We start from the raw sequence: 57,671 nt of genomic DNA on the forward strand, positions 1-57,671 counted from the left end.
GCAACAATACCCGCTAATAGATCTCGTTGAGTTGGAATAACTTTACTATCTTTATTCGCATTTTCGTTCAAAATAGCAACGTTACTTTGTTCTATTAAGCCACGAATATCTTGATTCAAACGGCTACGTTCTTCACGCGCGCGATCACGATCATGTCGGTATTCAATATAAGTTCTTGCCAATTTTTTATAAGGCCCTGACATAAGTTGATTTTCAACAACATTTTGAATTTCATTGATATCAACACTTTCACGATCCATCATTTGGTTGGTCACAACGCGAGCAACGGAGGCACAATAGTCTGGGTCATTAACATTGGCCGCAACAGCTGCTCTTATAATAGCGTCTTTAATACGAACCTCATTAAATGCAGTTTGACAGCCATCACGTTTGATTACTACGGGCATATATACTCCTCAATATTCATTAATAGTTAGCGCTTGGCATGAGTTTTATATCAACCTTAATAGTTGTTGTGGCTATTCAAAACTATTGATTTTTTATTAAAATATGGGTCTTTTGATATAAACTCGGATTTTCACATCGCTTTAGAAAACACTATATGTAGTAAATATTAGTAAATTATACACCATATATTGTGTTTTTCTAGTTTATTTAAAAAATAAATTTGCTTGACAAGGCCAACGCTAATAATTGCAAGTCTTTCGATGATTAATTTGAGAAAAACTTGGGTAGATTGGATATAAAAGATGGATAAATTTTGTATGAGTGCAACTGATTTTGCACTCATACATCGAATACAACAACAAATCTTAATCAGAATTAAGATTCAATATTTAACCAATCAGTATGGAACACACCTTCTTTATCGATACGTTTATAGGTATGAGCACCAAAATAGTCTCTCTGAGCCTGAATTAAATTAGCAGGTAGCACAGCTGAACGATAGCTATCATAATATGCTATTGCTGCCGACAAAGTAGGAACAGGAATACCTTGCGAAACCGCTAGACAAATAACATCACGTAATGATTGTTGATAAGCCTCAACCGTTTTACGAAAATATGGTGCTAACAGTAAGTTATCAATATTGTTATTTTCAGTATAAGCATCGGTAATTTTTTGTAAAAATTGCGCTCTAATAATACATCCTGCTCTAAAAATCTTTGCAATTTCACCATAATTTAATTGCCAATTATAGTGTTCTGATGCAGCTTTTAACTGTGCAAATCCTTGCGCATAAGAGATAATTTTACCCATATAAAGTGCTTTACGTACTTTTTCAATTAAAGTTTGTTTATCTCCTGTAAAAGCTAATTTTTCCGGCCCTTCAAGCACTTTTGATGCCGCTACTCGCTGATCTTTAATCGCTGAAATATAGCGAGCGAATACAGATTCAGTTATCAAAGATAAAGGCTCACCTAAATCTAATGCACTTTGGCTTGTCCATTTTCCGGTACCCTTATTACCAGCAGCATCAAGGATCATATCGACCAAATAATCGCCATTTTCATCTTTATATTTAAAAATGTCCGCTGTTATCTCAGTTAAATAGCTGTCTAATTCGCCTTTATTCCAATCAGCAAACACATCGGCAAGCTCATCATTTGTTAAACCAACAACATGTTTTAGTACACTATAGCTCTCTGCAATTAATTGCATGTCACCATATTCAATTCCATTGTGCGCCATTTTAACGTAATGTCCTGCTCCATCAGGGCCGATATAAGCCACACATGGTTCACCATTCGCTTTAGCCGCTATTTTTTCTAAAATCGGAGCAACTAACTCATATGCCTCTTTTTGACCACCAGGCATAATTGAAGGTCCTTTTAATGCACCTTCTTCACCTCCAGAAACACCAGCTCCTATAAAATTAAAGCCTTCATCGGATAACATTTTATTACGACGAATAGTATCTTCAAAGAAAGCATTACCACCATCAATAATGATATCCCCTTTATCTAATAAAGGTCTCAGCTCATCAATTACGGCATCTGTTCCTTTACCTGCTTGCACCATAATTAATATACGCCGTGGTTTTTCTAATGAGTTAACAAAATCTTCAATACTATAATAAGGAACCAATCGTTTATCAGAATGTTCAGCCATTACTTGTTCTGTCTTATCTTTAGAACGATTATAAATTGATACTGAAAATCCTCGACTTTCGATATTAAGTGCAAGGTTTCGCCCCATAACGGCCATTCCAATAACACCGATTTGCTGTTTAGACATAATTTGGCTCCTTTATTTAATCTCTATAACCTTAACAAGGTTTGGTACTGTTACCTTAACGCTTATTAACAATATAAGTTATATATTGCCATAAAAAAAACCGTATCAATACATAATACGGCTTTTTTTCATTATTTTAATTAAAATGCTTTGGAATTAAGCGAATTATGAACGCTTCATCATTTCAAAAAACTCATCATTAGTTTTTGTCATGGCAAGTTTATCAATTAAGAATTCCATTGCATCAATTTCACCCATTGGGTTGAGGATTTTACGCAAAATCCACATTTTTTGTAGTTCATCAGGTGAAGTCATTAGATCTTCTTTACGCGTACCTGAACGATTAAAGTCAATAGCAGGGAATACACGTCGCTCAGCAATTTTACGTGATAAGTGTACTTCCATATTACCCGTACCTTTGAACTCTTCGTAAATGACTTCATCCATTTTAGAACCAGTATCAATTAAAGCAGTAGCAATAATTGTTAAACTACCGCCCTCTTCTACATTACGTGCCGCACCAAAAAAACGTTTAGGACGATGTAACGCGTTAGCATCAACACCACCAGTCAATACTTTACCTGATGATGGAATAACGGTATTGTACGCACGAGCTAAACGAGTGATTGAGTCTAATAAAATAATGACATCTTTTTTATGTTCAACTAAACGTTTTGCACGCTCAATTACCATTTCAGCGACTTGAACATGTCTTGCTGCTGGTTCGTCAAACGTAGAAGCTACAACTTCACCTTTAACTAAACGTTGCATTTCAGTAACTTCTTCTGGTCGTTCATCAATCATCAATACGACTAATTCACATTCTGGATGGTTTACCGCTAAGCTTTGTGCAATGTTTTGTAATAACATTGTTTTACCCGCTTTTGGCGGAGCAACAATTAAACCACGTTGACCTTTACCAATTGGTGAAGCTAAATCAAGTACTCTTGCGGTAATATCTTCTGTAGAACCATTACCTCGCTCCATACGTAAGCGAGAATTAGGATGTAAAGGAGTTAAATTTTCAAAAAGGATTTTATTGCGAGCGTCTTCAGGTTTATCGTGATTAACTTCATTTACTTTCAATAAAGCAAAATATCTCTCACCTTCTTTCGGCGGTCTAATTTTGCCGGCAATGGTATCACCAGTTCTTAGATTGAATCGTCTAATTTGACTAGGAGAGACATATATATCGTCAGGTCCAGCCAAATAAGAACTATCTGCAGAACGCAAAAATCCAAAGCCGTCTTGCAAAATTTCAAGTACACCATCGCCAAAAATATCTTCACCACTTTTAGCGTGTTGTTTTAATATTGCAAAAATAATATCTTGTTTTCTAAGACGGGCAAGATTCTCAAGCCCCATTTTTTTCTCACCAAGCGCTACAAGCTCGGAAACGGAAGTGTTTTTTAATTCAGTTAAATTCATAGTTTATAAATTCTTGAGGATAAAATTGATATGTTTACAATTACTGCTATTTTTGTATATTTCTTTCATTTACTTATAAAAAATTTTCTTTCTAGCAATATATAAAATTAATTTATTAATCAGCTTTTTCGATGATAATTATGTATTTGGGCATTGAATTTTAACCACTTTATCAAGAAAAACAATGGATTGCTGAAAGGGGTTTATGTAAGAAATTAGCAATTTACACTAAAATTATAGGTATGTCTATACTTAATTACGATTTTTGGGAATAAAAAATAATAAGCGTTATAAAACGCTTATTATTTATATTTTTTCAATTAATTAAAGCTGTGGATCAATAAATGCTTTAAGTTGTGCTTTTGATAACGCACCTACTTGAGTGGCAACAACTTGACCATTTTTAAAAATCAATAGAGTTGGAATACCTCTAATCCCAAATTTTGGGGCAATATTCGGGTTTTGTTCAACATTTAATTTAGCGATAATAATTTTATCAGCATATTCTGGAGCTATTTCTTCCAAAATAGGAGCAACCATTTTACAAGGTCCACACCACTCAGCCCAAAAGTCAACCAATACTGGTTTAGTTGATTCGCTTATTACTTTATCAAATGTAGCTTCAGAAAGTGCAACAATGTTATCACTCATTTAATTATCTCCTAGAAAATTTGTCTAAAAATATATTAGGATATTTTCATTCCTACCGCTAGTAATTATTTTAATAGAACATAATTATTAGTGAAGTTGTTGTATTTAGTATGCTACAATTACCGAATTCTGATAATTATATTCTAAACAATAATGATTCAATCATATCTTACAAAAACAACTTTCAATCAATTTCCCTTACACCCATTAGTCATAAAAGCGTTGGAGAAAAAAGGTTTCGTTTACTGTACCCCAATTCAAGAACAAACATTGCCATTTACAACAAAAGGAATTGACATCGCAGGGCAAGGACAAACTGGAACGGGTAAAACGATTGCGTTTTTGGCATCAACATTTAATCATTTATTGAATAATGATCCATTGCCCGATCATAAATCTAATCAACCAAGAGCTGTCATTATTGCTCCAACACGTGAGTTGGTTGTACAAATATACAATGATGCTCAATCTCTTTCAGAAGAAACAGGTATTAAATTAGGACTAGCTTATGGCGGTGATGGTTATGATAAGCAACTAAAGATGCTTTCTGCTGGTGTTGATGTATTAATTGCAACCACAGGGAGACTCATCGATTATGCAAAACAAGATTATATTAATTTAGGTGCAATCCAAGTTGCAGTTCTAGATGAAGCGGATCGTATGTTTGATTTAGGTTTCATCCGTGATATCCGATGGATATTTAGACATATGACATCGCCACAAAATCGTCTAACCATGTTATTTTCAGCGACGTTAACTCACAATGTTCGTGAATTAGCTTTTGAATACATGAACGAACCACAATATGTTGAAGTTGAGCCTGAACAAAAAATTGGTCACAGAATAAAAGAAGAACTGTTTTTTCCATCAAACGAAGATAAGTTAGCTCTATTACAAACCCTTATTGAAGAAGAGTGGCCTGACCGTAGCATTGTATTTGCTAATACTAAAGTTGCCTGCGAAAAAATCTGGCGTCATTTAGTTGCAGATGGTCATCGAGTAGGACTACTTACTGGTGATATCGCACAAAAAAAACGTTTATCCATTCTTGATAAATTTACCCAAGGTGATCTTGATATTTTAGTAGCAACAGATGTTGCTGCCCGTGGTTTACATATCCCAAATGTAACCCATGTTTTTAACTATGATCTTCCTGATGATTGTGATGATTATAGACATCGAATAGGTCGTACAGGACGCGCCGGTGCCGAAGGTTATTCAATTTCATTAGCTTGTGAACGTTATTCACAAAACTTACCTGCTATTGAAAAAGCCATTGATCACACTATTCCTGTTAGTCAATATGATCCTCAGGCGTTATTAACTAATTTACCAACACCTAAACCATTCAAAAGACCAACTCGTAGAAAACCATCATAATAGAGATTGTTGGTTAATCCCTAATTAGTATCGAATTTAATACCATCATTAAAAACTAAGTTTAATGATGGTATTTTCCTATAAAAAGTAATTGATTAAATCAAATCTTGTTTTGTATTCAAGAAATTTTGATAAGCTAATTCAATTTCTTCTTTAGTTTCGGATGATAATGTTCCTACATGTCGATCATGTAGGGCTCCATATAAACCAAACAGAACATTAATTGACAGTTTTGGATTTTTACTTTTTATTCGATAAAAAGTTTCCAAATAACCGACTTCTTTAAATGTTTCTATATCGGTAATATCAGAGCTTACCATCAATTTTTCCAAAGAAACCGTCATGTTGGGTAAAGATTTTAAACGACTCTGGTATTTAGCTACTTTTTCGTCTAGATCTTGTTTTGCATATTCAATGACCATTTTCACTATATCATGCAATTTTTTTCGATCTTGGCGTAACGCATCACTTGCTTTATAGTAATCAAGCAATTTATGTGATCCATCAAATACCAGATCAAGTGGTTGCATACCGAGTTCAACAAACATTGAACGATATTTATCATGAGCTCTCAAATAAACATCATTTTGATCGACCCAAGCAAACATAACTGATTCACTATTAAGACTAAATCCTCCAAAAAATGACCTTAATGAAATGTCTTCAATGCAAGAAAACTCCTGTTTAATATTCACTGCTAATGTTTTAAGCATATAAATTCCCTTTTCACTTACCTTTTCAAATAACTTTAACTAATATGTTTATGCTAAACTATATTAATTTGATTAATATTAAAACAACTAATTAACATTAATTAATAAATATGGGATCTGTCTTCCATAAATGAATATTTGTTTGATTTGTACTTGATTAATTAAATTTTTTTTGCTCTAAAAATATTTGAAGGCCTTTTTGGTGGTTAAATATTTGTCAAATCTTAATATTTCTTAAAAAAAGAAAAAACGGTTTAACATTGTTATTCTGTTGTAATAATTATACAATCAAAGACAATTAACTAAATGGTATCTATTTTTGTCAATTTCAATCAACATGCTCAAAAACGTTATAGTCTCACTTTTTATGTTTTGTTCATTTGCCGTATCAGCAGATAAAATACCGCTGATTGAAGAATTGACATCCTGTAACCCTGACTTTTTTAATCATGTCTATCAGCATAGAGAAGAATTAAAAAATCATACTAATGTTGAAATTTTTAATCATAATCAAGCTTATATTCCAGTTGAAAACCGCACAGACACGAACAACAACTTCATTTATTTCAAAACGCCAATTCAATATAAAAACTTAAAACTTATCGGTTATTATGATAGTGCGATGGATTTGAAAAAGATGGGGAAATATTATTTCTGGGGATTCATCATTGATAATGATATGAATGAGATACGTGAAAGTTTGGATTTTTTAGAGTGGAAAAATATGGAAGATAATCTTCTGTATATTGCCAATCCAAGAATTCGAAATATTACTGACGATATCCAGGTTTGGCATAAAAACACAGGGACAGTAGTTGGAGTAAAAACAATACCAGCTCCAAATACTACCGAAAAGTTATTACTGCTTGAAAAAGGTGATAATATGCAACTCCTTATTTGTTCGATTCAAGGCGTTGTCACCAATAATCTACTTAGGCAAGAACGTCCCGATATTCAAATCAATAAAGTTAAATAGCTGACTCATCCATTTCACCAGTACGTATACGAATTACTTGCTCAACGTTATAAACAAATATCTTTCCATCACCAATTTTACCTGTTTGAGCAGTTTTCATGATAGTCTCAATACATGTTTCTAAAATATCGTCAGCGACAACAAGTTCTATTTTTACTTTTGGTAAAAAATCAACCATATATTCAGCACCACGATAAAGCTCAGTATGCCCTTTTTGGCGACCAAAACCTTTCACTTCAGTAACGGTCATCCCCGTAATTCCTTGATCAGCAAGAGCTTCTCGAATATCATCTAGTTTAAAAGGTTTAATAATTGCTTCAATTTTTTTCATATTTTTTTGCCCTTAATTCGAGATTACCAATTCTTAAATCCAAAAGCAGAAGTAATTGGATATCGTCTACCTTTACCAAAATTACGAGTCGTAATTTTAGGACCTACTGCTGATTGACGTCTTTTATATTCGTTAATATCAACTAATTTAATCACTCGCCTTACAGTTGTTTCATCATAACCTTGCGCAACTAGTTGTTCAACGGAAAAATCGTGTTCAACATAGCCTTTTAATATCCCATCTAAAATATCATATGGAGGCAAACTATCTTCATCTTTTTGATCTGGTGCAAGTTCAGCTGAAGGTGGGCGTGTAATGACTCGTTCAGGAATGACAGGCGATCTACTATTTCGATATTTAGATAACGCAAATACCATGGTTTTAGGTACATCTTTAAGTACATCAAAACCACCAGCCATATCACCATAAAGTGTTGCATAACCAACCGACATTTCACTTTTATTGCCTGTCGTTAAGACTAATCTACGACGTTTATTTGAAAGCGCCATTAAAATTACACCGCGGCAACGCGCTTGTAGATTTTCTTCAGTTGTATCTTTTTGTGTACCCATAAACATCGGCGTTAAAGAAGACATAAATACATCAAACATCGGTTCAATTGAAATAATATCAAATTCAACACCCAATATTTCAGCCTCTTCTTTTGCATCAGCAATACTAATATCTGCCGTATATCTGAACGGCATCATAACCGCTTGTACTTTATCTTTACCTAAAGCATCAACTGCAATTGCCAATGTTAAAGCGGAATCAATTCCACCAGATAATCCTAATACTGCACCTTGAAAACCATTTTTAGTAATATAATCGCGAGTCGCTAAAACTAATGCATCATAAACATTTGCTAATGGATCACTTTTAGAATCAACGACTGGTTTATAATTATGTCCAAAATGAAAAATAGAAATTTGTTCTTCAAAAAAGTTGAGCTGATGAACGATATTGCCTTTATCATCACATACAAATGAGCCACCATCAAAAATAAGCTCATCTTGACCACCAATTTGATTCACATAAATAATCGGTAAGCCGGTTCTTAAAGCATGTTGTTTTATAAGTTCTTCGCGATTTTTCTGTTTTTCATAAGCATAAGGTGAAGCATTAATAGAAATAACCAGATCCGCACCCTGATCGCTAATTCGATCAATAGGCTCACATTGCCAAAGATCTTCACAAATTAATAAACCAATTTTTTTACCTTTAAAATTGACAATACATGTTTGCTCACCAGCACTAAAATAACGTTTTTCATCAAATACATCGTAATTAGGTAACTGCTGTTTATGGTAACAGGCTATTTGTTGTCCTTCAGAAAACAATGATAACGCATTATAAACCACTCCATCTTGCCAATGAGGATGACCAACAATAACACTACATTGTTGACTAGCTTGCTTGATAGTCAATAAAGCTTGTTGACAACGAATTTTAAAATCATCGCGATAAATTAAATCTTCTGGAGGATAACCACAAATTGCAAGCTCAGATAAAATAATTAGATCATTAGAGGAATAGTTTTTTATCAATTCAATGATTTGCTGAGTATTACCTTCAATATCACCTACACGCCAATTTTTTTGTGCTAACACGAAAGATAAAGTCATATAAATTCAACATTACAGAAAAAAATTGCCAATAAGTTTAAATGATTCTAAGTTGCGCTGCCACTTTTTTATCGTTAACATTAAAGATTAAATTGGCATGAACTTATCTGGAAATAATTATGCAAAAGATCCTAAATGTTGCGTTAGATAATCGCAGTTATCCTATCACTATTGGTGAAAACTTACTTAGTCAATTTGAATATTTCAAACTACATAGTGGCCAGAGAGTCCTCATTGCTACAAATGACACTATTGCTCCAATTTATTTACAGCAATTAATTAAAATGCTTGAAGATCATGGGGTCAAAACTGATTTCATTATTGTTCCTGATGGCGAGCAATACAAAACTATGGAAACTTGGAATAAAATCTTGACTGCTTTACTGGCCAACAATCATACTCGCAGTAGCATACTTATTGCACTTGGTGGTGGCGTTATTGGAGATGTGGCAGGTTTTGCAGCTTCCGCATATCAACGTGGCATAAAATTTATACAGGTTCCTACTACTTTATTATCTCAAGTAGATTCTTCCGTTGGTGGTAAAACTGCAATTAATCACCCTCTAGGTAAAAATATGATTGGTGCATTTTATCAGCCGCAATCAGTCGTAATTGATATTAATTGTTTAAAAACTTTACCACAAAGAGAACTTTCAGCAGGTCTAGCTGAAGTGATTAAATATGGCATTATAATGGATTGTGAGTTTTTTAATTGGCTAGAATTACATATAGATGATTTACTTAATTTAGATGTCGATGCATTAAGTTACTGTATTTATCGATGTTGTGAATTGAAAGCTCAGGTTGTCGCTGCTGATGAAACAGAACAAGATATGCGCGCTATATTAAATCTTGGCCACACCTACGGTCATGCAATTGAAGCTGAACTTGGCTATGGGAATTGGTTACATGGTGAAGCAGTTAGTGTTGGAATGCTAATGGCAGCTCAAACAGCTAAGTTACTTGGCAAATTTACTGATGAAGATTTTGATCGGATTAAAAAGTTATTAATTAAGGCTAAATTGCCAGTAAAAAGACCTACACAGATGCCAAATGAATCTTATATTCCTCACATGTTACGAGATAAGAAAGTACAATTTGGGCAAATTAGATTAGTTTTACCGACTAAAATAGGTTCTGTTGAAGTCATTGATGTTATTGATAAACAATTAATATTAAAAGCAATATCTTCTATCTAAATCTTATTTATCCTCATTGATATACGAGTACTTGTAATTTATCCAAGTATTCGTACACATTTGTTTCCACTCATTTGAATTAAACCCTTAAAATGTAAATAAATGTTTACGAATTAATATTGTATTTTATCTAACAATAAGTAAAATTTTAATTTACTATTTCGTAATTTTGTGTTTACATATTAAGTGTTTATGTAATCAATATTTTACATATAAAAAATATGCATGATTTTAACAAGGAAAATAAAATGTTAAAAGACACACTAAATAACGTTCGAATTAGAGATGAGCACATGTTAATTACACCAGAAGAAATTAAGAATCTTTATCCATTATCATCAGAATTAGAAAATCAAATTGCTTCATCTCGTCAAACTATTGTTAATATTTTAGAACGTCGTGACCATCGATTACTTATTGTTTGTGGTCCTTGTTCTATTCACGATACTGAAGCCGCAATTGAATATGCACATAAACTAAAAAAACTATCTGATGAAGTTAAAGATAACTTATTTATCGTTATGCGTGTTTATTTTGAAAAACCAAGAACTACTGTTGGTTGGAAAGGCATGATCAATGACCCACATATGGATAGTTCCTTCGATATTGAACATGGTTTAAAAAAAGCGCGTAAATTACTTCTTGATATCACTAAAATCGGGTTACCAATTGCAACTGAAGCATTAGATCCAAATACACCTCAATACATCGGTGATTTAATTAGCTGGTCAGCTATTGGTGCAAGAACCACTGAATCACAAACTCACCGAGAAATGGCGTCAGGATTATCCATGCCAGTTGGCTTTAAAAATGGTACAGATGGTAGTTTAGATGTGGCGATTAATGCAATGAAATCAGCCTCAATGGCACATCGATTTGTAGGTATTAATCAACAAGGGCAAGTTACGGTATTACAAACTTTAGGTAATCCACATGGTCACGTGATCCTAAGAGGAGGAAAAACACCTAACTTTGATGCCGAAAATGTTGCATTATGTGAAGTTCAAATGAACAAGGCTAAATTAGTGCCTAATTTAATGATAGATTGTAGTCACGCCAACTCAAATAAAGATTACCGTAATCAACCAATTGTTGTTGACTCAATTATTGAGCAAATTAAGCAAGGTAACAATTCAATTATTGGTGTCATGATCGAAAGTAATTTATTTGAAGGAAATCAATCATCTGAACAACCAAAAGAAAACTTTAAGTATGGTGTATCAGTTACTGATGCTTGCATCAATTTTGAAACAACTGAGCAATTATTGCGAAAAATGAACAATGACTTAGCAGAGCCTCTAAATTATAGGCAAAAGTAACCGATTAAAGTTTATATTATTTTTATGAAACTAAATCGCCGACAGAAGTCGACGATTTTTTTATCCAAGTTGCTTACGTGCATTTCGGAAAATTCGCATCCAAGGACTATCTTCGCCCCAATTATCAGGATGCCATGAATTGGTTACAGTCCTAAAAACTCGCTCTGGATGTGGCATCATTATAGTTGATCGACCATCACTTGACGTTACAGCTGTAATACCATTTGGTGATCCATTCGGATTTGCAGGGTACTGCTCTGTCGCTTTTCCTAAATGGTCAATATACCTGACTGCCACTAAACCTGAAGTCTCTAAACGAGTTAAATGATCTAAATCTCTAGTTTCAACTTGACCTTCACCATGAGAAACTGCAATAGGCATATGCGAACCAGCCATATCAGTAAAGAGTAATGAAGGACTTGATTGGATTTTGACCAAACTAAAGCGTGCCTCAAAGCGTTCCGATACGTTTCGTACAAAACGAGGCCATAACTCAGCACCTGGTATTAGATCTTTGAGATTTGACATCATTTGGCAGCCATTACATACACCTAATGACAAAGTATCATTACGATGGAAGAATTGCTCAAACTCATGGCGAACTTGTTCATTAAATAAAATAGACTTAGCCCATCCTTCGCCTGCACCTAATACATCTCCGTAAGAGAAACCACCACAAGCAACGATGGTATTAAATTGATTCAATGTCACTTGCCCAGATAATAAATCCGTCATATGGACATCAATTGATTCAAATCCAGCTCGAGCAAATGCAGCAGCCATTTCAACATGCGAGTTGACACCCTGTTCACGTAAAATTGCAACTTTAGGCTTCACACCTTTGGCTATATATGGTGCAACAATATCTTGTTCTGAATCAAAAGTAAGGTGAACATTTAATCCCGGATCGTCATCATTTTGTTTGGCTTGATGCTCCTGATCAGCACATGCTGGATTATCTCGCAAACGCTGCATTTGCCAAGTGGTTTCTGCCCACCAAATTCTCATGGTTAATCGAGATTCGCTATATACCACAGCACTGTTATTACGCACAATAAATTGCTGTCCGGCCTTAGCTGAGCCTAATTTATAAATCGCATGGGACAGTCCAAAATGCTTAAAGCATGTCATGACTTCGTCTAAATCACTACCACGAATTTGAATAACTGCCCCTAGCTCCTCATTAAATAACGAGGCAATCACATCACTACCGAGAGAATGAATATCAACATCAATACCGCAATGCCCTGCAAATGCCATTTCAGCCAAAGTAACCAATAACCCACCATCTGAGCGATCATGATAAGCCAGTAGATTATTTTGAGCGACTAGCGTTTGTATCGCTTGATAAAAATCAGCTAATTCTTTAGCGTCATGAACATCAGCAGTTCTTTGTCCAAGATGGCGATAAACCTGCGCCAATGCCGTTGCACCTAAAGCATGGTGACCTTTAGAGAGATCAACAAACAACAATAGATTATCCTGATCGGTGCGAAGTTGTGGCGTAACCGTTTTACGTACATCTTCAACTCGAGCAAATGCCGAAATCACTAATGATAAAGGTGAAGTTACCGTTTTTTGTTCACCTTTTTGTTGCCATGTTGTTTTCATTGACATGGAATCTTTACCAACCGGAATAGCCAGACCCAACGTTGGGCATAGTTCTTCACCAATAGCTTTAACTGCTTGATAAAGACCAGCATCCTCACCCGGATGACCTGCGGCTGCCATCCAGTTAGCCGAAAGCTTAATTCGCTTAATGTCGCCAATGTTTGTCGCCGCAATATTGGTAATTGCTTCACCAACAGCTAATCGTGCTGATGCAGCATAGTTAAGCAAAGCAACAGGGGAGCGTTCACCCATTGACATAGCTTCACCATAATAACTATCTAAACTTGCTGTTGTCACTGCACAATCGGCAACAGGTACTTGCCAAGGTCCAACCATCTGATCACGAGCAACCATGCCAGTTACCGAACGGTCACCAATAGTAATTAAAAAGGTTTTTTCGGCTACAACCGGCAAATGCAGAACTCGTTTCACTGCATCATATAAATTGATATCAGATGTAGAAAAATGGTCACCTTCGGCTTGGCTTGACTTTACATCACGTAACATTTTAGGGGTTTTACCAAGTAAAACATCTAAAGGTAAATCTATCGGATTATTATTAAAATGCTCATCATGTAAAACTACTGCTTTATTTATTGTAGCTTCCCCGATAACCGCATAGGGTGCGCGTTCACGTTTACAAAGTTCATCAAATAACTCAAGGCTTTCCGGATGAATAGCCAATACATAACGCTCTTGTGATTCATTACACCAAATTTCTAAAGGCGACATCCCCGGCTCATCACTTAATATTTTGCGCAATTCAAACTGACCACCACAGCCACCATCACTAACAAGTTCAGGCATAGCATTAGACAAGCCTCCCGCGCCTACATCATGGATAAATAAAATAGGATTTTTATCGCCAAGTTGCCAGCAACGGTCGATGACCTCTTGGCAACGACGTTCCATTTCAGGATTATCACGTTGAACCGAGGCAAAATCGAGATCCGCATCCGATTGCCCAGAAGTCATTGAGGACGCAGCACCACCACCTAAACCAATATTCATAGCTGGTCCGCCTAAAACAATTAGTTTGGAACCAATAGGAAATTCACCTTTCTGGATATGTTCTCGACGGATATTTCCCATACCACCAGCTAACATAATTGGTTTATGATAACCTCTGACCTCTTCGCCATTAAAGCTGTTTACTTTTTCTTCATAAGTACGAAAATAACCTAACAATGCTGGACGACCAAATTCATTATTAAATGCAGCGCCACCTAAAGGTCCATCCATCATAATATCGAAGGCGCTCACTATTCGATCCGGTTTACCAAAATCTTGTTCCCAAGGTTGCTCAAAATTAGGAATTCGTAAATTTGAAACGGAAAAACCAACTAAACCTGCTTTGGGTTTGGCGCCTTTTCCAGTCGCACCTTCATCCCGAATCTCACCACCACTACCAGTTGCTGCTCCTGGCCAAGGAGATATTGCAGTTGGGTGATTATGCGTTTCAACCTTCATGAGAATATCTGCATATTCCTGATGAAAATCGTAAGTTCGATTTTCATAATCAGCAAAAAAACGCCCCACTTTTGAGCCATCCATTACCGCTGCATTATCTTTATAAGCGGATGACACATAATCTGGCGTATTTTCAAAGGTGTTTTTTATCATTTTAAACAATGATTTTGGTTGTTTTATACCATCAATCACCCAATCAGCATTGAATATCTTATGGCGACAATGTTCAGAATTCGCTTGACCGAACATATAAAGTTCAATATCTGTAGGATTACGGTTTAATTTTTGGAAACTTTCAACTAAATAGTCAATTTCATCCGGCGCTAAAGCTAAACCTAATTTTACATTAGCCTCTTCTAAAGCATTGCGCCCTTTTCCTAATAAATCAACAATGGTTACTGGTTTGGGCTGTTCAGTCTTAAATAATTGCTGAGCTTGCTCAAAGCTACTTAATACCGTTTCCATCATTCGGTCATGAATTAATGAAAGAAAAGTATTTTGTTGTATTGCCGTTAAGGATGAACTAACTTGTACATAATAAGCAATTCCACGCTCTATTCGATGTATTTGTGATAGTCCACAATTATGTGCTATATCGGTGGCTTTAGATGACCATGGTGAAATAGTGCCTTCGCGTGGGGTAACTAAAAAGAGTATTTTATTTGCTGGATTTTCTATCTTTATCTGCGCACTTTTAGGACCATATTGTAACAGCTTATCCAAGGTTAAACTCTGTTCGGAAGTCAGTTCATCAATCAGATCGATAAAGTGAATATATTGAGCTTCGATATTGACAATGGGGATAGATCGTTCACGACATGAGGATAGAATTTTATTAATACGAAATGTCGATAGAGCAGAAGAACCAGCTAAAATTTTCATGCTAAGTACTCTTTTTAAGCAAAAAAAGGGAAAAAATAGAACAACATTATAAAAGTAAGTAGCTAAAAAGGCTATCTTAAAAATCATTATATGATTTAATAAAAAAGTTGAGGAACGGGGTTTTTGAAAGCTTATTGATTAATCTTTAATGTCATCAACAATGATATGTTAAATAAAAAATAGTTGATTTATTGAATAATTATTGATTTACTACAACTCACAAAAAAATATATATATTATCAACTTTTAAAAATATTGAAGTAGTAAGTATTTTTTAGTATAAGGAAAGTGGAGTGGAATTCATTTTTTATTTCCTCATTATTGCGCTGTTTATTGCGGTATTTGTCAATTTTGCTAATTTGAAGGAACAAATTACGGTCTTACAGACCCAGATAACAGAATTACATAAAAATCTTTTATCTCTTACACAGCAACTTTATCAATCAGATAAAACATATGTAGAAGAAGAAAGCAATACAACAAAAGTAACTGAAGAATTAGTAACAGATAATCCTCATGAAATTAAGGATGAAGCTATCCAAACAGAGATTGAACAAAAAACTGACATGGTTCAATCAACACAAAACATACCTAATGAAGAAATAACAGAAAACAATGTAGAATCATTAACTTCAGAAATAATACAGCCATTAAAGCCTTTTCTTCACCAAAAAGAGACATTCTCAAGTTTGGTGCTTAATGAGAAAAATGAACTCGTTTTAGTTGATACTACGCTGCAATCAGATTCAACAACAGCCGATGAAAATGCCTTGTGTGTTGAACATGATCAGCCAGAAGTCAAAACACAACCAATCACAGAACAATATCAACAAATTGATAACCAACTAGAGATTTCACAACCTAAATACGATCCTTTTGAATCATACCATAAACGTTCTCGTAATAATGAACCAAGCATTGGTTATGCATTGTTTAATTGGTTAATTAGAGTCAATATTATCACTAAAATTGCTATTATAATTCTATTTTTGGGACTGTCTTATCTATTCAAATACGGCATTGAACATCATCATCATTATCTTAAACCTGAAATTAGAGTTTTAGGCTCACTGATTTTAGGTATTGGTTTATTGGCTATCGGCTGGAAATTGCGCCTTAAACGCCAGATTTACGCGCTTATTTTACAAGGTGGGGCTATTGCAATTTTATATCTGACTATTTTTGCTGCCTTCAAGTTATATGACTTAGTCCCTGCTTTAATCACCTTTGCCGTTTTAGTTGTGATTTGTTCTACCAGCATTATATTTGCCATCTTGCAAAGAGCAATGAGCTTGGCAATCATTGCCTGTGTTGGTGGTTACCTAACACCAATTTTACTATCCGATGGTTCCGGTAATCATATTGCGTTATTTAGTTATTATTTAATGATTTCAACAGCAATTTTGGTAATCAGTATTACGCAATCTTGGAGAATTCTTAATCTATTGGGATTTATATTTACTTTTGTTGTATCGCTAGTTTGGGGAATAAAAAGTTTTACGCCAGAATTCTATACTGAATGCCAAATCTTCATTCTTATCAATTTAGTAATTTACGGTGTTTTAGCGGTATTGTTATCAATCCGAAGCATCAATAATCAAGAAAAAAACCAGAATACTATTGATTTGCTATTACTGTTTGGTGCTCCCTTATGCGGATTCGGATTGCAATATGCTATTACCCAACAATGGGAATTTGGCCCAGCATTTTCATCGCTTGGTTTTGGATTATTCTATCTTGTCGGTGCCTATATTATTCTCCATTTATGGAAATCATTAGCTAAAACAATATCGTTATATTGGCTGGCTATTGGTGTTTCATTTATTACATTATCAATTCCGCTTGCTCTTAGCGCCAATTGGACAGCTTCATTGTGGATGTTTGAAGGAACGGCTATTACATGGATTATGTTCTCACAAAAACACTACCGTACTGCTTTATTTGGTACATTAATCATGTTGTTAGGTATTATTTCTTCACTAATATCTTTGGAGCACAATCAATTAACGCCAATCCTGTACTCTTCACTTTTAGGAACTACTAGTATTACTTTATTTGTTAATGCTTGTTTATGGCACCACTATGGACAAAAAAATGACATCACAAGATTAATCAAATTATCTTGCGTATCTATGTCTGTTGTTATATGGATGTTTTGGATTTTATTAAGTATTCCGTTATTCTTAAATCAAATCAGTTTAGAAACATCATTAATTGTATTATGTTTTACTGTTTCGTTTTGGTTATGGTACTTCATTGGTAAAAAGATTAATTGGAATATTATTTGCCATGGAATGATATTACTTTGGGTTGTGTTAGCAACATGTTTGCTAAGAAGTGAAGCTCTCTCATGTTATTATTTATCTAACTATGTCTATTTCAGTTTAGCTTGGATTATAGCCTTCATCAGTGGTTATGCTTATCTATATAAATTACAGACAAACCAAATAAATTGTAACACTGACATAAAGCATCTATTTATTTTATTACATATTTGTTTATTTTGGCTAATATTGCTTTGGCTGGCCCGCGAAATACTACATATATTTAATGAATTGCCTTGGGGGTATGAGGTAATAAAATGGAGTCTTTGGGCTACTATTGCAAGTGGAATCACTTTGCTATTTTATATTCTTATTAAACGCCAATATATTACTTCATTTTCATTAATAAAAAGTTATTGGTTAGTCGGTTTGCTACCACTTGTCGGTTACATGGTATACTATTTGATTATGGGTATTGGTATGAATGGGCAAATTATCTATTGGCCTTATATCCCAATTATTAACCCGCTTGAAGAAAGTGCAATTTTTAGTTTAATCATGCTCTGCGTATGGTTAAAACTGTCTATGGGTTATTTGCAAATTGAAAATAAAACAACCAATTTTACTAACTTTAAAATACCGCTACCTAATTTGATTGTAGTCTTGTTAATGACATTAACATTCCTTTGGTTTAACAGTATTGTTTTACGTTGCCTGAGTCAAGCATTTGATATCATCTGGAGTTCATATATCTTATGGCACAATAATATTGTTCAAATGACCGCATCACTCCTTTGGATGTTAACCGCCGTCATTTTGATTATGATTGGACACAGAGCTTCACTCCGAAAAATATGGTTTACTGGCCAATTAATTCAAATCATTGTTGTTATTAAGCTGATTTTTGTCGATATTCGAGAAATAGATGGTTTATTGAGAGCTTTTGCGTTTATTGGTGTAGCGTTGTTAATGTTATTAATTGGTTATTTAGCACCTTTACCGCCAAAACAGAATGATGAAAGCTTGGTCGAAAATGAATAACAATCAATATAAAAAACAATTTAAAATATTAAGCGAATATTTCGCAAATTCAGGAAGAACAGAATTAGATTATTTACAACAGAAATAAGTACGAATTGCTGAATAGTATTTCAACTAATGGATAAAAAGTTATGAAAAAAATCTTATTAAGCTCGCTTTTGCTAATAAGTGGATTAAGTCATGCAGCTGATCAAACAAATCAATATGCCTATGGCGCTATGATAGAACTTAATGACAGTGGCAGTATGTATAACCGAATTGAGCTAACCCGTGATATATATACTCAAGCATTATCTAGCACATTAGATGATGTTCGAGTTTTCAATCAAAAAGGCCAACCAGTCCCATTTGCATTAGTCAATGTATATCAGGAAAATGAGGAAAATAAAACTTTTCCAGTTACCGTTTATACGTTAAACAACAATCTTCAAACGGATGAAAATGATAATGAAGATGGGCAAGAAGAAAAAAATCAATCTCTAGTTGGTCAATACAATATCAATATTAATAATAAGAATGTAAAAATTAATTTTGATAGCACCAATAAATCAGATGGGTATCAGGCAACATACTTGTTGGAAATTCCTAATGAGATTAAACTTGGCCAACCATTTAGTCGTTTATCTATCGATTTCGATAAAACACAAAATTGGAGGGCAACTGCAAACCTTCTTTATAGTAGCGATTTAAAAAGATGGCAAACTGCGATTGATAATGTTCCAATAATGTCTTTGACGGATAATAACAATAATCAATCATTAAATGTTAATACTATTGATTTACCTTCGGGTATGAATTTCAAATCTACCTATTGGATTTTACAATTAAAATCAGACAAGCAAATAGTGCCGAATATTAGAGGCGTAGAATTCACATCGAGAAAAGCAACACCAATAAGAGCACTTTATCCGATCAAATTAAATTTAATTTCAGCTGATGAACAAGAGGCAATTTATGAATTACCTACATCACTACCGATTAAAGAGCTTACTGTTAAACTTCCAAATGAGCGTACAATCTTACCTGCAAGTATCTTTTATAAAACCCATGATAATGATAAAACATGGCACAAACTTGATGATTTTATTTTTCGAAGCATAAGTGACGCCAATCAAAGCCAAACAATCAATATTAATAATTCAACTTTAAATATTAAACAATTAAAAATTAAAGCAATTAATGCGTCTTTAGATCAAGCACCCTATGTTACTGCTCATTTATACCGGATGAGTATTATCTTTAACAGTGCTAATAATGGACCTTTTATTCTCGCTTGGGGGGCGGCAAATGCTAAACCGGCATCTTTAAGTGAAAAAGCTTTACTGTCTGATACAATATCTGCACAAGATGTGCCTATGGCCCATTTAGGCGATAAAATAAAACTAGGCAACAAAAATGTATTATCTCAAACCGATGATAATTCAAGCAAATCATCTTATTTATCTAAATGGTTAATTTGGATCATTTTAATAGCAGGTGCAGTATTTTTAATGCTTTTAGCTATAAAATTACTAAAAGAAGTAAAAAAGGTAGAATAACATCGCACCAGAGATGACAATAAAAACGCCAACTAAAGTTGGCGTTTTTATTCTATGATTAAGCTTCTCTATGATTAAGCTTCGTTCCAGCTATCTCTTAAACCTACGGTTCGATTAAAGACTAATTTATCTTCTGTCGCATACTTACTATCAAGACAGAAATAACCTTCACGTTCAAATTGATAAGCTTGTTCGGCTTTGGCTTTTTGCAAACTAGGCTCAACAAATCCTTGTTTAATAATTAAAGAATTTGGATTGATAGTTGATAAGAAATCCTCAGCGCTACCAGGATTTGGGGTACTAAATAAACGATCATAAAGACGAATTTCAGCAGGTTTACCATACTTGGCAGATACCCAATGAATGACACCTTTAACTTTACGTCCATCTTCAGGATTTTTATTTAATGTTGCCGGATCGTAACTACAATAAATAGTTTGTATATTACCTTCTGCGTCCTTTTCAACACGATCAGCGCGTATCACATAAGCATTACGCAGACGGACTTCTTTCCCTAATACTAAACGCTTATAATTTTTATTAGCTTCTTCTCTGAAATCAGCTCGATCAATATAAATCTCGCGTGTAAATGTTACTTCGCGATGACCGAGTTCTGGCCTGTTAGGATGATTTGGCATACTTAAGACTTCATCAAGTGTTTCTGAAAAGTTTTCAATTACCACTTTAACCGGATCAAGTACCGCCATTGCTCGTGGTGCATTTTCGTTGAGATCTTCTCGAATACAGAATTCAAGTGTACTCATTTCAACGGTATTTTCTTGTTTAGTTACCCCGATTCGACGACAAAATTCACGAATTGAAGCTGGGGTATAACCTCGACGGCGTAAACCTGAAACGGTTGGCATACGAGGATCATTCCAACCATCAACAATTTCTTCGGCAACCAATTGTGTTAATTTACGTTTTGAGGTAATTGCATACTCTAGATTTAATCTAGAAAACTCATACTGATGAGGACGAGCTTCAATAGTAATATTATCTAAAACCCAGTCATATAAACGACGGTTATCTTGGAACTCAAGCGTACAAAGTGAATGGGTTATATTTTCAATAGCATCCGAAATACAGTGAGTAAAATCATACATCGGATAGATACACCATTTATTACCAGTTTGGTGATGCTCGGCAAATTTAATACGGTATAAAACTGGATCACGCATAACAATAAAAGGTGAAGCCATGTCGATTTTCGCTCTTAAGCAAGCTTTACCTTCAGCAAATTTACCCTCTTTCATTTGGATAAATAATGCTAAATTTTCCTCTATACTTCGATCACGATAAGGGCTATTTTTACCTGGTTGTGTTAAGGTGCCTCGATACTCTCGAATTTCTTCAGGAGATAGTTCATCTACATAAGCTAATCCTTTATTGATAAGTTCTATGGCATATTCATATAAACGGTCAAAATAGTCAGATGAATAGCAAATCTCACCATCCCATTCGAATCCTAACCAGCGGACATCTTCTTTAATTGATTCAACATATTCAATATCTTCTTTGGCTGGATTGGTATCATCAAACCGTAAATTACATTTACCGTGATAATCTTGGGCAATACCGAAGTTTAAACAGATAGATTTTGCATGACCAATATGTAAATAGCCATTAGGTTCTGGCGGAAAACGAGTATGCGTTGTTTTATATTTTCCCGCAGCAAGATCCGCATCAATAATTTGACGAATAAAGTTATTTGGACGAGTTTCGTTCTCTGTCGGTAAATCACCGCTCATAAAAAACCTCTGATTATATATGTTTACTCATAACCAATTTAGAAATGAGATTTATCACTTTTATCACTTCGACCGACGAATATAGCAAATTTTTTGTCTTTTCGAAACGTTAAAACAAGAGATTTCAGTTACCTGAAAAAAATAATTACCCTCAAACGGATAACACTCCTAAATAATTTTAACAATTATTTTAATTTTAACTTCAGTTATTCCTCACCTGATTTTATCGAAACGACAAATCGTGCACCACCTAGTGGGCTAGTAACCACGAATGCTTTACCGTCATGAAATTCTGCCATTAATTTTACATAAGCTAAGCCTAACCCATATCCACCAGTTGATCGTGTACGACTGGTGTCAAGGCGAGCAAAAGGCATAAAAATTTTTTCTCGAGAATCGAAAGGAATGCCTACACCATCATCATCAATTTCCAAAATAACTCGGTTATCTTGTTTGGTTATATTTAATACTGCTTTATGGGCTGCATATTTAAACGCATTAAGTAGCAGATTTTTGACAATAGTTTCTGCCAAATTGATATCAATTTTAGCTTTAGCATCTTGGCTATGGCAAATGAGCTCAAAGCCCTTAGGTTTAAATAGTGCTAATGACTGACAAACTTTTTCACCCCATTGTTTTAACGATACAGTAGTAAAGTTTAATTCAATATTACTTTGCTGCATTTTAAAATAATTCAAACTAGCATTAATGAGGGTTTCAAGTTCATCTATATCATCACTCATTCCTTTTTGTAAATCAGATCTTTCTACTTCGTCTGTAGATTCTTCAAGCATACTTAACTCAAATCGCATTCGTGCAAGAGGGGTTCGTAGTTCATGTGCCATCGCATGTGAAATTGTTTGGTTAGTGCTGACAAGATGCTCAATGTGAGTCCCCATATTATTTAAAACATTGGCTAATGGTTTGAATAACCAACCTTTCACATTTTCCGTTCGAGCCTTCAAATTGCCCTGTCCAAGTTGTTCTGCGGTTTGACGTATGTTGACCAGATCTTTCCATACAGCACTAAACGCGAAATAGATTAATATAAAAAAGATTATGGCACTAAATAATGCCCAAATAATAAGGAAAACGCTCAACGACATGGTATTTGATTCTAATATATCTCGCATTAAAATCGGCCCCAATTGTAATAAATGACCATCATTGAGATTGATATAGACAACTTCGTCATCACCATCATAAGCAAAATCAAGTTTTTCAATTTCTTTTTTTACAGAATGAGATAATTCTGTATTTGCAGGTAATACTTTGATTGGATAACCAAAATATGGTTGTAACTCGTCAACTACTGCTTGCAGTGGACGCTGTTTATTTTCATCAATGTGTTTGCGAATTAAGTTGACTGTTCCTCGTTGTGATTCACGAAAAACGATATGATCATCTGGCATATCAGTTAATGATGAAGGTAGTGAATCAAACACTAATAATGCACCATAGGCGATAATACATTGCAATGAAAGTAAAATAACTAGATAAAAGACGATGCGGCGGTTAAAAAATAGCGGTTTAGCTAATAACTGTCTCAATGGTTTTCCCCTTCGCGCATGAATAAATACCCCTTTCCTCGAACCGTTTTAATTCTTGAAGGATTATCAGGATCATCAAGGAGTTTACGTCTTAACCGAGAAATTCGGGCATCAATTGAACGATCGCTACCGTCAAAATCAATCCCTCTAACTTGGGAAAATATATCGTCTCGAGATAGAATCTTACCTGCGTTATTAGCTAACAACCAGAGTAAGTCAAATTCGGCAGTCGTTAAATCTATTTCATGCCCGTCTAATAACACTTTACGATTTTCACCATCAATCACTAAATTTTCAAAGGCTAAAGTATTATTGTTAAATAAAGCAATTTGCTCTTTTAGGCCTTCTGTTTCATTTTGTTTTCGGCGTAGCAATGCTCGAATCCGAGCTAGTAATAATCGTGGTTCAACCGGTTTAGCTAAATAATCATCAGCGCCTAACTCTAATCCCACGATTTCATCAATATTATCTTCGCTAGCCGTCATTATAAGAATATAGTTACTGAACCATGAACGTATATCTCGACAGATATCAAATCCAGTTTTTTCAGGTAACATTACATCTAAAATAACCAAATCAGGGTTGATTTGTTGTATTTTTTCTTCTGCTCCTTCACCACTATTATGCCAATCGACCCTATATCCTTGACGGATTAGGTAGACTTGTATTAAATTGGCTAATCTTTCATCATCTTCGATAATTAATATGCGTTCACTCATTTCTGATTCTCTTTACCGTAAAGTGGACTTCGAGATGCTTCATTATACAGGCAAATAGAGCCTCGTTACAAAATATATACAAAGAGCCAACAAAGTTAGCTACCGCTTTGTGAGAAAATTGTCGCCAATATCTATAACTAGCAATTTTTACTTGGAATATGAATACTTTTTCATCAATTACTAATCATCTTTTTCAACCATCTTACACTCGCTATCACAACCCTATTATTTTGTGTGATTTTGATGGAACAATTAGTGTTAAAGATGTAACTGATACTTTACTTAGTCAGTTCGGCCAAGATGGCTGTGATGAGCTCGAAGAGTTGTGGGTTAGTGGTAAAATTGGTTCTCAAGAGTGTATGAGTAAACAGATTGCCTTAATGGACGCAAGCTTAGAAGAGCTTAATCAAGCATTGGAAAAAATTGAAATTGATTCTAGCTTTAAATCATTCATTAAGTATACCGAAAAAAAACATATACCAGTTCATGTAGTTAGTGATGGTTTAGATTATGCTATCCAATTTGTATTAAAGCGTCATGGTATTGAACATTTACCTATTTATGCCAATAAACTAATGCATGATAATCACAGAAGTTGGCGCCTTGAGTTTCCTTACGCTAATAAGGATTGTATAAAACAAAGTGGTAATTGCAAATGCAATCATGTAAAACAACAGCAACATTTTCCTCAAATATTGTATGTTGGTGATGGTACTTCTGATTTTTGCGTTTCACATCATGTCGATCTGGTTTTTGCTAAAGATAAGCTGATCAATTACTGTGAAAAAAATAACATTAAGCACACTGCTATTGTTAATTTTGCTGATGTAACAGAGGCTTTAAAACAAGCAGAGCAATCACTAATTCCAGTCATGATGGTGAAATAAAGGAACAATAATGAGTACAATTGAAGATTTATCTTATTTTTTACCAGGAAATAAAAATGGCGTGCTATTAATTCATGGTTTAACTGGCACACCAAATGAAATGCGTATTTTAGCCAATGGTTTACATAAAGCAGGATTTACTGTTTATGCAATACAATTGGCAGGTCACTGTGGTACTGAAGCAGATCTATGTAAAACAACTTGGCAAGATTGGTATAAAAGCGTTCAAGATGGTGCTGATTATTTAGCTAAACATGTAGACAACCTTTTTGTCGCAGGTTTATCAATGGGCGCCCTTTTGGCGTTGAAACTTGCTGCAGATCGTCCAAATCAAGTTAAAGGTGTTGGTGTTCTAGCACCTACATTTTATTATGATGGTTGGAGTATGCCATTTTGGGCTAAAAAGTTTTTCTTTTTATTGGTCTATTTTAAAAAACTTGGTATTTTTCAAAAAGTCTCTTTTATTGAAAAACCGCCTTATGGTCTTAAAGATGAGCGTATCCGAGCGGTGGTATCAGAAAGCATGTTAAGTGGCGATGCTGCATCCGCTGGGCTTGCTGGAAATCCATTTCCTGCATTAGCAGAAATGCAATTATTGGCAAAACATGTTCGCCAAGAATTACCAAAAGTTACGTCACCTTGTTTAATTATGCATTCAGGTAATGACGATATTGCCAATATTGAAACTAATGCAAAATTAGTTGAGAAGCATGTTTCTGGTCCAAAACGATTAGTTGTATTAAATGATAGTTATCATTTAATTACTATTGATAGCCAACGTCGTGAAGTAATTAAAGAGTGCGCTTCATTTTTTAATAATCTGGCAGAAGGAACTTAAGCATAATGTCATCCTTAGTTATTTTTCTTTGGGTTAGTAATATTTGTTTTGATACCTTAGGACAAGTTGCTTTTAAATATGCTGCAATATCACCTACCAATAGAGATGGATGGTACTATTGGTTAGATCTCGCCAAAAATCATTGGATTTGGATAGGAATATCATCTTACATTGCCGAATTTTTACTGTGGTTAGCTTTTTTAACTTTAGTTCCACTTTCCCAAGGTGTATTGCTCGCCTCATTTAATATCATTACTATCATGTTAGTAGGTCGGATTCTATTTAAAGAATTACTGACGGTATATCGTGTTATTGGCATGTCTTTAATTACTGCTGGTGTGATCTTTGTGGGGTTATCTTAATATGGCTAAGTTCTATTTAATTGGTTTTACCGTATTATTAATGTTTGATACGATTGCACAATGTAGCTTTAAATTGGCTGCCGAACATGCCCAGCCACTTTCGATGAGCGTTGAATGGATAGTTAGGGTATTTTCCGGTCATTGGATCTATGTATCAATAGCTGGCTACATTTTTACCTTCTTTACTTGGATGACTTTATTAAAAAAAGCGCCTGTAGGACCTGCTTTTGCTGCTTCACATTTTGAAGTTGTTACCGTAATGATTGCTTCAGTTTGGCTATTTAATGAACCTATCACTTTATTTAAGTTAATTGGAACTATATTGATTGTTTCAGGGATTTTGTTTTTAGCACTAGCAGAAAGTAAACTTGCGAAGAAAGATACTCATCATCGTTCTAAATAACTTCAAGATAAGGATTAAAAACCTGGCAAACTATATCAGTTCTTGAATGCTAGGTTTTTAAAGCTTTTAATAATGTTAAATTAAGTTGATGTTGTTCTTGTTGCCAATCATTTAACTTTTCTAATGATATCTCAGGCTGTTTGTCCAGTGAACTTAGTAATCTCTTAAACCAATTTTTAGGCTGCCATATTGATAATTCGCCCGTGATATCACTACCGATAATCCGAGGCTTAATAGATGTAATAGTATCTAATAAATGATAGGTTTGTAGTTTTCCTTGGTCCCAATTGGTATGAATAACTTCTTCACTTAAGGCATCTTTATCTATCGATAAATATATCGGTTTAGTATTACGGTATTGTTCGGATAGAAACTGAGTAATAAGATCATCTGGCGAATCAAAATAGCGAAAAGCATGACTTAAACCAATTTTCTTAGCCCAGGAGACATTAACATCTATGCTCCAATAAGTCAGTTTTTTATGAAACAATGGTGACCATCTATTTTCCCAAAAATGCCATAAGCCAATATCATGTGATGTAATTCCTAATACATGTACATGGCTAACAAAAGGTAAACTAGCCACATAGCTAACCCATGATCCACAGTGAATGCCAAACAGATAACGCATGTTATCTGGATGGTTGTCGAAAATAACTACTTCAATGGGATTTTCTTCTGTATATTGCTTAGCTAGCTGCTCAATAAGTAATAACGAAATATGGTGGTAATCACCACTACCCATTAATACCGTACCATAGCTTTCTGGTAATGATTGTTGTAATACCTTTTTAAAGTTTTGGAATTTTTTTGTACTACAACCAAAGCGAATGACATCTTGCCACTGAGTAAAATCAATCGTTTTAGCATTATCAATTTCACCTACACTTTGATCAAAGTTAAGGATAACTAGCGATGTCATGCTACTTTCTCCTTATCAGTTTCGAAATGGCCAATTAATCTACGCAAAACAGCCCTTAATAAAGGATTTCGTATATAAACTAAGTGTTTAGTTAAGGTAAAACTAGCACCTAAAGAAGCTTTAACTTCTGGATCAGTCCAACCTGCAACATAATTACTAAGTTTTTGTTGTAATGCATATTCAAGATTAACAAACCAACTAACAAAATAGAGGTTTAATTCTCTTGCTTGAGGATAAACCATTCCTATGTATTTATCGATTAAAACATTGTTCACTACAAAACAGATGTTATAACCAATTAATTGTCCATTATGATGATAAGTAAAAATACGTCCATTTGAGGATTTGCTTTGCAGTAATTGGGTGAAAAATGGCTTAGTTAATAAATCAAAATGTACTTCACTCTGCTCATATACATTCAGATAAAGTTGATAATATAGATCAAGAGTCGCCTCATCAAAAAAACAATCATCACCAGTTTGTAAGATGTTAATCTCCAATTTTTCACGGGACTTTAGTTTTCTTCTTAAATTTTTACGACGACTGTATGATAGTTTTGCAAAAAAATCATCGATCGACTCAAAATCAATTGGAACCCAAGCTAAAGCTTGTCCTTCAACTTCAATAAACCCCCGTTCTTTTAAGGAACCAATAATCTGTTTAGAATATTGATTATCCTGCTTACTAAGCAGAGGTGAATCGGATGGCAAATCTTTAACAATAACAAATGGATATTTTTTTGTATAAGCAGCCTTAACATTGTCAGCTAATTGATGCGCATCGATTTTATTAGTCAATAAACTATATTCTGAAACGGTTGTACCCACAAAGCATGTTTTTGGTTGTAACCAATGCCGCCATTTTTTATAAAAAGGCAATTTATGAACTTTATGTTTAAAATCATCATCAGCAGTTATGAGCAAATCAAACTTAGCGGAAAAAGCAGGTATACCGTCTTCACTCATCCAGCTAGTAAACTCTCGCGGAGGATGAGAAAGAAAATTGTTGATTAATTCATTAGGTTCTAATTGATTGATATATCGCATAACTTTCTATAAATGATCTGAAATTCCCGCTAATTGATATTAGCGGGATTATTTTGATTTAAGACTTAAAGTTCTTTTTTAGCTCGAGTAATTAATTGATCGAGTAGTTCAATACCTTGATCAATCTCTTGACGAGTAATATGTAATGAAGGAGCAAAAGTGATAACATTTTTGTAATAACCACCAATATCAAGCACCAAGCCCATTTTGTTACCTTTCCAATCAAGATCACCTGACATACCAATATCTACCATTTTATCAACTAATGCTTTGTTAGCTGTAAATCCATCTTCGGTACAAATTTCAGCACGAAGTGCAAGACCTAGGCCATCAACTTCGCCTATTTCTTTATGTTTCTTCTCAAGTGTTTTTAATCCTTCAAGGAAATATGCACCGCTATCCATTACCATTTTTTCGTAATCTGTTTCAGAAGTCATTTTTAATACTTCTAGGCCAACTGCGGTACCTAAAGGATTTGAAGCAAACGTAGAGTGGGTTGAGCCAACTGGGAATACTTCTGGATTGATTAACTCTTCACGAGCCCATAAACCACCTAATGGATTTAAACCATTAGTTAATGCTTTCGCAAATACCACCACATCAGGTTTAACATCAAAATGTTCAATTGACCATAATTTACCAGTACGATAAAAGCCCATTTGAATTTCATCAACAACTAATAAAATACCATATTGATCTAAAACTTTTTTCAGACCTTTAAAGTAATTACGAGGAGGAACAATATAACCACCCGTTGCTTGTAATGGTTCGGCATAAAATGCAGCATATTCTGCTTGTCCGACTTTGGGATCCCATACACCGTGATACTCAGTTTCAAATAAACGTGCAAACTCAGCAACTAAGTGTTCACCATATTCTTCTGCTGTCATTCCTTTTGGACGACGGAACGGATATGGGAATGGTACAAACATTGCACGATCACCAAAATGACCATAACGACGACGGTAACGGTAGCTCGAAGTAATTGAAGATGCACCCAAAGTACGACCATGGTAACCACCTTGAAATGCAAACATCAGGGATTTACCACCAGTAGCATTACGAACGACTTTTAATGAATCTTCAATACATTGTGAACCACCAACATTAAAATGAACTCGTCCTTGGTAACCGAATCGCTGTTCCATACCTTGAGCAATTGTTTTTGCTAATTCGATTTTAGTTGGATGTAAATACTGGCTAGCACATTGCGGTAAAGTATCGATTTGCTTTTTAAGTACGTTATTTAAACGCTCATTAGCATAACCAAAGTTACAAGCAGAGTACCACATTTGTAAATCAAGGAAGGCTTTACCTTCTTTATCATACATGTAACTACCTTCACAACCATCAAAAATCTTTGGTGGTTCAACATAATGCACGGTATCACCAAATGAACAGTATTTTGCTTCATCCGCTAATAACGTTGCATCGTCGGGACGACTATTAATCATTTCTAAAGTTGGTTTACTCATAATTTATCTCACTAATCCATATTCAAATATGACAAAATGTGGCATTATTATCAGAGAAAATGGATTGTAACAATGTACATTTAATGTATAGATTTTGTGACAACAAGCCTTGAGTGACAAAATAACTACAATAATTGTCTTAAATCATATCAGTATGAGTGGTTATCAAAATGAAAAAATTAAGCTGCATAATCTCACTATTATCAATGTTTCCTTTAGGGTATACTCATATTGCGTCAGCAGATCCTACTTCATTAGGCGTCGGTTTGGGTTGGTCTAACTCACCATATAAAAATTATAGTTCAAGTTACTATCCGGTTCCTCATATTGATTATGATAATGGCTATTTTTTTATTGATGATCTATCAGCTGGTATTTACGCTTTTAACAACGATAATCAAAGTTTATCATTTGGCGTTCGTTATCTTGCTAATGAATTTAAACCTCATGATTCTGACAATCATAAGTTAAGACAACTTAATAGTCGTCATTCCACTGTGTTAGCTGAAATTGATTATGATATCACCACTAATTGGGGTATTTTTTCAAGTAGTATTGGCGCTGATATGCTCAATAATAGTAATGGAATCTTAGTTAATGCCGACTATACTGTTCCTTATATACAAGGTAATTTAATTATTGCACCTACTATTGGTATAAACTGGGCTGATGGTAAACATAATGACTATTATTATGGTGTATCTCATAAAGAATCTTCACGTTCAGGATTACGCTATTTCAATGCAGATAGTTCTTTTACACCTTACTTTGAAATCGGTGCGCAATATTCTTTAACAGATAATATCGCTACTTTTGGCGGAATTCATATTGATAAACTGACTGGTGATGCAGCTGACAGCCCTATGGTTGATGATAGTACGATAACATCCATTTATATGGGCTTATCTTATAAATTTTAATACTTTTATTAAATCTTATTAATAATACTTTATTTTCTGTGAAAATCTTATTTTAATTATTTTAATTAAATAATTTTCATGGATTAATTTTTGGAAAAATTACACTATGCTTTGGTTTAAAAACGCAATTATCTATCAACTTAATAATGATAATTTACTGGATAAACAGACTATTGAAAATGCACTCAAATCTGCTTTATTTTCTCCTTGTGGTAATTTAGATACCACCAAAATGGGTTGGGTATCCCCTTACGATGATAACAATTTGGATGATTTTATTATTGATATGCAAGGGCATTTATTATTAAAAATAAAGAAAGAAACTAAAATTTTACCTGCACCTGTCATCAAACAAGCCTTAAATGAGAAGATTGACAAGCAAGAGAAGGCATTAAGCCGTAAACTTAGTAAAAATGAAAAAGCGACATTAAAAGATGAAGTGATGATCGATTTAATGCCTAGAGCATTTAGCAAATATAACTATTATTGGTTATGGATCGACATTGAAAATAAAAGGATTATTATCGATTGCAGTAGTTTTAAACTTGCTGAAGATATTCTAGCGATTTTACGGAAAGAACTTGGAGCATTAGCATTAACGCCTCTTTCCATCGAAAAACCGCTTGAAAAGATTATGACAACTTGGGTTAGAGAAAAACTTAGTTTTCCTCCTTTTATATTGGGTGATGAAGCAGAATTAAAAGATCCACTTGAGGGTAATGGGATTATCAGTTGTAAAAATCAAGATATTACAAGTGATGAAATGTTAGTTCATTTAGATTCTGGTAAATGGGTCACCAAACTTAAAATCATTGATGAACGTGGAATCAATTTTATTATTAATCCTGACTTAACATTGAAAAGAATTAAATTTGATTCTGTTATTTTAGATGAAAATGAAGATATTGGATCTGATGAATTTGATAAACGTTTAGAAGCTGATTTCTATATTATGGCTAACACATTATCAAACTCAATTAACGATTTATATATTATTATAAATAAGATTGTTTAATTTTTTTACAATATATTATCAATTATCCTAGATCCGAATAATAATTGTGCTATAATACGTAATAGATTATGTGTAACATAATTGGTCATTAAGTATAAAACACCGTAAAAATTAAGTAAAATTAAACAATAAAAGCAAATTAAACAACGTCTATTACAACAAATAAGTTGAGGCAAAAAAATGAAAAAAACAACTCTAGCTCTAGCAATGGCTGTTGCAAGTTTAACCGCTACTGCCGCTAACGCTGCATATGAAGACAATACTTTTTATGTAGGTGCTAAATTAGGTTGGTCAGAACTTTATAATTTAGACGCAAATAAAGTTCGTGGTTATGATAAAGATGAAGCTGGTATTAAAACTTCTAATAGAAGTAATGTTGCTGGCGGTGCTTTCCTTGGTTTCCAAGCTAATCCTTACTTAGCTTTTGAATTAGGTTATGATTGGTTAGGTTCTGCAAAATATAAAAGAACTTATCTTGGTGATCATTCTAACGCTGGTAATAGTAAAGTTTCAGCACAAGGCGTTTCTTTAACTGGTAAATTAAGTTACCCACTATCATTCATTTCTGACGATTTAGATATTTATGGTCGTGCAGGTGGAATGGTAACTATTGCTAAATGGAAAAATAGTGGTGATATCAAAGAAGCTTACGGCCGTGGTAAAACAAAAACTGATTTATCACCAGTTTATGCTTTAGGTCTTGATTATCGTCTTAACGAAGATTTCTCTACTCGTTTAGAATACCAATATGTTCAACATATTCATACTAAAACTCACGCATCTCCAGATGCAGGAACTGTAAGCTTAGGTATTACTTACCGTTTAGGTTCTCCATCTGTTGCAGCTCCAGTTGAAATCAAAACTGAAGTAAATCGTTATGTTTTAAATGAAGATGTGTTATTTGCTTATGCAAAATCTGATTTAAAAGCAGAAGGTCGTCAAGCACTTGATAATTTATTAACTACTCTTGTTAAAATTAACCCAACTCAAAGTGCTATCGTAGTAATTGGTCACACTGACCGTATCGGTTCAGATAGCTATAACCAAAAACTATCAGAACGTCGTGCACACACTGTATTGAACTATTTAGTTCAAAAAGGTGTTCCAGCTGAAATCATCACTTCACGCGGTATGGGTAAAGCACAACCAGTTACTGGTAATAAATGTAATGCACTTCGTGGCGCTGACTTAAAAGCATGTTTAGCACCAGATCGTCGTGTTGAAATTGAAGTTAAAGCACGTAACGTGCAAGAGGTCCAAGTAATTGATCAAACAAAATAGTTTTTGTTATTAATTACACCTTTGAACCCAGCTTCGGCTGGGTTTTTTCATTTATATGTTAATAATTAAATTATATCTTGCTTGAACCCTACAAATTATCCACAAAAAAGATTATAATTATTCCAGTATTGTTAGTATCCCAATTAAAGGAGTAGCCATGTCTACCTCGATTTGGCAAGATTGTCTTTCTCAATTACAAGAAGCGCTTCCTACAACAGAATTCAATTTATGGATTCGACCGTTACAAGTGGAAATGGTTGAGAATAAACTTTATATTTATGCTCCAAACAGATTTGTATTAGATTGGGTTAAAAATAAATATTTAACGACTATCTCGCAATTATTGAATAATTTACTGGGTAATGATTCACTAAAATTATATTTGGAAGTTGGTTCAACTTTATCTGTAGAAAAAAAATCTAAAATTAATAAATCTGATGTTGTACCTTCTTGGAAAACAACAAAAGAGAATAATAATAATCACACTTATTATTCGGGTATTAATCATAAGCATACTTTCAACAGCTTTGTTGAAGGTAAATCTAATCAACTTGCTGTTGCAGCAGCTAAACAAGTAGCTGAAAATCCAGGAAAAGCTTACAACCCTCTTTTTTTATATGGCTCAACAGGTTTAGGAAAAACTCACTTGTTACATGCTGTTGGTAATGAAATTATGGCAGGTAAAGCTAACGCTAAAGTTGTTTATATGCATTCAGAACGCTTTGTTCAAGACATGGTCAAAGCTTTACAAAATAATGCTATTGAAGAGTTTAAAAACTATTATCGATCTGTTGACGCTCTCCTTATTGATGATATTCAATTTTTTGCAAATAAAGAGCGTTCACAAGAAGAGTTTTTCCATACATTTAATTCATTGTTAGAAGGCAACCAACAAATTATCCTAACCTCGGATCGTTATCCTAAAGAAATTGATGGTGTAGAAGATCGTTTAAAGTCAAGGTTTGGTTGGGGATTAACCATCGCTATAGAACCACCAGAACTTGAAACTCGAGTGGCTATTTTGATGAAAAAAGCAGACGAAAACAAAATAAAATTACCTGAAGAGGTCGCTTTTTTCATTGCTAAACGACTACGATCAAACGTAAGAGAATTAGAAGGTGCACTTAATCGAGTTATTGCCAATGCTAATTTTACAGGCAAATCTATCACCATTGATTTTGTCAAAGATGCTTTAAAAGATTTACTTGCCTTACAAGAAAAATTGATTACTATTGAAAATATTCAAAAAACGGTTGCTGAATATTATAAAATTAAAGTTTCTGACTTATTATCTAAACGCCGTTCTCGTTCTGTCGCAAGACCAAGACAAGTAGCAATGGCGTTAGCGAAAGAGCTAACCAACAAAAGCCTTCCAGAAATAGGTGATGGTTTTGGTGGAAGAGATCATACAACAGTATTACATGCATGTCGGAAGATCGCAGAGTTAAAAGAAGAAAGCAATGACATTAAAGAGGATTATTCCAATTTAATTCGAACATTATCAACTTAAAAAAGAATTAACACTATGAAATTTATTATAGATCGTGAAAAACTTATCAAACCATTGCAACTTGTTAGTGCACCATTAGGTAGCCGACCTACCCTCCCCATTTTAGGTAATTTATTATTGCAGGTGAGTGAAAACACGCTATCCATGACGGGAACAGATTTAGAAATTGAAATGATTTCTCATATTCCCCTAACAGAGCCTAGTGAAGCGGGTGCTACAACTGTTCCAGCTAGAAAGTTTCTTGATATCTGTCGAAATCTTCCTAGTGATGCTCAAATATCGATAAGCGTTGACGATAATCGATTGATTATTCAGTCAGGTCGAAGTAAATTTTCTTTATCTACACTACCTGCATCAGATTTTCCTAATCTAGAAAATTGGCAAAGTTATGTTGAACTTTCTATACCTCAAAAGACTATCAAACGACTTATAGACGCAGTTCAATTCTCAATGGCTAACCAAGATGTAAGATATTATTTAAATGGTATGCTATTTGAAATTGAAGATGGTCTATTAAAAACCGTTGCAACTGATGGTCATCGATTAGCTGTGTGTGCTCAACCTGTTGGTCATGAGATCTCTGAATGCTGTTCAGTCATTTTACCAAGAAAAGGCGTAATTGAACTGGCAAAACTAGTTGGTGATAATGATGAGCTAGTTAATATGCAAATTGGTAACAATAATTTACGTATTAGTCTTGGCGATTTTACTTTTACTTCAAAACTTATTGATGGAAAATTTCCTGATTATAAACGTGTAATGCCTCGTAATCCTGATAAACCACTTGAAGTATCATGTGAAGAACTAAGAAATGCTTTATCTCGTGTTGCGATTCTTTCAAATGAAAAATTTCGCGGCATAAGATTATATGTACATAGCAATCAGATTAAAATTACTGCAAACAATCCTGAACAAGAAGAAGCAGAAGAAGTTATTGATGTAAAATACGAATCTCAAGAGCTTGAAATTGGTTTCAATGTAACGTATTTATTGGACATATTAAACACATTAAAATGCGATAGCGTCCAATTATTATTAACTGATGCAACATCAAGTGTGCAAATTGAAGATATCAACAACCAATCTGCAACTTATGTTGTTATGCCAATGCGCTTATAATTAACGATCATTTAAACTTCCGGCCTCGGCCGGAAACTTTACCGACATGACACTTTCTCAAATCAAAATTTATCACTTTCGAAATATTGATTATGCTGAATTATCATTATCCAAACATTTTAATTATATAGTTGGTGATAATGGTAGCGGAAAAACCAGCCTACTAGAGGCGATTTATATGCTCGGACATGGTCGAGCTTTTAGACATATTCAATCCAATCGAATAATACAACATGAAAAACCAGAGTTAGTATTATTTAGTCAAATTGAATCTGCACAAAAAACTCGAACAATAGGTTTATCAAAAACACGCCATAACGATAATACGATAAAAATTGATGGTGACGAAGGATATCGGTTGACGGATTTAGCTAAATTATTACCAATTCAACTTATTACGCCTGAAGGATTTGATCTACTTACCGGAGGACCAAAATATCGCCGTGCTTTTATAGATTGGGGGTGTTTTCATCACTATCCTGAATTTGTATCACTTTGGAATAACTTAAAACGCCTCTTTAAACAGCGTAATGCTTTATTAAAACAGTCATCAAACTATAATCAATTATTACCTTGGGATAAAGAGTTAGCACCGATTGCAGAAAAAATCAGCCAGATTAGGGCTAGTTATAGTCAAAATATATTTCCTCAAATTATGCAAACCTGTCATGATTTTCTACCAGAATATCAACTTAATTGCCAATATTATCAGGGCTGGGAGCATGGAATCAGTTATTCAGATATATTATATAGACAATTTGAAAGAGATAAGTTCATTAATTATACTTCGCTAGGTCCTCATAAAGCAGATTTAAAATTACGAATAGATAATATTCCTGTTGAAGATTTATTATCTCGGGGACAATTAAAATTACTCATGTGTGCATTACGTTTGTCTCAAGGTGAATATTTCTCAGAAACAACAGGCCAATCCTGTATTTACTTAATTGATGACTTTGCTTCAGAGCTTGATAAAAATAAACGTAACTTATTAGCAAAACGATTAAAATCAGCACAATCTCAAGTTTTCATTACAGCGGTTAATCAAGAGCAAATTAGCCATATGATCGATGAAAATGATAAGATTTTTCACATAAATTCTGGTATAATTTCTTAAATATACAAAATGATATAAATAATCAAATAAGTCGAGAAATCCATGTCTAACTCTTATGATTCTTCCAGCATTAAAGTACTTAAAGGACTTGATGCTGTCCGAAAACGCCCAGGTATGTATATTGGTGATACTGATGATGGAACAGGGCTTCACCATATGGTTTTTGAAGTGGTAGATAATGCCATTGATGAAGCATTAGCTGGTTATTGTCACCATATTGAAGTTACAATCCATCCTGATAATTCCGTTTCTGTACGAGATGATGGTCGAGGTATACCTACTGGCATCCATGAAGAAGAAGGTATTTCCGCAGCAGAAGTTATTATGACTGTTTTGCATGCCGGTGGTAAATTTGATGATAATTCATACAAAGTGTCTGGTGGTTTACATGGTGTTGGTGTTTCAGTCGTCAATGCTTTATCAGATAAGTTAGAATTAGTGATTTATCGTGAAGGTAAAATACATAAACAAATTTATCATTTAGGCGTTCCTGAAGAACCGCTAAAAATCATTGGTGAAACAACTGAATCAGGTACATATGTTCGTTTTTGGCCAAGTCCAGAAACTTTTTCTAACATTGAATTTGTGTATGACCATCTGGCAAAAAGATTACGCGAACTATCATTCTTAAATTCAGGTGTTTCAATCAAACTCACCGATGAACGTACAGGTAAAAGTGAACATTACCATTATGAAGGTGGTATTCAAGCTTTCGTAGAATATCTAAATAAAAATAAAAACCCAATTCATCCAAAGATTTTTTATTTTAGTACAGAGAAAGATAATATTGGTGTCGAAGTTGCACTACAATGGAATGACGGTTACCAAGAAAATATCTATTGTTTTACAAATAACATTCCTCAACGTGATGGTGGTACTCACTTGGCTGGCTTCCGTGGCGCTATGACACGTACATTAAATAACTACATGGAAACCGAAGGCTATAGCAAAAAAGCAAAAATTAGTGCTACAGGTGATGATGCTCGAGAAGGGTTAATTGCTGTTGTATCAGTAAAAGTGCCTGATCCTAAATTCTCATCACAAACTAAAGATAAATTGGTGTCATCTGAAGTTAAATCAGCAGTTGAGTCTGTAATGGGCGAAAAACTAGCTGAATATTTACTTGAAAATCCTTCAGATGCAAAAATTGTAGTAGGTAAAATTATCGATGCAGCGAGAGCTCGTGAGGCAGCAAGAAAAGCTCGCGAAATGACACGTCGTAAAGGCGCTTTAGATTTAGGTGGTTTGCCTGGAAAACTTGCTGATTGCCAAGAAAAAGATCCAGCTTTATCTGAACTATACCTAGTGGAAGGGGACTCTGCAGGTGGCTCTGCAAAACAAGGACGAAATCGTAGAAACCAAGCAATTTTACCGTTAAAAGGTAAAATTCTAAATGTTGAAAAAGCTCGTTTTGACAAAATGCTTTCTTCACAAGAAGTAGCAACGTTAATTACTGCTTTAGGTTGTGGCATTGGCCGTGATGAATATAATCCAGATAAAATGCGTTACCATAGCATTATTATTATGACCGATGCCGATGTTGATGGATCGCATATTAGAACATTATTGCTAACATTCTTCTACCGTCAAATGCCTGAGATCATTGAACGAGGTTATGTCTATATTGCTCAACCACCACTATATAAGGTCAAAAAAGGGAAACAAGAGCAATATATTAAAGATGACGATGCAATGACTCAATTCCAAATTGCTTTGGCATTAGAAGATGCATCATTACATGTTAATGACCATGCTCCAGCTTTAGCTGGCGAAGCTTTAGAAAAATTAATTGCCGAATATCAGAAAGTCGAAAAATTAATTACTAAAATGGAACGTCGCTACCCTAAAGCCTTATTATCAGAATTAGTTTATCAAGAAGTATTAGATGAAAATATCTTGAAAGATCAACACAAAGCTGAAAATTGGGCAAAATCTATTGTTGAAAAACTATCCAATAAAGAACAACACGGTAGTACCTACCTTTATAGCGCGGATTACAACGAAAAAGCAGAATTGTATATACCTGTTATTAAAGTAAGAACACATGGTGTGGATACTAATTATGCGTTAGATCAAGTGTTTATTCATAGTAATGAATATCGAAATATCTGCCATTTAGGATCACAATTGAAAGATTTACTTGAGGAAAGTGCATTTATACAACGTGGTGAGAGAAAACAACCAGTTAGCTCATTTGAAGATGCAGTTGATTGGTTAATTCGTGAATCTCGTCGTGGATTAACTATCCAACGTTATAAAGGTTTAGGTGAAATGAACCCAGAACAATTATGGGAAACAACCATGGATCCAACAAGCCGAAGAATGTTACAAGTAACCATTAAAGATGCCATTGAAGCAGATCAATTGTTTACTACATTAATGGGTGATGAGGTTGAACCTCGTAGATTATTCATTGAAGAAAATGCCTTGAAAGCTGCTAATTTGGATTTCTAATTAATTATCTAATAAAAAAACCAGACATTATGTCTGGTTTTTTTTTGCAAATTTATTAAAAATTAAAAAGTAATTTTATGTGATAAATTCCATCTATTAACTTTAATTACTGACAAACAGACCTATTGATTTTTAAGTCTGACACAGCTTTATTCATCTGCCTAATCATATCTTTAGGACTTTGTGCAATATACACTTTGCCACCTGTCGCATTTGCGATACAGTCTATTTTATGTTCACCTGCAATATCTACTATATTTATCTTCAAACGAGGTTTTTGGGTAGCTATATGATTAGCAAGAGTACAAATATTTGCACGCGTACAATTATCCTCACCATCACTAATTATAAGAATATAATCATCACGTTTTACACCGTCAAGCATTTGGCTGGCTTTTTCTAATCCGCTATAAAGTGGTGTTCCTCCACCACCAGCAGCACTTGGTGTTAATCTATTAATTTTACTTTTCAAAGCACCTCTACTTGAATAATTATAAAAAGGCGTAGTATCGGCTACTGGGCAACCATTAAGTGCCACCAATGAAATATTAATATTTTGCTGTATTTTATCAATACTTGTTAATGCAACTTTTTTACTGGTTGATAAACGAGTGGGTAAACGCGTCATTCGTTTGTCATAATCTATTTTATCTTGCTGAGACATACCTCTCGGATAACCATAGCTTAAATAATTGAAATATTGCCCGACTTCCATTGGTGATTCAGCTAAAGTTACAGTCATCGATAATGAATTATCGAATATTAATGCCATTTTAGATGGATTACTATTTTTGGCTAATTCTTCTTTAGTAATACAATTTGGTGGATTTTTTACTTTTGGCTTTGGTTCAGGTTTAGGTTCAGGCTTAGGCTCAGGATTAGTAATCGGATCTGGAACCGGTTTTGGTTTAACAACAGGTTGAGGTTCAGGAGCTTTAGGCTCTTGTTTTACTTCAGGCTTAGACTCAGGATTAGTAATCGGATCTGGAACCGGTTTTGGTTTAACAACAGGTTGGGGTTCAGGAACGTTAGGTTCTTGCTTTACTTCAGGCTCTGGTTGAGGCTTAATAACTGGTTCTTTTGGTTGTTCAACAGTTGGCTCTACTTTTTTTTCTTCCTTGACAGTTATAGGCTCGACGTTTTTAGATTCTTTAAAAGGATTAAAAAAGTACCATAATAATCCTAAAGCTGCTAATAAAAGTAAGGCTAAAATCAAAGTATACCACCATTTCCAGAAAGGTTTTGGTACTATTACTGGAGCAATTGGTAGTTCGATAGGTTCAAATGTATCGACAATAACCGGCTCATTATTGATTACATAAATATTATTCTTTAGGTTTTTAATTCTCAGTAACCATGAAGAAACTAGAGTTTTTTGTTCATTAGTTAAAGAAATTAATTTTGCTGCTGTTTCAATATCATTGATTCTAGTAGCTAGAGTTTGTTTAATTTCAGATTTATGAGATTCGTCAATTATGTCATTAAGTAAGGTGGGTTGCCCTTCAAGATTTGTATACCAACCTATATATTGATTGTCTTCAATTAATTTTGGTGTAGCAAAAATTGAATATGTTCTAGCGGTTAGATGTGGTTTAAGTATTGAAAGTAAAGAGCCATACTGTTCCAGTAACTGCATCTTGTTTAAATTACTTTGTTCAAAAGCTATGCGAGTTATTCTTTGCATTTCTTAACTTAATCCTCATCACTAGCCGGTAATTTGAAAAATTACTCGGTATTTTATTCGCAAATAGGCTTACTAATATTCATGTTTGAAACTGCATTATTCATTTGATTAATAAGCTCTGTTGGACTTTTAGCTATATAAACATTTCCCCCCGTTCTTTTTGCAACACAATCTATTTTATGTTGCCCAGCTATATCAACAATATTTATTTTTAAACGTGGTTTTTCTGCTGCAATTTTAGTAGCAAGGGTACAAATATTAGCACGAGTACAATTATCCTCACCATCGCTGATAATTAAAATATAATCATCACGATTAACGCCATCAAGGAGTTTACTCGCCTGTTTAACACCACTGTATAATGGTGTTGCACTGTTATAGTCTAAAGGACGCAATCGTTTAATTTTATTTTTTAGTTTTTCTCTATTTTGATAAGAATAAAATGGTGTTGTTTGTGCTGCCGGACAGCTTGTTAATGTCACAAGTGAAATATCGATATTTTGTTGTATTTTATCAATACTTGTTACTGCAACTTCTTTGCTTTTTGATAAACGATTAGGTAAACGGGTCATCCGCTTTTCATAAGCTTCAGCTTCTTTCCGAGTCATTGAATAAAAATTAGCTTTTAAAAACTTATTAATACTTGCTTGTGACTCCATTAAGGTAATTGTCATGGAAGCTGAATTATCGAAAATCAAAACCATTTTAGGTGCGTCTTTATTATTGAGCACTTCTTCTTTAGGTACACAATCTTTTGCTTTTTCTACTGGTGCAGGTGCAGGTGCAGGTTCAGGAATAGGTTCAGGAACCGGTTCTGGTTTAACATCTTCTGGTACAGATTTTATTTCAGGCTCTTTTGGTGGTTCAACTATTGGAGTTGGTTCCGTTTTATGTTCTTCTACATTTTGAGCAATTATTTGCTCAGGTATTTTTTCTTTTCCATATGGACAGAAGAAGTACCAAAGTAAACCAAGCAATCCAATTAAAAATAAGGCAAGCAACAAGAAATACCACCACCGCCAAAATGATTTTGGTGGAACTACCGGTGGTGTTATAGGAGATTTAGGTAAAATAGGTTCTTCAAAAGTATTAACTATAACCGGATCATCGTTGATAACATAAATTGTATTACCCAAACTTTTAATTCTCGGCAACCAGGTTGTTATTAAAGTTTGTTCTTCGATTGTTAATGACATCGTTTTAATCGCTAATTCAATGTCATTAATCCGAGTATATAGCGTTTTTTCAATCTGCTTTTTATGTTCCTCGTTTTCAATATTACTAAGTAAGACAGGTTGACCTTCAAGATTACTATACCAACCAACATATTGATTATTATCAATTAACTTAGGAATACCTAAAATTGAAAACGTCCGCTCTGTTAAATTTCTTTTTAACAATGCTAACAAAGAATTATATTGTTCTAACAAAGACGCTTTATTAGGATCACCATTATCAAATATAATTCTTGTTATTCGCTGCATTGTTTCTTTATTTCCCTATGTTCAACAAATTTTTTAGTTAATCAATATCAAATCATTGTTAAATATTTAACGCTTTTTGTAATCTTTGAAGCTTTTTATTTAACTTATCTAACTCAACTTGTTTTTCAATGTCAGATGCATTTGAATTATTAACTTTATTCATCTGCTGTTCAATGTCTTTAACTTGAGCTTGAAGATCATTACGATTTTTAGCTTTTGCTTTGACCTCATTGGTTAACTGAGTTAACTCAGTTTTTAATTTTTGTAATTGAGCTTGTTTTTGTTTAACACTCAGTGATGTAGAGTTTTTCTGTCTCTCAATAGTTGCGTAAATTTCTCTAAACTGCGCATTAGCTCTTTTCTCGTTTTCTAATATTTGTTCTTTCTTATCAATACGAGCTTGATAATTACCAGAATAATTACAGCTAATTTTGTCCAAAATACCAATGTTTGTATTGGTTGGATCGCACTGTTCTGGCGTTGTTGAACAACCACTCAAAAAAACGAGCGAGCTTAGTAATAAAATAAGTGAAATCTTTTTCATATTAGCTTACCTTCACTGCTGAGCGTTGCTGAGTAACAAGGTTGACTTGCTTTTCAAGCACAGCAATTTGTTTATGTAATTGGTTAATTTGTTTATCAAGTTTTGAAACGTTTACGCCTGATCGTCGTTCTTGAGCAGAAATTGATATCCAATCTCTTTCAACTTTTTTCATACGAGATAATTTATCTGTTAAATAAGCAATGTTAGCATCAATTTGAGTTAAATCACGTTTAGCTTCGGTTTTATTCACTGTTTGTGACTTAATTTGATTATTTAATGTTTTAAGTGTTGCTAAATTTTTATCTAATACAGTTTTAGCTGTTTCTGTTACAGCTTGAACTTCATACGTATTTTGCTGAACATCTTGAATATAAACATCAAGTCGCATTTCGGCATCAGCGTATTCTGCACGTTTAGTATCAAGATAGTAATTTGCACCCATCATTACACCACAACCCACTGCAGCTGACGCAATACAAGTACCTGCTTTACCACCTAATAAAAAACATCCAACACCAGCTACACCTGCACCTACGGCGCAAGACTGCCATGCTGATTTACTAAAGAACTTAGCACTATTACTTTTAGTTAAGGTAGGATCTACACCTTTAGTTCTTGCCCCACCCGAATTCTGACAACCAGTTAAAACCATTGAGATACATAAGGTTATCGTTACTATTAGTTTATTCATTATTTTTTCCCTTTTATTTCATTACATGTTTGAAGCCAAGTGGAACGCTCGATCTTCCCTGATTCAATATATTGATTAATATGTTTGAAATAGAGTTTTAAATAATCACTCATATTAGCCTTACCACTATTTTCTAAAATAAATTGTGTGGGTTTAGATTGATTATTAATCGTGTCTATTTCATAATTTGTAGCAGTATTTACAATCGTATCAGAATAATATTTTAGTATAAAATCACGCGCCTTTTTAGATTCATCTAAGACATTTTTTAAATTATTTAATTTCACTTTCGAGCACATATTTTCATCATCTAAAGAATCTATTTCGTTTGGATCACAGATTTCTTCAGTCATTGTTTCATACAGATTATTATTATATTCAAATTTATCATTCAAATCTGATACATTAGCACAGAGAAAAGCACCTAATTGTAGTGCTGATTGAATCGAGCGATCTCTTTGTTCATCTCGCGCTTGATTAGCGCTGCGTAATAGGGCATTTAGTTGATTTAATTCCTTTTTAGTTTTTTCATCATCAACTTGTTTAGTGATTTTTTCAAGTTCATTGACAACATTCTCATTCTTCGAAATGCCAGCACCATTACCTAATTCGTTCCATTCTTGATCGAGCTGTTTTACCAGATCATTCGACTGAATAACTTCACTTGTATAAACTAAACGAAAACCAACATCTTTGCTTTTATATGCACTTTGAGCATCATAATAAGGTTTTTCCGTTCTAATAGCTGTTGTCATTGAGGATTCAGGGGTTAAATAACTGCCTCCTCGAACAATCATACCGCCTTGTTGTCCATGGTAACGATCAAGCTTATTCATACGGAATGAATCAAACATCATTTCACTTGCATTACCCAAAATATCATGGATATCAAGAGGGTTAGGTTCTAATCGCCCAATAAGCTGCAATTTACCATTTGCTGATTTAGCACCTGAGAACCAAGCATAATTTTCTAAGTTATTAGTCATAGGAAATCTTGATTCTCTAAATTCCGATTCCGTAACTTTAGACCCACCTCGTGCTGCATATTCCCATTCAGTATTACTGGGTAATCGAACATAACCTTTAGGTACATCAATTGATTTAACTGTAGATTGATTAAGTAACCATCGATTATATTTATCAGTAAAAGAAACGGCATCAAACCAACTAACTTCAGTAATTGGGAAAATAAGATTAGGTTTAGCGGTTGGACAAGTATCATTCATAACAGCTTGATATTGAAGTGCAGTAATTTCATATTTACCAATAAGAAAATACCTTTCCTTACCAGCATCGGAAAAACTACCAGATATATAATTAGGAGTCGCATACTCAGCAAAACCTAATTCTTTATTATTACTACCTAAAACAATTTTGACATCATCTAGTAGTTTACGTGTTGGTGTAAAAACTTTTTTCATCACCAAACTGCCTTCACATGGCATAGGTAAAATAACGTCATCATTTGAAGGTTTGGGATTATAAAATTTACTATCCCATGGTTCAGCATAACTTATACTCGAAATTAAACCTAATCCAATTGCCAAGAAAACTGGTCTAAAATTACGCTTCGCGTAGGCTTTCTGCTGGTTGAATACTAATAGCACCTCGTCCTCCTATCGCAACAACAACAAATGATATAAATAACGTTAATACAAATGCGATAATAAAATGATAAAATTGTAATTGACTTACAATTGGTTGTGAAACTAAATTTTTACCTAAGACCAGATTAAATGTACAATTCCCTAATAAAAAAAGTACACATGAAACAATAAAAGCTAAACAACTTAATGCCATCGCTTGAGTAAGCAAATAAAACATCACTTCCTTAGACTTAAATCCGATAAGTCTCATAAAAGCAATATCTTTACGCTTTCGCTCAATATTAGATAAAAATGAACCACTAAAGGATAATATACAACCAAAAATTGCGGTAATAGCAATCACGCTGAAAATAAAACTAAGTACCTTATCAATTGCTTGCATATTTTCAATTGCATTTGCTTGTGTTCGAGTTTCTATATTTTTTTCACGTAATTTCAATGATAAAGGCGCAACATTATCAAGAGAATTGGCATAAATTCGCGCTCTGGCAAATGAATCAGGATAAGTAGAATTAGCCAAACCGGTTCCGGTTGAAAAAATTTCACTTTGAAAACCATCGTAAAAATGTTCCATTTCAATTAAAAGGTCTAAACTTACAAAGCCGGCTGCACGTCCATAATAAGTTTCAGGCACAATGCCAATAACATCCAATTCCGTCATACCTTTTTCAATTTTGCCATCCAGTTGCCTTGTGATTACCATTTTTACTCGGCTTCCTATTTTTGCTTGCATTTTTTCAGCAGCTAGAGCGCTCAATAAAACTTGATTTTCTTGACTAATCAATGGCATATTTTGGGTTATCGGATCACCTTTTGCTGTTGGAAGAACTTCAACATTATTAACAAAATGTCCAGAATCTTTAAACATATCTGCTTGGGTATTCAATGAACGTGTAAGAGGAATAACAAATGCAGTTTCAGGTTGGTTTTTAATCCAATCAAACATTGAATGATCAAATTGTAAATTACCAACAATTTTTACTTCTAAATTTTGTGGATCATTAAGTAATTGATGGCGTAGCTGTGCAACAACACCATATTTTAAACTAAACAAAAGTAACAAGGGTGTAATAACTGATATTATTGAAGCAATAATACAAAATGATACTTTCTTGTCATACCATAAATCGGCCAATGATAATCGAGAAATAAACCGCCACTTTGATGTTACTTTATCCATATTTTACACCTTACTTTATAACGGACGGTAAAAATTCTGACGATTGCATAGATGTTAATTTTGCCGATAAAGTGAACAACCCTTTATTTTCAATACTTTGCCAATCATGTGTAACAATCATTGCAGCAATATTATCTTGTTGAGCTTGTTCTATTATTAAATCAAATAACAAATTTGCATTATAAGGATCAAGAGCAGAGGTTGGCTCGTCAGCTAATAATAACGCGGGTTTATGAATAATAGATCGAATAAAAGATGCCCGTTGCCTTTCACCTATAGATAGTTGTTTCGGATATTTATTCAATAAATGAGCAATATTAAGTTTATCAACCAAATAGTCAAATCGATTATAATCAACAGGTTTTCGCAATACTTTAGCTGATAACAAAATATTATTTTTAATATTTAAAAATGGAAGTAATCCACCAGTTTGTAACATAAAACCCAAATATTGCGCTCGGATATTGGCTAATTGATTAATATTATTCTGATGAATCACATTAGCAATGTCATAAGTTTCATTATCAACCATAAGATTATAACAATCGACTTCATCTGGCTTAAGAATTAAGCCTATCATCTCAAGTAAAGTACTTTTACCGCAACCACTATCACCTTTAATGACAACCACTTGCCCTGCTTTCACCGAAAGCTCAGGCAAACAAACCTTAAAAAAAGATTTACCGATCGGTCTAGAAATCACCAAATTATTTATAGTTAACATATTTTATGGCAACATTTCTAACGGAATCGGGTAAACGTTTTCTCTAGGGTCACTACCTTCAGATAGTGATATCCAACGATCAACATCAGCATTACATTTTTGGTAATAACGCACTTTACTATTTAGATTACGTATGAATTTTTCTTGTTCAATCCCACTCATACTTTTCCATGTCTCTTGATCAAGACTAGTTACATCACTTTTATACGGAATATTATCTAAATATTCACCTAATAGTCCTAAATCAGCAATTTTTGTGACTGAATCTGATTTTAATTTACTTGGATCTTGCCCCATCGCAGCAGCAACAGAACGTAATTGTGAGAACATATCATCGGCAGAAATTAACCCATCATTAGCAGCATTAGCGATTTTAGTTACAATATCGCTTAAATCACTTAATTGTGATTTAGTTAGTAAAATTCTAGGTTCTGCTGTTGGAATTGTCGGTTTAACAAAGTCTTTATCAGCTATCCAGGCTTTAAAAACTGACGGAGCCTTAGTGCCGTTAGTATCACCTAAATAAGCTAGCTGCATTGCTTTACCTAATAGTAAAGCATCTTTTAACATATTAGAGTCATTATCATCTTTGGCATTAAGGGCATTACCAACTGAAGACTCACCTTTATAGGCTAATTTAACTTGCTCTGATAATGCTTGAGCTAATGAATCTACTTTTTTACCAAACTCATTTACATCGCCAGCATTAACAGGATAATAAAGTGATTTATGAATAAAATCGTTATAGGTCAAATCAGAATATTGCTTTTCGGCCACTTGATGATCTTTTTCACCACTTGGCGTTTTTAAATGTAAAGCATAAATTGCAACACCTTTATGCTGTGCTTCAAGTCGTAATTGAGCAGCATCCATACCTGTACTTGAAAGCTTATCATCGCCAGGAATAGCGCTTGCATCAGTAATTAGAATCATATATCGAGCGCCAAAATTATTCCAATTAATATCATTTAACGCTTGTGCAACGCCCGCGTAAGAGTCCTCAGCAAAATAAGTTGTTGAGACCGTGGCTTGTTTAAGAGAGGCACTAAGTTTTTTGAATTCTTCCTTATTTTTTACTTGATTTGGATCTACAAATATCTTACTGACAAACTCCAATTTATCCGAAGCTTTTAAGCTTGAACGAAAGGATACCAATCCAAATTTAACCTGATCTTGTAACTGCTCTTTTTCAATACGCTGATAAACTCGTTCAACAGCCTCTTTTGTTCTCGATATATAAGGATCCATCGAAATCGTTGAGTCAATAACAAACACAATTGCAGCTTTAAATGGAGCAACTTGGTTAGTATTATCATCCGAAGATGAGGTAGATGGTTTATTATTACTTTTAACCACCGCTTGTTGTTTACTAACTGAAGCCACCTCTAAAATTCGTTCATAAAAACCTTGCCCATTCATTACCTCCTCACCTTGTAAAATCGGTAATAAATAAAAATTATTCTTGAAATCAACAAATTCCTTAGGTTCTTGAGCCAGAATCTGTGGTACGGCTTTATTCTCTTTTAGTGCGTCTCGAATGGGTTTTAATAACGTTTCAGGATTATCCGCATCAACAATTGAGGATAATGAGGCTTTATCTTTAAAAAATAACAGAGGGTCACGATCAACTGGATTTGTGAACACTAAAGTCAATTGCATATTCCACTCAACCGCACATGAATTATTAATCCAACCAACTGTATTGCCGTAAGAATCTGGACCAACATTCAACCATTCTTGATTATTCTCATTTTTACGTTCATAGACATAATAACGAGAAAACGCAGGTACTGATTGGCCTTTAGCATCATTAATATTTTTCTTCAATTCACACGTCGGAGTACTAAGAACTCGCTGATAAAGTGTTGTTTTACCTGCTTGCTTTAATGGTTCTAAAGCTGACGTAACTAAAGGTAAGCAAGTAAGACTAAATCCGATAATCAATATTGAAATTAATGTTTTTTTCATACCTGCACCTTATTATTTTTGCAATTCAGCTAGACGTTCTTTAGCTAAAACATTATTAGGATCATTATTCAATGATGTTTCATACCAATAAATTGCGGTACCTTTATCAATTTTAAAGCACTGATTATCTTGATAAAATTTTTCATCATATTCTTTAGCATAAAGTAAAGCAATTTTAGCATTCAGCAAAGACTGATTAGCATATAAACGCTGAGCGATATTACATTTATTGGCTTGTTTTGCTTGATTTATTATCTCAATTATTGCGTCCGTATCAGGTTTTGACTGTAAACACTGTTGAATAAAAGATAAATCATTACTGTTTGCATTTGTAACGTCACACTGACTATTCATTGTCGCAGTCAAAGGACTCTTATCTTTTGAAAAGAAGAAATACCATGCCGCTACACTTAGACCAGCTAAAACTAATAATGTGATAAAAATTAGGATAATTATTCCCTTTTTACTTTTTGATTTAACTTGTTGTGGAGTAGAAACTTCTTCTGGTGTAATCACAGGTTCAGGCTCTGGCTCAGGAGCTGCTTCTATTTCAACTTCAGGCTCGGCAATTACCTGATTTTCTTCTTCAGCAACAGGCAATTCAGTTTGAGGAATGTCAGATTCTGAAGGTGCTTTAGAATCTGATTCAGTAAAATTCGAAACAATATCATCAGGCTCAATTTTATCTTCTTCTATAGCATCAGATTGTTGAGTATTTAGAGCAGATGATGGAAATACTGTTTCACCAATATTAACAACACCACTATCGGTATAACTTTCATTTTGCTTATCACGGATCTGAATAAGAAATCTAACACGGTTTTCTTGAGACAATAATGAGTCAACTAACCACTCATCAACTTGGCCAGTTAATTGCTCATTATCTACCGACATATTAGTTAATGTATGCCAATTTTTTTCTGGTCCCCACTGATTAAGACCTGATAAATAATAACCATCCTGGTTACGTTGAATAAGCATATCAATATCAGCACTACCATTCCATTTTTGTGCCAAAAATTTAGCAATACCTGGCTTGTAGCCTTCTAATTCAATTTTTAATGCCATGATATCCTCTATCTCACAATTATAATGTTATCAATATGAATTGATAAATCTTTCATAATAGAAGGTAGTTTAAGCTACCTTATTTTATAATTATTAAATGATAACCATCTAATATAATCACAACATATTATTTTATTTGTGATTGTTTAAAGATAGTTAAAACCTCACCAAGTTGAGAGTTTTGTTCTTGGCTGATTTCACGTCCAGCATGATGACCAACATTTTCTTGAGCCAGTACAGCAAATGCAATAAACCAATCAAATATAGCAAACTGAGAATAATTTTTAGTCTTATCATCAAGCACTGGAAGTGGATGAGATAATTGACTTGAAAATTGGCTCAACGGTGAAGAAAATATAGGTTTACCTTCATTAACACGGCTTGTCGGTATTTCATTTGCTTGCCCTTGAATAAACCCAAGCCAAGCAATAAAGTCGGTCAAAAAGAGATGAATAGAGCTAATTTGTCGAGACTCAAGATCATCACGTTTACTTCCCATATTTTCGATATCTAAAATTTTCTGCGTTAAACTTGCTTCAAGTTTTAAACGGTTAGCGGCAGTTATTAATTCTTCAACAATAAAAGAGAGTGATTTTTGTTCAAGTCCAAAAAATTGTAATATATGTTTATCTAATACAATATTTCTTAAATGCTCCAACCATGCAGTAAATACGTTTTTCGCAAATTTTGATTCAGTAGGTAAACTCGCAACAGCTTTAGGTTTTAGAGGAGAGCTAGAATCGGGGAACAGCTCAAATTCAGTATTTAAACCAAAATCGTTTGAAGAATTATCGGTTATATCATCACCACCAGTACTGCTAACTTCATTATTTATATGGCTTGAATGATAAAGGGCTCGAATAGTTTGATCAGGCAATTCTAAAACTTTAAGTAGTTCGCCTAATAATAACGCTTTACCTTGCAGTTCTTTTACTACACCACTAATGACTTGCTTTTTCTTACCAAGCTCCTCATCACTACCCGATTGATACCAAGTATCAAAACGCATATTGATGATATAATCTATTTTTTCATTGAGTTGCTCAACAATTCGTTGTTGTTTAACTTCAGTAATAGCGACTTGTTCTAAATATTGACTAATTCGACCAATTCCACCATCATTTAGCTTCAACATCGCATCCCAAGCTTGGTCTGGATCGCTTACATACTCTTTAATATCTGGATTTTCAACAAATGTCTTTTTCAAAATTGACATTTCTTGTTGATAATTATCATTATAAGATAGTTCAAGATTTGCCTTGGCGTCGACATTTAAAAACGGTACATCAAATCCAGGTTTACGAACCAAAAAAACATTATTAAATTTACCATTATTTGACCAATTGGATAACCAATCATAGCTACCAAAACGTTCTAAAATAGTCTGTTGTAATAAGCCGCCTTTACCCCAAGTATTACTTAGATTATCTTCTGATTGATGTAATGATGCTCCAATTCTTTTATCAAACATGGTAATAGCCCATAGTAAGCCAGCTTTTTTAGTGGCTCTTTTCTCAGCAGTTTCACCTTGCGTTTTATCAATCCAACGTTCTAATACTGGACCAACATCATTAACATCTGACTGTTTATCTGATGGAGTACAAACAACCAAAACATTCATTTCTTGGCTATCAGTATATTTCTCAAATAGATAAGCAACTTTACCACGCAATAAAAGTTGAGCAATTGGATTACCTTCTTTAACATCAGAGATAGAAATTAAATTTAATCGACCTCGATATCCAGGAAAATCAAGTAAATCGACCTTCTCAAAAGTTGGTACTCGAGTTTGATTTACTAAGGGGAAGATTAATTCTGCGGTTAAAAAAGCTAATTGAGCTAATGATATCGAAGTTGGTATTCCATTAAGTGGTGTAACGGATACAGATGAATCTTTCTCCGTATTTAACCTTTCAAGCATATCAACATTCATTATGCTATCAATCTGTGACTTTTTACCATCATGCTCCTTCACCAATACTGAAAGAGGTGCATAAATAGTATTAGCATGGTTTAAACTTGACAAGGTCGTAGCTAACTGCACATAAATTGCAGTGAGTTCACTTATGCCTCCCCACAACACAGAGAATAAAGCACCTCTGTCTACAGTCGAAAGATAAGGTAGTAAAGACACAGCTTTCTCCCAATACCCTCCTTTTAAACCTTCAAGTGAATTACCAAAGTTTTCAGATAAATAATCATAGAGATCAACAATATCATCTTCAGTTATACCACCCGTATAATCAGATTGTTTTTTATTTTCAGATTGTTGAATAAGTTGATTTAACTCTGAAAATTCAATCTTATTCACAACTTTCTGTTGATCAAAATCTTTAAAATATGCATTAATTAAAATTTTAACAATTTCGATTTCTTGAAAAAGTTTAAGCTCTAGCGGATAGTTGGCAATGCCACCTTTAGCGGTACGGCTAAATCGTGTAACAAGTCCCGTTGCCTCTTTACCACCGCCAACAGGATTGACATGATCAATAAAATCTAAAATTTCATTATCGACAACGGTTTCAAGCTTACCATTCTCACCCGCTGCTAACGCTGAAATGAGATAAGATTTACCTGCTTGCGACAATCCAAAAAAGCCCACTGCAACAGACTTGGTTGACACATCACCCAATCGTTTTGCGCTATTACGCAAACGACGTAGATCTAGAATTAAATTATCAGCCTCATTGTTCAAACGCTTTGATGAATCTCGGGTTTGACTCACCCACTCTATTGCCTGTTCTGATGCTTGATAAACCTGTTCCCAAGATTTAGGGAGTTGTTCATTTAAATTTTTCATCGTTTTATCATTCCACTATCAAGCCAATATTGTGTGCTAATTAAACCTGAATTTACCATTGTGTTTAAATTAAGTTTGATATCCTTGGTTTTATTACAAGCACGTCCATCTGAAGCTTTGACATCTTTAATATAAAAATTCTCAACAGTTTTTTGTCGATTTTTAATGCCTAAAGTTACCTCTAAAACCACCCCCTCAGCACTCAACCGTTTAGCCACATCACTATTTTCAATAGTCAAAATATAAATTGGTGATGCAGGCCAACGATCGATTTCAAGCTGTTTAAAACCAAGCCTTGTTGTGCCTCTAATTTCGAAAGAATGGTCAGGAAAATCATAATCAGGATCATCTAAATCAATATCTTGATAATAAATATTTTCTTTCTTTATCATGTTTAGATTATCTAACAAACCAATGTATTTGACTGTTGAATATAAATCCATATTCGATGATCTAAAATAGAAATTCGGTAATCTTAAGTTTTTACTTAGAAAACATAACATAGCGCCAACAGCAGCCGTTGTTTTTGGATCATCAATACGTTCTTGTTTATGGAATGGATACCATCCACCTGTATAATAACCATGTAATGGTAATATACGTCCTACTGGCATTGATAATCGTGAACGGAAATAACTTTGTACACCAGGCAGCCGCGAAGGACGGCCAGTTAATAACAATACATCACATTGATAACAGCTAATAATCTCAGATAACGCATCAAACGTTTTACAAATATTGTAATAATCACCACGAATAAATAAGTGATGAATACGTTTAAGGTCAATTTCCACATTTAGATCAAGCACAGAAAATTCAGGATTATTTAATGCTCGACTAATCGGTTCATTAATAAAATTCAGAACATGATCGGTCATCGCATTATTTTGCAGTAATTCACTAAATGTCATGTTATAAACATGCTGCTCAGCATGTAATGGATCATAAAGCTCATAAAGCTTTAATACATGCAAGCCTACTGGCGTAAACAGTTGTAAAGTTAATTGTTGGCGCAGTACTGCATCTTGTATTGATACCTGCTGAGAACCAATAATAGTAGATAAAATCGGATTAGGATCTGCAAGCCCAGCTTGTTTTAGGCCATTGTTTAGCGAAGATAAAACGGTATCTTGAATAATATCAAGTAAAATATCATCACCAGCGACTTTAAATCCATCACGAAAACGTTGTGTCGGAACAATGTAAGCATTACTGCCACTAAGCTGTTTATTAGCACCATAATCAAGTTCATAATCATTTATAACTAAATCAGTTGTGCCACCACCAATATCAACGGTCGCAATCGTTAATTTTTGTTTATTGGTTTTATCTGGTCTGACCATTGAAGCTATAAATTCTTCTGATCGACCATTATAATTGTTTTGGGTTTCATTAAAGAGATAGACCACTTGACCACAGGTCGCTTCATCCCATTGAATGTAAATTTCAGGGATATTTGGCCATATACTTTTTAATTGTTCAGGATCACTAAAATTTATATCATCGTCAGAACTATCCCAACCTAAACTTTTCCATACCAAACCGATAGCTTGATAAACACAGCTTTTGAAGATAGCTTGTTCTGGTTTTGGCATCGCTGGGGGAATAGTAAGAATAATTGAACGTAAATTACGAGGCGTTCTAGCGTGTTCAAGCTTATTACGCTGAGCAACACTATTTATTTGCATTAAAGCATGCATTAATACTTCACATAGCATAAATGTCATTAGTGAGCTACGTGAATATTTTGGATGAAACACAGGCATTTTACGATCAAATTCTTCCTCAATTTCATTACTGAGGACATGCAGTGCTTCACCATATTCATTAATTAAGCTAGAGAACGGCTCTGCCGTTGCAAAGGGTTCATGATCGCTCTTCACATAATGAGAATTGAATCGCCAACCTTGCTCATACTTCTCCTGATCCCACAAATAACGTTTTGGACTTGAAAGCCCAGTTGCACCTTCGTTCCCTTCACGACGACTAGCTAAACGACTGGCTTCTTTTCCAACTCGTACAATACTAGGCCAGCGGAAAGTATCACGTCGTCCACTTTGTAAAGAAAAGTGCTCTTTACCAAAAAAGGTTTGTGCAAATTCTACTCGGCTCTCAAACGGTTCATTATAGATATGTTCAGGTTGAGTTAAATCCCGAATTTCAAGCTCATAGCGACGATTTAAGCTATCTTTATCTTGAACGTGATCTTCAATTAGTATTCCACATGTTCTAGAATTACCAACATCTAAAATCATATCAACAGGAATTGATTTAACCACATCATCTCGATTATTTGAGACAATTTTGATTTTTGGTAACTGTAATGAATCAGCAAGCAAATTAAGAATATTTAAATAATGACCATAGTAAGCTTTATTATTTATTTCTAACTCAATATCATCTTTATGAATTTTTAGTCGCTCTGGTTGGGGCGCTAACTCTTGAAATAGATCAATTAACCAACTGGTGATCCACTTTTGCTCTAAGTACCAAGCAACTTGATCTGAACGATGAGCTAAACTAAAAACAGCTCCTGTTTTGACATCATTTTCAGTCGGCGCTAAATAAGCAACGTCCTGCATATTGCTGAAAATTTTTGTATCAAAGGCGAATGTAATGCGGTGTGTATTGCCATCGGAATCTTCACCTTCTGGAATACTAACAATTCGAACTCGACTCCAGTTATGCGGGCCTTTATCAAAACGCTCTGGTGGCATTGATCTTAAAACTGGCACCGGCAACCAAATGCCATCAAACAGTTTTAATGATTGGTCAACACTTATCTCTTGAGTTGGCGTAACAGCAAAAGAGAGATTATCCGGCGCAAAAAATTTACCACTATCGATATCTTCAATTAATCTAACTAGTGCTCCGCTTTCTGATGGATCAATAAAACAGCCATTAACTTTACTTCGCCATTTATTATCTTTCCAATCTATTTTTAATGCAAAATCAAGAAACTGAATTCCACTATTCATGATAAGTGTGACTTCTTGACCATAATTGCGTATTTCTGGAAGCATATACAAACCTATTGTTTTTTCATCGTAATTGGGAATGAAGTCCCGTTATCATAAACGCCCTGACAATCAGCTTGATTATTTTTGCCAGGTTTACACTGAATATTTGGTAATTTATATTTAGTATTATCACTACAAGTAGCTTCGGTATTACCCACAATATTTAAATTCGCGTTTTGAATACCACTACCGACCTTACCAACACATTTGACGCCATCACTACGAGTAAGCGTCACTTCACCATTGCCTTGATTAAAATTATAACTTAATTGTAATGGTTTACCGGTTGCTTTATCTTGAATACCGGCTCCAACTGACCATTGACCATTTAAAAAGTTTGTTGATCCTTGCTTTAATGCATCAGTAGGTAAAGCTAAATTTTGGGATTGATTAGCATTGGTATCTGGTGAATTACCTTGATTAGAATTGTTAGACTCAGGATTATTAACGACATCTGGTGGCGCCGTTTGAGCATTTTTATCGTCATTATTCTGACCATTTTGATTATCTTTATTATCATTAGGCGAATTAGGATTATTAGGGGTATTATCATCTTCACTCCCTTTATTTCCTTGATCACCTTGATCACCGTTATTTCCTTTATCATCAGGATTATTTGCATCAGGAGGCGTAGGTTGAAGTGGATCTGTAACACCATTTGCAATATTTTCTACTGTTTCGTTTGGAGCAGCAGGCGGTACGGCTGAATTATCAACAGCAGCAGAATCGGTAGAAACAACATTCACTGCATTAGGATCTACAGCAACAGTCCGATTTGATACGACACCATTAACCACACCAACAGGCCTGTTATCTATGATAACTTCTTTAGGTTTTCCCTCAGGATCCTGTTTATTATCCTCTGGTTTTTTGAGTTCTTCTGGTTTTTCTTCTTTCTTTTCATT

Annotated in this window: 43 protein-coding genes (2 of these 43 running past the window's edge); 17 read left to right on the plus strand and 26 right to left on the minus strand. The window is 34.1% G+C overall.

The window, feature by feature from the left end; genetic code table 11:
- From nrdD to trxA, 4 genes are all read right to left on the minus strand, one after another.
- A protein-coding gene (gene nrdD / locus GYM76_RS08875) for an anaerobic ribonucleoside-triphosphate reductase (RefSeq protein ID WP_220225249.1) crosses the window boundary here: on the minus strand, positions 1–407 show its beginning. Its footprint begins 1,729 nt before the window's first position; the window shows 407 of its 2,136 coding nt (coding positions 1–407); its start codon is at positions 405–407; its stop codon lies off the left edge, out of view.
- Between the two features lie 376 nt (positions 408–783).
- A complete protein-coding gene (gene gndA, locus GYM76_RS08880; RefSeq protein ID WP_220225250.1) occupies positions 784–2,199 on the minus strand; it encodes an NADP-dependent phosphogluconate dehydrogenase in 1,416 nt (471 codons plus the stop codon).
- 165 nt (positions 2,200–2,364) lie between these two features.
- Entirely contained in the window at positions 2,365–3,627 is a 1,263-nt protein-coding gene (gene rho, locus GYM76_RS08885) for a transcription termination factor Rho (RefSeq protein ID WP_034883026.1), read from the minus strand.
- Positions 3,628–3,951: 324 nt separating this feature from the next.
- Positions 3,952–4,278 carry a thioredoxin TrxA gene (gene trxA, locus GYM76_RS08890; RefSeq protein ID WP_065734920.1) on the minus strand — a complete coding sequence of 109 codons (327 nt, stop codon included), beginning with the start codon at positions 4,276–4,278 and terminating at the stop codon, positions 3,952–3,954.
- A gap of 153 nt (positions 4,279–4,431) precedes the next feature.
- Here trxA and rhlB point away from each other — a divergent pair, with 153 nt between their 5' ends.
- Positions 4,432–5,658 (plus strand): ATP-dependent RNA helicase RhlB, encoded by a 1,227-nt coding sequence (rhlB, locus tag GYM76_RS08895; protein WP_220225251.1) that lies wholly within the window; start codon positions 4,432–4,434, stop codon positions 5,656–5,658.
- A 95-nt stretch (positions 5,659–5,753) separates the two neighbouring features.
- On the opposite strand, the gene GYM76_RS08900 is transcribed toward rhlB, so the two are convergent.
- Positions 5,754–6,371 carry a TfoX/Sxy family protein gene (locus tag GYM76_RS08900; protein WP_220225252.1) on the minus strand — a complete coding sequence of 206 codons (618 nt, stop codon included), beginning with the start codon at positions 6,369–6,371 and terminating at the stop codon, positions 5,754–5,756.
- Positions 6,372–6,738: 367 nt separating this feature from the next.
- Here GYM76_RS08900 and GYM76_RS08905 point away from each other — a divergent pair, with 367 nt between their 5' ends.
- Positions 6,739–7,347: a hypothetical protein gene (locus GYM76_RS08905; RefSeq protein WP_220225253.1), complete on the plus strand. Its 609-nt coding sequence runs from the start codon at positions 6,739–6,741 to the stop codon at positions 7,345–7,347.
- Here GYM76_RS08905 and glnB read toward each other — a convergent pair.
- A complete protein-coding gene (gene glnB / locus GYM76_RS08910; protein ID WP_034883030.1) occupies positions 7,340–7,678 on the minus strand; it encodes a nitrogen regulatory protein P-II in 339 nt (112 codons plus the stop codon). The genes GYM76_RS08905 and glnB overlap by 8 nt on opposite strands.
- Positions 7,679–7,701: 23 nt before the next feature.
- Positions 7,702–9,309, minus strand: coding sequence for an NAD+ synthase (locus tag GYM76_RS08915; protein WP_370632631.1), 1,608 nt, complete (start codon positions 9,307–9,309; stop codon positions 7,702–7,704).
- 113 nt (positions 9,310–9,422) lie between these two features.
- On the opposite strand from GYM76_RS08915, the gene aroB reads away from it, so the two are divergent.
- Together aroB and GYM76_RS08925 are read left to right on the plus strand one after the other, a co-directional pair.
- Positions 9,423–10,502 carry a 3-dehydroquinate synthase gene (aroB, locus tag GYM76_RS08920; protein WP_220225255.1) on the plus strand — a complete coding sequence of 360 codons (1,080 nt, stop codon included), beginning with the start codon at positions 9,423–9,425 and terminating at the stop codon, positions 10,500–10,502.
- Positions 10,503–10,750: 248 nt separating this feature from the next.
- The gene (locus GYM76_RS08925; protein ID WP_220225256.1) at positions 10,751–11,821 is read left to right on the plus strand and encodes a 3-deoxy-7-phosphoheptulonate synthase; all 1,071 of its coding nucleotides are present in this window, start codon (positions 10,751–10,753) and stop codon (positions 11,819–11,821) included.
- A gap of 60 nt (positions 11,822–11,881) precedes the next feature.
- On the opposite strand, the gene purL is transcribed toward GYM76_RS08925, so the two are convergent.
- Positions 11,882–15,784 carry a phosphoribosylformylglycinamidine synthase gene (purL, locus tag GYM76_RS08930; RefSeq protein WP_220225257.1) on the minus strand — a complete coding sequence of 1,301 codons (3,903 nt, stop codon included), beginning with the start codon at positions 15,782–15,784 and terminating at the stop codon, positions 11,882–11,884.
- A gap of 293 nt (positions 15,785–16,077) precedes the next feature.
- Between purL and GYM76_RS08935 the strand changes: the two genes are divergently transcribed.
- Both GYM76_RS08935 and GYM76_RS08940 read left to right on the plus strand, forming a co-directional pair.
- Positions 16,078–19,089, plus strand: a complete 3,012-nt coding sequence (locus GYM76_RS08935; RefSeq protein WP_220225258.1) for a DUF2339 domain-containing protein — start codon at positions 16,078–16,080, stop codon at positions 19,087–19,089.
- 131 nt (positions 19,090–19,220) lie between these two features.
- Positions 19,221–20,627 (plus strand): DUF3999 family protein, encoded by a 1,407-nt coding sequence (locus tag GYM76_RS08940; protein ID WP_220225259.1) that lies wholly within the window; start codon positions 19,221–19,223, stop codon positions 20,625–20,627.
- Positions 20,628–20,701: 74 nt separating this feature from the next.
- Here GYM76_RS08940 and glnS read toward each other — a convergent pair whose 3' ends face one another.
- From glnS to GYM76_RS08955, 3 genes are all read right to left on the minus strand, one after another.
- Positions 20,702–22,378: a glutamine--tRNA ligase gene (gene glnS / locus GYM76_RS08945; RefSeq protein ID WP_220225260.1), complete on the minus strand. Its 1,677-nt coding sequence runs from the start codon at positions 22,376–22,378 to the stop codon at positions 20,702–20,704.
- A gap of 206 nt (positions 22,379–22,584) precedes the next feature.
- A complete protein-coding gene (locus GYM76_RS08950) occupies positions 22,585–23,928 on the minus strand; it encodes an ATP-binding protein (protein ID WP_220225261.1) in 1,344 nt (447 codons plus the stop codon).
- Positions 23,925–24,647, minus strand: a complete 723-nt coding sequence (locus GYM76_RS08955; RefSeq protein ID WP_220225262.1) for a winged helix-turn-helix domain-containing protein — start codon at positions 24,645–24,647, stop codon at positions 23,925–23,927. The genes GYM76_RS08950 and GYM76_RS08955 overlap by 4 nt, the downstream gene beginning before the upstream one ends.
- A 158-nt stretch (positions 24,648–24,805) precedes the next feature.
- Between GYM76_RS08955 and GYM76_RS08960 the strand changes: the two genes are divergently transcribed.
- From GYM76_RS08960 to GYM76_RS08975, 4 genes are read left to right on the plus strand one after another with little or no spacing between them, the layout of a single operon-like run.
- On the plus strand, positions 24,806–25,534 hold the full coding sequence (locus GYM76_RS08960) for an MtnX-like HAD-IB family phosphatase (RefSeq protein WP_220225263.1): 729 nt from the start codon (positions 24,806–24,808) through the stop codon (positions 25,532–25,534).
- 10 nt (positions 25,535–25,544) lie between these two features.
- Positions 25,545–26,372, plus strand: coding sequence for a carboxylesterase (locus GYM76_RS08965; protein ID WP_065562878.1), 828 nt, complete (start codon positions 25,545–25,547; stop codon positions 26,370–26,372).
- A 5-nt stretch (positions 26,373–26,377) separates the two neighbouring features.
- Entirely contained in the window at positions 26,378–26,734 is a 357-nt protein-coding gene (locus GYM76_RS08970) for an EamA family transporter (RefSeq protein WP_065562879.1), read from the plus strand.
- A 1-nt stretch (position 26,735) separates the two neighbouring features.
- Positions 26,736–27,137: a multidrug efflux SMR transporter gene (locus tag GYM76_RS08975; RefSeq protein WP_220225264.1), complete on the plus strand. Its 402-nt coding sequence runs from the start codon at positions 26,736–26,738 to the stop codon at positions 27,135–27,137.
- A 49-nt stretch (positions 27,138–27,186) separates the two neighbouring features.
- Here GYM76_RS08975 and GYM76_RS08980 read toward each other — a convergent pair whose 3' ends face one another.
- From GYM76_RS08980 to GYM76_RS08990, 3 genes are all read right to left on the minus strand, one after another.
- Positions 27,187–28,059, minus strand: a complete 873-nt coding sequence (locus GYM76_RS08980) for an arginase family protein (protein ID WP_220225265.1) — start codon at positions 28,057–28,059, stop codon at positions 27,187–27,189.
- The gene (locus GYM76_RS08985; protein ID WP_065562882.1) at positions 28,056–29,105 is read right to left on the minus strand and encodes a GNAT family N-acetyltransferase; all 1,050 of its coding nucleotides are present in this window, start codon (positions 29,103–29,105) and stop codon (positions 28,056–28,058) included. The genes GYM76_RS08980 and GYM76_RS08985 overlap by 4 nt, the downstream gene beginning before the upstream one ends.
- Positions 29,106–29,170: 65 nt before the next feature.
- Entirely contained in the window at positions 29,171–30,580 is a 1,410-nt protein-coding gene (locus tag GYM76_RS08990; RefSeq protein WP_110422514.1) for an aspartate aminotransferase family protein, read from the minus strand.
- 170 nt (positions 30,581–30,750) lie between these two features.
- Between GYM76_RS08990 and GYM76_RS08995 the strand changes: the two genes are divergently transcribed.
- The 7 genes from GYM76_RS08995 (at position 30,751) to gyrB (ending at position 39,996) form a co-directional block, all read left to right on the plus strand.
- Positions 30,751–31,500 (plus strand): MipA/OmpV family protein, encoded by a 750-nt coding sequence (locus GYM76_RS08995; protein ID WP_081299519.1) that lies wholly within the window; start codon positions 30,751–30,753, stop codon positions 31,498–31,500.
- A gap of 106 nt (positions 31,501–31,606) precedes the next feature.
- Positions 31,607–32,515, plus strand: coding sequence for a recombination-associated protein RdgC (locus GYM76_RS09000; RefSeq protein ID WP_065562883.1), 909 nt, complete (start codon positions 31,607–31,609; stop codon positions 32,513–32,515).
- Positions 32,516–32,695: 180 nt separating this feature from the next.
- The gene (ompA, locus tag GYM76_RS09005; RefSeq protein WP_065562884.1) at positions 32,696–33,796 is read left to right on the plus strand and encodes a porin OmpA; all 1,101 of its coding nucleotides are present in this window, start codon (positions 32,696–32,698) and stop codon (positions 33,794–33,796) included.
- A gap of 157 nt (positions 33,797–33,953) precedes the next feature.
- Positions 33,954–35,306 (plus strand): chromosomal replication initiator protein DnaA, encoded by a 1,353-nt coding sequence (gene dnaA, locus GYM76_RS09010; protein WP_065562885.1) that lies wholly within the window; start codon positions 33,954–33,956, stop codon positions 35,304–35,306.
- A gap of 15 nt (positions 35,307–35,321) precedes the next feature.
- The gene (dnaN, locus tag GYM76_RS09015) at positions 35,322–36,425 is read left to right on the plus strand and encodes a DNA polymerase III subunit beta (protein ID WP_220225266.1); all 1,104 of its coding nucleotides are present in this window, start codon (positions 35,322–35,324) and stop codon (positions 36,423–36,425) included.
- A 46-nt stretch (positions 36,426–36,471) separates the two neighbouring features.
- Positions 36,472–37,542, plus strand: a complete 1,071-nt coding sequence (recF, locus tag GYM76_RS09020; RefSeq protein ID WP_220225267.1) for a DNA replication/repair protein RecF — start codon at positions 36,472–36,474, stop codon at positions 37,540–37,542.
- A gap of 42 nt (positions 37,543–37,584) precedes the next feature.
- Positions 37,585–39,996 carry a DNA topoisomerase (ATP-hydrolyzing) subunit B gene (gene gyrB, locus GYM76_RS09025; protein ID WP_220225268.1) on the plus strand — a complete coding sequence of 804 codons (2,412 nt, stop codon included), beginning with the start codon at positions 37,585–37,587 and terminating at the stop codon, positions 39,994–39,996.
- A 106-nt stretch (positions 39,997–40,102) separates the two neighbouring features.
- Here the strand turns inward: gyrB and GYM76_RS09030 are convergent, their stop codons facing one another.
- The 12 genes from GYM76_RS09030 to GYM76_RS09085 all read right to left on the minus strand — a co-directional run.
- The gene (locus GYM76_RS09030; RefSeq protein WP_220225269.1) at positions 40,103–41,680 is read right to left on the minus strand and encodes a VWA domain-containing protein; all 1,578 of its coding nucleotides are present in this window, start codon (positions 41,678–41,680) and stop codon (positions 40,103–40,105) included.
- Positions 41,681–41,733: 53 nt separating this feature from the next.
- Complete coding sequence (locus GYM76_RS09035; RefSeq protein WP_220225270.1) at positions 41,734–43,164, minus strand: VWA domain-containing protein; 1,431 nt, start codon at positions 43,162–43,164, stop codon at positions 41,734–41,736.
- A 58-nt stretch (positions 43,165–43,222) separates the two neighbouring features.
- Positions 43,223–43,708: a hypothetical protein gene (locus tag GYM76_RS09040; protein ID WP_065562891.1), complete on the minus strand. Its 486-nt coding sequence runs from the start codon at positions 43,706–43,708 to the stop codon at positions 43,223–43,225.
- Between the two features lies 1 nt (position 43,709).
- A complete protein-coding gene (locus tag GYM76_RS09045; RefSeq protein WP_065562892.1) occupies positions 43,710–44,399 on the minus strand; it encodes a hypothetical protein in 690 nt (229 codons plus the stop codon).
- Positions 44,399–45,844 carry an SUMF1/EgtB/PvdO family nonheme iron enzyme gene (locus GYM76_RS09050; RefSeq protein WP_370632632.1) on the minus strand — a complete coding sequence of 482 codons (1,446 nt, stop codon included), beginning with the start codon at positions 45,842–45,844 and terminating at the stop codon, positions 44,399–44,401. The genes GYM76_RS09045 and GYM76_RS09050 overlap by 1 nt, the downstream gene beginning before the upstream one ends.
- Positions 45,845–45,962: 118 nt before the next feature.
- On the minus strand, positions 45,963–47,186 hold the full coding sequence (locus GYM76_RS09055; protein ID WP_220225272.1) for an ABC transporter permease: 1,224 nt from the start codon (positions 47,184–47,186) through the stop codon (positions 45,963–45,965).
- Between the two features lie 10 nt (positions 47,187–47,196).
- Positions 47,197–47,910, minus strand: coding sequence for an ABC transporter ATP-binding protein (locus GYM76_RS09060; protein WP_220225273.1), 714 nt, complete (start codon positions 47,908–47,910; stop codon positions 47,197–47,199).
- A gap of 3 nt (positions 47,911–47,913) precedes the next feature.
- Positions 47,914–49,878 carry a vWA domain-containing protein gene (locus GYM76_RS09065; RefSeq protein ID WP_065734941.1) on the minus strand — a complete coding sequence of 655 codons (1,965 nt, stop codon included), beginning with the start codon at positions 49,876–49,878 and terminating at the stop codon, positions 47,914–47,916.
- A 12-nt stretch (positions 49,879–49,890) separates the two neighbouring features.
- Positions 49,891–50,946, minus strand: coding sequence for a hypothetical protein (locus GYM76_RS09070; protein ID WP_220225274.1), 1,056 nt, complete (start codon positions 50,944–50,946; stop codon positions 49,891–49,893).
- Between the two features lie 127 nt (positions 50,947–51,073).
- The gene (locus GYM76_RS09075) at positions 51,074–53,746 is read right to left on the minus strand and encodes a putative virulence factor (RefSeq protein ID WP_220225275.1); all 2,673 of its coding nucleotides are present in this window, start codon (positions 53,744–53,746) and stop codon (positions 51,074–51,076) included.
- Positions 53,743–56,769 (minus strand): virulence factor SrfB, encoded by a 3,027-nt coding sequence (locus GYM76_RS09080; RefSeq protein ID WP_220225276.1) that lies wholly within the window; start codon positions 56,767–56,769, stop codon positions 53,743–53,745. The genes GYM76_RS09075 and GYM76_RS09080 overlap by 4 nt, the downstream gene beginning before the upstream one ends.
- Positions 56,770–56,777: 8 nt before the next feature.
- Positions 56,778–57,671, minus strand: partial view of an SrfA family protein gene (locus GYM76_RS09085; protein ID WP_220225277.1) — the 3' portion only. 756 nt of this gene lie beyond the right edge of the window; only the last 894 of its 1,650 coding nucleotides appear in the window; its start codon lies off the right edge, out of view — the gene reads right to left on this strand; the stop codon is at positions 56,778–56,780.

The sequence above is a fragment of the Gilliamella sp. ESL0443 genome (assembly GCF_019469165.1).
In the GTDB taxonomy this organism is placed as follows: Bacteria; Pseudomonadota; Gammaproteobacteria; order Enterobacterales; family Orbaceae; genus Gilliamella; species Gilliamella apicola_E.

Excerpts from the sequence above, each read along its gene's own strand:
- GYM76_RS09045 (WP_065562892.1), bottom strand. The coding sequence starts at position 44,399 with ATGAATAAACTAATAGTAACGATAACCTTATGTATCTCAATGGTTTTA.
- GYM76_RS09000 (WP_065562883.1), top strand. The coding sequence starts at position 31,607 with ATGCTTTGGTTTAAAAACGCAATTATCTATCAACTTAATAATGATAAT.
- GYM76_RS09080 (WP_220225276.1), bottom strand. The coding sequence starts at position 56,769 with ATGCTTCCAGAAATACGCAATTATGGTCAAGAAGTCACACTTATCATG.
- dnaN (WP_220225266.1), top strand. The coding sequence starts at position 35,322 with ATGAAATTTATTATAGATCGTGAAAAACTTATCAAACCATTGCAACTT.
- GYM76_RS09030 (WP_220225269.1), bottom strand. The coding sequence starts at position 41,680 with ATGCAAAGAATAACTCGCATAGCTTTTGAACAAAGTAATTTAAACAAG.
- GYM76_RS08905 (WP_220225253.1), top strand. The coding sequence starts at position 6,739 with ATGTTTTGTTCATTTGCCGTATCAGCAGATAAAATACCGCTGATTGAA.
- GYM76_RS08955 (WP_220225262.1), bottom strand. The coding sequence starts at position 24,647 with ATGAGTGAACGCATATTAATTATCGAAGATGATGAAAGATTAGCCAAT.
- rhlB (WP_220225251.1), top strand. The coding sequence starts at position 4,432 with ATGATTCAATCATATCTTACAAAAACAACTTTCAATCAATTTCCCTTA.
- GYM76_RS09075 (WP_220225275.1), bottom strand. The coding sequence starts at position 53,746 with ATGAAAAATTTAAATGAACAACTCCCTAAATCTTGGGAACAGGTTTAT.
- dnaA (WP_065562885.1), top strand. The coding sequence starts at position 33,954 with ATGTCTACCTCGATTTGGCAAGATTGTCTTTCTCAATTACAAGAAGCG.
- gndA (WP_220225250.1), bottom strand. The coding sequence starts at position 2,199 with ATGTCTAAACAGCAAATCGGTGTTATTGGAATGGCCGTTATGGGGCGA.
- recF (WP_220225267.1), top strand. The coding sequence starts at position 36,472 with ATGACACTTTCTCAAATCAAAATTTATCACTTTCGAAATATTGATTAT.
- GYM76_RS08995 (WP_081299519.1), top strand. The coding sequence starts at position 30,751 with ATGAAAAAATTAAGCTGCATAATCTCACTATTATCAATGTTTCCTTTA.
- GYM76_RS08940 (WP_220225259.1), top strand. The coding sequence starts at position 19,221 with ATGAAAAAAATCTTATTAAGCTCGCTTTTGCTAATAAGTGGATTAAGT.
- GYM76_RS08900 (WP_220225252.1), bottom strand. The coding sequence starts at position 6,371 with ATGCTTAAAACATTAGCAGTGAATATTAAACAGGAGTTTTCTTGCATT.
- GYM76_RS08975 (WP_220225264.1), top strand. The coding sequence starts at position 26,736 with ATGGCTAAGTTCTATTTAATTGGTTTTACCGTATTATTAATGTTTGAT.
- GYM76_RS09035 (WP_220225270.1), bottom strand. The coding sequence starts at position 43,164 with ATGCAGCGAATAACAAGAATTATATTTGATAATGGTGATCCTAATAAA.
- GYM76_RS08960 (WP_220225263.1), top strand. The coding sequence starts at position 24,806 with ATGAATACTTTTTCATCAATTACTAATCATCTTTTTCAACCATCTTAC.
- GYM76_RS08925 (WP_220225256.1), top strand. The coding sequence starts at position 10,751 with ATGTTAAAAGACACACTAAATAACGTTCGAATTAGAGATGAGCACATG.
- GYM76_RS09060 (WP_220225273.1), bottom strand. The coding sequence starts at position 47,910 with ATGTTAACTATAAATAATTTGGTGATTTCTAGACCGATCGGTAAATCT.
- glnB (WP_034883030.1), bottom strand. The coding sequence starts at position 7,678 with ATGAAAAAAATTGAAGCAATTATTAAACCTTTTAAACTAGATGATATT.
- GYM76_RS08965 (WP_065562878.1), top strand. The coding sequence starts at position 25,545 with ATGAGTACAATTGAAGATTTATCTTATTTTTTACCAGGAAATAAAAAT.
- GYM76_RS09055 (WP_220225272.1), bottom strand. The coding sequence starts at position 47,186 with ATGGATAAAGTAACATCAAAGTGGCGGTTTATTTCTCGATTATCATTG.
- GYM76_RS08990 (WP_110422514.1), bottom strand. The coding sequence starts at position 30,580 with ATGAGTAAACCAACTTTAGAAATGATTAATAGTCGTCCCGACGATGCA.
- purL (WP_220225257.1), bottom strand. The coding sequence starts at position 15,784 with ATGAAAATTTTAGCTGGTTCTTCTGCTCTATCGACATTTCGTATTAAT.
- GYM76_RS09050 (WP_370632632.1), bottom strand. The coding sequence starts at position 45,844 with ATGCCATGTGAAGGCAGTTTGGTGATGAAAAAAGTTTTTACACCAACA.
- GYM76_RS08985 (WP_065562882.1), bottom strand. The coding sequence starts at position 29,105 with ATGCGATATATCAATCAATTAGAACCTAATGAATTAATCAACAATTTT.
- trxA (WP_065734920.1), bottom strand. The coding sequence starts at position 4,278 with ATGAGTGATAACATTGTTGCACTTTCTGAAGCTACATTTGATAAAGTA.
- glnS (WP_220225260.1), bottom strand. The coding sequence starts at position 22,378 with ATGAGCGGTGATTTACCGACAGAGAACGAAACTCGTCCAAATAACTTT.
- ompA (WP_065562884.1), top strand. The coding sequence starts at position 32,696 with ATGAAAAAAACAACTCTAGCTCTAGCAATGGCTGTTGCAAGTTTAACC.
- GYM76_RS09070 (WP_220225274.1), bottom strand. The coding sequence starts at position 50,946 with ATGGCATTAAAAATTGAATTAGAAGGCTACAAGCCAGGTATTGCTAAA.
- GYM76_RS09040 (WP_065562891.1), bottom strand. The coding sequence starts at position 43,708 with ATGAAAAAGATTTCACTTATTTTATTACTAAGCTCGCTCGTTTTTTTG.
- GYM76_RS08970 (WP_065562879.1), top strand. The coding sequence starts at position 26,378 with ATGTCATCCTTAGTTATTTTTCTTTGGGTTAGTAATATTTGTTTTGAT.
- rho (WP_034883026.1), bottom strand. The coding sequence starts at position 3,627 with ATGAATTTAACTGAATTAAAAAACACTTCCGTTTCCGAGCTTGTAGCG.
- aroB (WP_220225255.1), top strand. The coding sequence starts at position 9,423 with ATGCAAAAGATCCTAAATGTTGCGTTAGATAATCGCAGTTATCCTATC.
- gyrB (WP_220225268.1), top strand. The coding sequence starts at position 37,585 with ATGTCTAACTCTTATGATTCTTCCAGCATTAAAGTACTTAAAGGACTT.
- GYM76_RS08980 (WP_220225265.1), bottom strand. The coding sequence starts at position 28,059 with ATGACATCGCTAGTTATCCTTAACTTTGATCAAAGTGTAGGTGAAATT.
- GYM76_RS09065 (WP_065734941.1), bottom strand. The coding sequence starts at position 49,878 with ATGAAAAAAACATTAATTTCAATATTGATTATCGGATTTAGTCTTACT.